The 42,375-nt window shown below is 51.5% G+C and carries 42 protein-coding genes and 1 pseudogene; 26 read left to right on the forward strand and 17 right to left on the reverse strand.

All coding sequences use genetic code 11. The annotated features are described in order from the left end of the window. Together FFS57_RS19845 and FFS57_RS19850 are read left to right on the forward strand one after the other, a co-directional pair. On the forward strand, window positions 1-647 hold a 647-nt coding region (locus FFS57_RS19845; RefSeq protein ID WP_212749167.1), incomplete at its 5' end, for a hypothetical protein. Window positions 648-650: 3 nt separating this feature from the next. Next, complete coding sequence (locus FFS57_RS19850) at window positions 651-983, forward strand: hypothetical protein (protein ID WP_137939566.1); 333 nt, start codon at window positions 651-653, stop codon at window positions 981-983. Window positions 984-1,213: 230 nt separating this feature from the next. Here the strand turns inward: FFS57_RS19850 and FFS57_RS19855 are convergent, their stop codons facing one another. Beyond that, complete coding sequence (locus FFS57_RS19855; protein ID WP_137939567.1) at window positions 1,214-1,465, reverse strand: hypothetical protein; 252 nt, start codon at window positions 1,463-1,465, stop codon at window positions 1,214-1,216. Between FFS57_RS19855 and FFS57_RS19860 the strand changes: the two genes are divergently transcribed. The 6 genes from FFS57_RS19860 to FFS57_RS19885 all read left to right on the forward strand — a co-directional run bounded on the left by FFS57_RS19860 (window position 1,451) and on the right by FFS57_RS19885 (window position 5,718). After that, complete coding sequence (locus FFS57_RS19860) at window positions 1,451-2,353, forward strand: RHS repeat-associated core domain-containing protein (RefSeq protein WP_137939568.1); 903 nt, start codon at window positions 1,451-1,453, stop codon at window positions 2,351-2,353. The two genes, FFS57_RS19855 and FFS57_RS19860, sit on opposite strands and share 15 nt — an antisense overlap. Window positions 2,354-2,360: 7 nt before the next feature. Then, window positions 2,361-2,939: an SMI1/KNR4 family protein gene (locus FFS57_RS19865; protein WP_137939569.1), complete on the forward strand. Its 579-nt coding sequence runs from the start codon at window positions 2,361-2,363 to the stop codon at window positions 2,937-2,939. Between the two features lie 169 nt (window positions 2,940-3,108). Beyond that, complete coding sequence (locus tag FFS57_RS19870; RefSeq protein ID WP_502705931.1) at window positions 3,109-4,323, forward strand: RHS repeat-associated core domain-containing protein; 1,215 nt, start codon at window positions 3,109-3,111, stop codon at window positions 4,321-4,323. A 14-nt stretch (window positions 4,324-4,337) separates the two neighbouring features. After that, on the forward strand, window positions 4,338-4,640 hold the full coding sequence (locus FFS57_RS19875; protein ID WP_137939571.1) for a hypothetical protein: 303 nt from the start codon (window positions 4,338-4,340) through the stop codon (window positions 4,638-4,640). Window positions 4,641-4,830: 190 nt separating this feature from the next. Then, window positions 4,831-5,049: a hypothetical protein gene (locus FFS57_RS19880; RefSeq protein WP_137939572.1), complete on the forward strand. Its 219-nt coding sequence runs from the start codon at window positions 4,831-4,833 to the stop codon at window positions 5,047-5,049. A gap of 213 nt (window positions 5,050-5,262) precedes the next feature. Beyond that, the gene (locus tag FFS57_RS19885; protein WP_171014089.1) at window positions 5,263-5,718 is read left to right on the forward strand and encodes an Imm26 family immunity protein; all 456 of its coding nucleotides are present in this window, start codon (window positions 5,263-5,265) and stop codon (window positions 5,716-5,718) included. A gap of 263 nt (window positions 5,719-5,981) precedes the next feature. Here the strand turns inward: FFS57_RS19885 and FFS57_RS19890 are convergent, their stop codons facing one another. Beyond that, on the reverse strand, window positions 5,982-7,367 hold the full coding sequence (locus FFS57_RS19890; protein ID WP_137939574.1) for a hypothetical protein: 1,386 nt from the start codon (window positions 7,365-7,367) through the stop codon (window positions 5,982-5,984). Between the two features lie 542 nt (window positions 7,368-7,909). On the opposite strand from FFS57_RS19890, the gene FFS57_RS19895 reads away from it, so the two are divergent. The 7 genes and pseudogenes from FFS57_RS19895 to FFS57_RS19925 form a co-directional block, all read left to right on the forward strand. Then, complete coding sequence (locus tag FFS57_RS19895) at window positions 7,910-10,654, forward strand: M16 family metallopeptidase (protein WP_171014090.1); 2,745 nt, start codon at window positions 7,910-7,912, stop codon at window positions 10,652-10,654. A 52-nt stretch (window positions 10,655-10,706) separates the two neighbouring features. Beyond that, window positions 10,707-13,475, forward strand: a complete 2,769-nt coding sequence (locus FFS57_RS19900; RefSeq protein ID WP_137939575.1) for a M16 family metallopeptidase — start codon at window positions 10,707-10,709, stop codon at window positions 13,473-13,475. Continuing rightward, complete coding sequence (gene ybiA, locus FFS57_RS19905; RefSeq protein ID WP_137939576.1) at window positions 13,472-14,020, forward strand: riboflavin biosynthesis intermediates N-glycosidase; 549 nt, start codon at window positions 13,472-13,474, stop codon at window positions 14,018-14,020. The genes FFS57_RS19900 and ybiA overlap by 4 nt, the downstream gene beginning before the upstream one ends. Window positions 14,021-14,071: 51 nt before the next feature. Continuing rightward, a complete protein-coding gene (locus tag FFS57_RS19910) occupies window positions 14,072-14,455 on the forward strand; it encodes a SirB2 family protein (protein ID WP_137939577.1) in 384 nt (127 codons plus the stop codon). A gap of 144 nt (window positions 14,456-14,599) precedes the next feature. Beyond that, window positions 14,600-15,379: a substrate-binding periplasmic protein gene (locus tag FFS57_RS19915; RefSeq protein ID WP_171014091.1), complete on the forward strand. Its 780-nt coding sequence runs from the start codon at window positions 14,600-14,602 to the stop codon at window positions 15,377-15,379. 62 nt (window positions 15,380-15,441) lie between these two features. Further along, complete coding sequence (locus FFS57_RS19920; protein ID WP_137939579.1) at window positions 15,442-16,086, forward strand: MBL fold metallo-hydrolase; 645 nt, start codon at window positions 15,442-15,444, stop codon at window positions 16,084-16,086. A gap of 3 nt (window positions 16,087-16,089) precedes the next feature. Then, a pseudogene (locus FFS57_RS19925) lies at window positions 16,090-16,398 on the forward strand (M4 family metallopeptidase); the annotation flags it as partial. A 17-nt stretch (window positions 16,399-16,415) separates the two neighbouring features. On the opposite strand, the gene FFS57_RS19930 reads toward FFS57_RS19925, so the two are convergent. Next, complete coding sequence (locus FFS57_RS19930; protein WP_137939581.1) at window positions 16,416-16,628, reverse strand: hypothetical protein; 213 nt, start codon at window positions 16,626-16,628, stop codon at window positions 16,416-16,418. Window positions 16,629-16,733: 105 nt separating this feature from the next. Further along, window positions 16,734-17,903, reverse strand: coding sequence for a THUMP domain-containing class I SAM-dependent RNA methyltransferase (locus tag FFS57_RS19935; RefSeq protein ID WP_137939582.1), 1,170 nt, complete (start codon window positions 17,901-17,903; stop codon window positions 16,734-16,736). 133 nt (window positions 17,904-18,036) lie between these two features. Here FFS57_RS19935 and hemB point away from each other — a divergent pair, with 133 nt between their 5' ends. After that, on the forward strand, window positions 18,037-19,041 hold the full coding sequence (gene hemB / locus FFS57_RS19940) for a porphobilinogen synthase (protein ID WP_137939583.1): 1,005 nt from the start codon (window positions 18,037-18,039) through the stop codon (window positions 19,039-19,041). A gap of 1 nt (window position 19,042) precedes the next feature. Here hemB and FFS57_RS19945 read toward each other — a convergent pair whose 3' ends face one another. Beyond that, the gene (locus FFS57_RS19945; protein ID WP_137939584.1) at window positions 19,043-19,501 is read right to left on the reverse strand and encodes a group I truncated hemoglobin; all 459 of its coding nucleotides are present in this window, start codon (window positions 19,499-19,501) and stop codon (window positions 19,043-19,045) included. A 143-nt stretch (window positions 19,502-19,644) separates the two neighbouring features. Between FFS57_RS19945 and FFS57_RS19950 the strand changes: the two genes are divergently transcribed. Then, window positions 19,645-20,499 carry a DUF3034 family protein gene (locus FFS57_RS19950; protein WP_249384082.1) on the forward strand — a complete coding sequence of 285 codons (855 nt, stop codon included), beginning with the start codon at window positions 19,645-19,647 and terminating at the stop codon, window positions 20,497-20,499. Between the two features lie 54 nt (window positions 20,500-20,553). Then, entirely contained in the window at window positions 20,554-21,105 is a 552-nt protein-coding gene (locus FFS57_RS19955; protein WP_137939585.1) for an isochorismatase family protein, read from the forward strand. A gap of 35 nt (window positions 21,106-21,140) precedes the next feature. Here FFS57_RS19955 and FFS57_RS19960 read toward each other — a convergent pair whose 3' ends face one another. Next, a complete protein-coding gene (locus tag FFS57_RS19960) occupies window positions 21,141-21,716 on the reverse strand; it encodes a helix-turn-helix domain-containing protein (RefSeq protein ID WP_171014092.1) in 576 nt (191 codons plus the stop codon). A gap of 49 nt (window positions 21,717-21,765) precedes the next feature. On the opposite strand from FFS57_RS19960, the gene FFS57_RS19965 reads away from it, so the two are divergent. From FFS57_RS19965 to trpS (FFS57_RS19980), 4 genes are all read left to right on the forward strand, one after another. Next, window positions 21,766-22,275, forward strand: a complete 510-nt coding sequence (locus FFS57_RS19965; protein ID WP_137939587.1) for a GNAT family N-acetyltransferase — start codon at window positions 21,766-21,768, stop codon at window positions 22,273-22,275. A 95-nt stretch (window positions 22,276-22,370) separates the two neighbouring features. After that, a complete protein-coding gene (locus tag FFS57_RS19970; protein WP_137939588.1) occupies window positions 22,371-22,829 on the forward strand; it encodes a MarR family winged helix-turn-helix transcriptional regulator in 459 nt (152 codons plus the stop codon). Between the two features lie 136 nt (window positions 22,830-22,965). Further along, window positions 22,966-23,391 carry an organic hydroperoxide resistance protein gene (locus FFS57_RS19975; protein WP_137939589.1) on the forward strand — a complete coding sequence of 142 codons (426 nt, stop codon included), beginning with the start codon at window positions 22,966-22,968 and terminating at the stop codon, window positions 23,389-23,391. Window positions 23,392-23,957: 566 nt separating this feature from the next. Then, window positions 23,958-24,968 carry a tryptophan--tRNA ligase gene (gene trpS, locus FFS57_RS19980; protein ID WP_137939590.1) on the forward strand — a complete coding sequence of 337 codons (1,011 nt, stop codon included), beginning with the start codon at window positions 23,958-23,960 and terminating at the stop codon, window positions 24,966-24,968. A 104-nt stretch (window positions 24,969-25,072) separates the two neighbouring features. Here the strand turns inward: trpS (FFS57_RS19980) and trpS (FFS57_RS19985) are convergent, their stop codons facing one another. From trpS (FFS57_RS19985) to FFS57_RS20030, 10 genes are all read right to left on the reverse strand, one after another. Next, a complete protein-coding gene (gene trpS / locus FFS57_RS19985; protein WP_249384083.1) occupies window positions 25,073-26,131 on the reverse strand; it encodes a tryptophan--tRNA ligase in 1,059 nt (352 codons plus the stop codon). Further along, window positions 26,124-26,996: a type 1 glutamine amidotransferase gene (locus FFS57_RS19990; RefSeq protein WP_137939591.1), complete on the reverse strand. Its 873-nt coding sequence runs from the start codon at window positions 26,994-26,996 to the stop codon at window positions 26,124-26,126. Before FFS57_RS19990 ends, trpS (FFS57_RS19985) begins: the two co-directional genes overlap by 8 nt. A gap of 64 nt (window positions 26,997-27,060) precedes the next feature. Beyond that, a complete protein-coding gene (locus FFS57_RS19995) occupies window positions 27,061-28,044 on the reverse strand; it encodes a diiron oxygenase (RefSeq protein WP_137939592.1) in 984 nt (327 codons plus the stop codon). Next, a complete protein-coding gene (locus FFS57_RS20000) occupies window positions 28,044-29,540 on the reverse strand; it encodes a class I adenylate-forming enzyme family protein (protein ID WP_137939593.1) in 1,497 nt (498 codons plus the stop codon). Before FFS57_RS20000 ends, FFS57_RS19995 begins: the two co-directional genes overlap by 1 nt. 10 nt (window positions 29,541-29,550) lie before the next feature. Then, complete coding sequence (locus FFS57_RS20005) at window positions 29,551-30,969, reverse strand: flavin monoamine oxidase family protein (RefSeq protein ID WP_137939594.1); 1,419 nt, start codon at window positions 30,967-30,969, stop codon at window positions 29,551-29,553. Window positions 30,970-31,032: 63 nt separating this feature from the next. Next, entirely contained in the window at window positions 31,033-32,358 is a 1,326-nt protein-coding gene (gene hemW, locus FFS57_RS20010) for a radical SAM family heme chaperone HemW (RefSeq protein WP_137939595.1), read from the reverse strand. 777 nt (window positions 32,359-33,135) lie between these two features. Continuing rightward, entirely contained in the window at window positions 33,136-34,233 is a 1,098-nt protein-coding gene (locus FFS57_RS20015) for a hypothetical protein (RefSeq protein WP_137939596.1), read from the reverse strand. Between the two features lie 155 nt (window positions 34,234-34,388). Further along, entirely contained in the window at window positions 34,389-35,816 is a 1,428-nt protein-coding gene (locus FFS57_RS20020; protein ID WP_137939597.1) for a PQQ-dependent sugar dehydrogenase, read from the reverse strand. A 205-nt stretch (window positions 35,817-36,021) separates the two neighbouring features. Continuing rightward, window positions 36,022-36,669 (reverse strand): DsbA family protein, encoded by a 648-nt coding sequence (locus FFS57_RS20025; RefSeq protein WP_137939607.1) that lies wholly within the window; start codon window positions 36,667-36,669, stop codon window positions 36,022-36,024. After that, window positions 36,669-37,571, reverse strand: coding sequence for an MBL fold metallo-hydrolase (locus tag FFS57_RS20030; RefSeq protein WP_137939598.1), 903 nt, complete (start codon window positions 37,569-37,571; stop codon window positions 36,669-36,671). The genes FFS57_RS20025 and FFS57_RS20030 overlap by 1 nt, the downstream gene beginning before the upstream one ends. Window positions 37,572-37,681: 110 nt before the next feature. Between FFS57_RS20030 and FFS57_RS20035 the strand changes: the two genes are divergently transcribed. From FFS57_RS20035 to FFS57_RS20050, 4 genes are all read left to right on the forward strand, one after another. After that, window positions 37,682-38,587 carry a LysR family transcriptional regulator gene (locus FFS57_RS20035; RefSeq protein ID WP_137939599.1) on the forward strand — a complete coding sequence of 302 codons (906 nt, stop codon included), beginning with the start codon at window positions 37,682-37,684 and terminating at the stop codon, window positions 38,585-38,587. Between the two features lie 211 nt (window positions 38,588-38,798). Further along, window positions 38,799-39,653: a hypothetical protein gene (locus tag FFS57_RS20040; RefSeq protein WP_137939600.1), complete on the forward strand. Its 855-nt coding sequence runs from the start codon at window positions 38,799-38,801 to the stop codon at window positions 39,651-39,653. A 358-nt stretch (window positions 39,654-40,011) separates the two neighbouring features. Continuing rightward, window positions 40,012-40,443, forward strand: a complete 432-nt coding sequence (locus tag FFS57_RS20045) for a hypothetical protein (protein WP_137939601.1) — start codon at window positions 40,012-40,014, stop codon at window positions 40,441-40,443. A gap of 515 nt (window positions 40,444-40,958) precedes the next feature. Beyond that, window positions 40,959-41,519: a hypothetical protein gene (locus FFS57_RS20050; RefSeq protein ID WP_137939602.1), complete on the forward strand. Its 561-nt coding sequence runs from the start codon at window positions 40,959-40,961 to the stop codon at window positions 41,517-41,519. A gap of 321 nt (window positions 41,520-41,840) precedes the next feature. On the opposite strand, the gene FFS57_RS20055 is transcribed toward FFS57_RS20050, so the two are convergent. After that, a partial coding sequence (locus FFS57_RS20055; RefSeq protein WP_137939603.1) for a GAD-like domain-containing protein occupies window positions 41,841-42,375 on the reverse strand: 535 nt, incomplete at its 5' end.

The following is a 42,375-nucleotide window of genomic DNA, read 5'->3' on the forward strand; positions in this document are numbered from 1 at the left end:
TGTCTTCCTATGTGAACAACTCGGGGCCAGTCATGGGCTCAGGTGGGCAGAGTCTCCGTGCCAATATGGAGACAATGTCTGACTGGAGCCAGCCTGCATGCGGGATTGGTGATCTATGTGCAGGGAATAACTTCCGCAATGAAGCGGGTGTTGCCACCTTCAAGCTAAGGTACGATTCCCGTACCAATACCTTGAAGCAGCAGCCTAATGAGGCTCAGCTGACGACAGGCGGCGGTGAAAGCGCGGTAAGTCGATACTATAAGGATGTGCTGGACAATACTGCGGAGTGGCATGCAAATTCAGGAACAAATAATGCGGCAAAGAGCAGTGGTGATGGAACGACTCGGTTATGGCGAGCAGTTGAGCCGAATGAGTTAAAAGATGTATTGAGGTATGGGGATTACAACATTCATCCTAATTCCACCTTCAAACGATTTGCATTTGATGAGGGTTCGCTGGACGCGTTTATCAAGGCAAATCCTAGCAGGTCTTATACCAAGACGTACATTGATTTGCAGAGCAGCAAGCTTAATGAAATGGTGCACCATGGTGATCCTGGTGGCGTGGGTCGTGCTGTTGGGATTGACGTATTTGAAAAGCCCGAGTTCTATAAGTGGTTTAATAAAGTACATATTAAGGGAAGGTGATGTGTGAGAGCTTATTGTGCGAAAGCGATTGTAATATTTTTCTCCCCTATGAATGGTGGAAGGCCAGCAGTTCCCGTTGATAGTGGTTACGCACCATATCTTAGAGCAGGCGTTTTTCCAGATGATATGCCAGTTAGGATCAATGGGATGCCTAGTCGGGACGGTCAATATGATGTGAAGTATGAAGTTGAGATTGAGCTTATGTATCACCCAAAATTTGATTATTCACCGCTGAAGCCAGGGGAAAAATTTAGTCTAATAGAGGGGGTGAAGATTGTCGGAGCCGGTGAGATTATTTCGTCAATCTACGAAAGGGTAAATGATGAATACTATTAAGACGTCTATTCATGAAGGCATCATCTTTGAATCGTAGGGGTCAAAATCGTAGGGGTCAGAGTGGTTGATTTCGGCGGATAACTGCCGCCATCGGCGAAGTACTGGCCAGCTACCAATACGACCCGAACGGCAACCTGACCCTGAAAACGGTCGGCAATGTCAAACACGCCTTCCAGTACAACAGCCAGCAACAACTGACCCAGATCAATCTGGACAGCGCCGCGGGTACGCTACTGGGCAGCTACCGTTACAACGCCGACGGTAAACGCATCGGTCGCACAGATGGCGCCGGCAGTCAGGATTACCAGTATCTGGGTGATGACATCATCGCCGGTTACCCAACCGGGCAATACCAAACCCCGCTGTGGCGCACCGTGCACGGCGGTGCTACCGATGACCCGCTGCTGCGTATTACCAGTCAGGGCACCCAGACCTACCATGGCGATGGCTTGGGCAGCATTGTTGGCATGAGCAATGCGCAAGGCATGCTACAGGCATGGCAACAGTTCGATGCCTGGGGCAATCGCCTCAACGGGCAGGGCGACATTCCGCAGTATGGTTACACCGGAAGAGAACCGGATGTGGCCGGGCTGATCTACTACCGGGCAAGGTGGTACGACCCGAGTATCGGGCGGTTTACGCAGCGTGATCCGTCAGGTTTGGCCGGGGGCTTGAACCCGTATGCCTATGTGGATGGTGATCCAATCAACTTGATCGACCCAAGTGGGTTGACGTCCGCGAAGCCGCAACCGGTCAGGCAGACCAGCTATGTCAATTCGCCACTGGCCGTACAACCCGGCAAGCAGATGTTGACTTCGATGATGGCCAATTTTGAGGCCAGACAGGTGCAAGACAGCCAAGCTGCGCTTGACCGGGCCCAGAGCGCGGCTGATCATTGGGTGCAAAAGCAACAGGAAACAGGCAATCCCCTCTACGCAATACCGGGGGTTGTTGCCAGTGCGTTGGCTAATCCAGATACGATAAATCGACTGGCGATGGTGTTGTCGATTAGGGGAGCAGGTCCGAAAGGTTTACCGGTACATCGGGTTAGTAAAAGCGCCACTCCGGAGATTGCGGCGAACACGCAACGCGCGCTCGATCAAGGAAAGCCAAGTGTGCTGACTAGAATTGAGGACCGGTCACAAATTCGTCAGAATCGTCGTGATGCACTTAGAGGTCAACCCGCCGCTGGCCCAGGTCGATCATTAGATGAGTATCCTTTTGCTAGTTGTGCTCAGGGTGGTGCGGGTGCTTGTGTCGCTTCGGTGCCAAGTCGTGAACAGAATATTCAAGGTGGCCAGCTCTCGAATTTCTACCAACAAAACAATATTAGAGCTGGCGACAGATTTAAGGTCGAAGTAGTTGATTGAGGTCAAAATGAGTGATATGCGAGAAAAACTTATCGAGATCTACAATACGCTTGCTCTTTGGGGTAGGCCTGTCGTAAATCTCTTACAGCCCGGAATGGAAAAGAATGCGGCTAAATCTTTAGTAGCCGATACAGGATTGGTTCTGACTGATGACATATATGAGCTATATGAATGGAGAAATGGTACGAAAGTTGTACCTGGCACTATTCTAGATGACCTTCACTTCTTCCCAGGTTTCTATTTCTTGTCATTGGAAGATGCACTGACCAGCTATCAGGCATTCAAGGATGATGATCGTTGGGATAAATGTTGGCTACCTCTCTTTGCAAATGGCGGAGGTGATTTCTACGTTGCTGATTTGTCCCTGCCGGCAAACGGGGCGTCACCAGTCAGAGGCTTCATGATTGGCGAAATTAATCACCCTATAGAATATGAAAGTGTTGGATCGATGATCAAAACATTGGCGCTTTGCTATCGAAATGGAGCCTATTACCTAGATGCGGATGGCAGATATTTGGAGGCAAATGACAACGAACATGCTCTGATAGCAAAGGTGAATAACCCAAGTGTTTTACTTTGGCAGTAAAATTATGAGTGTTGTAGCGATATCTAGGTGAGCTATGGAGCTATCTTATTGCTATATCGTTAAAGACTAGATGAATCGTAGGGGTCAGAGTCGTTGATTTCGGCGGATAACTGCCGCCAGCGGCGAGGTACTGGCCAGCTACCAATACGACCCGAACGGCAACCTGACGCTGAAAACGGTCGGCAATGTCAAACACGCCTTCCAGTACAACAGCCAGCAACAACTGACCCAGATCAATCTGGACAGCGCAGCGGGTACGCTACTGGGCCGCTACCGTTACGATGCCGACGGCAAGCGCATCGGCCGCAGCGATGGCGCCGGCAGTCAGGATTACCAGTATCTGGGCGACGACATCATTGCCGGCTACCCAACCGGGCAATACCAGAATCCGCTGTGGCGCACCGTGCACGGCGGCGCCACCGATGACCCATTACTGAGGATCACATCCCAAGGCACCCAGACCTACCATGGCGATGGTTTGGGTAGCATCGTCGGGCTGAGCAACCATCAGGGCCTGCTACAGGCGTGGCAACAGTTCGATGCCTGGGGCAATCGCCTCAACGGGCAGGGCGACATTCCGCAGTATGGTTACACCGGAAGAGAACCGGATGTGGCCGGGCTGATCTACTACCGGGCAAGGTGGTATGACCCGAGTATCGGGCGGTTTACGCAGCGTGATCCGATTGGGTTGCAGGGGGGCATCAACCCGTATGGGTATGTGGATGGCGACCCGATCAACAACATTGACCCGGATGGGTTGAAGTCGGCACCGGTCCAAGCGGTCCGGACCAGCACCCCATACAGCAGCGGTGTGCCGGCCATGGGGGCGGGTGGGCAGAATCTGCGGGCGAACCAACCCTCTACAGGCGCAGCTTTGGGTTCTGTCGGGTTGGATCTGTTGCCGGTCGTTGGCTCCGGCAAATCGATCCTTCAAACCATTACAGGCCAAGATTTGGTAACCGGCGAAAGTGTGAATCGCTGGACAGAAGGGGCTGGTATCCTTTTAGGGGTGGTACCCGGCGGTAAGCTGCTCACCAAAGGTAAGTCGCTGGCGAAGGCTGTGAGTGGTGGGGAGAAGGCGGCAAAGGGTAGTAAGAATTTCGTTGATGGTTTTCGCGCGGTTTCGAAGGCGGAGGCTGACGACATCGCGAAGCATGGCTTCCGGCCGGATCCATCTGGACGCTCAATGGGAGACAAGTGGTTCTCGGAAACGAGACAGGGTGCTGAGCAGTTTCGTAAGACCTATCCTGACTTGCAGGAGATTGTGAAGACCAGAGTTCCGCGGGATGTCTACGACCGAAGCTACAAACATTCCAACATTGACAACACTGGTCCTGGGTTCTGTGTTCAATGTGCGGACCTCGGACTTCTACCGAAGCCTTGAACGGAGCGCCCGTAATGAAAACTGATTTATTGATTGACTTTGTGTGGATTCCATCGGATCTGGGTGGGCATAGCGTAGACCCGTATTCAGGAATGCGTCTGTCGATCCGCTGGCAGCGGTATCTCGAAGCTCACTTGCAGTGTATGCGAGATGTTGAATGCCAAGTGATGACTTTTGACTCAATCACGTCAAGAGGTAGAGCTCTGTGTGTCTTGTCTGCGGAAGCTGAGCTACCAGCAGAGTGGCTGCAGGAAGGGCAATTGGTCGAATTGCTCAATGGGTTCCGTGTTCTCGCAGTGGGGAAGGTCACGTCGTGATAGACCGGTGACTTGTGGCAGATGAGTGAGTTTCCATCCTCTAGACATTTTGTGCTTGTTAGTTTGAGATGGCTAATTGACAAACCGACCACGGCACCCACGGCAGGGCTAACGTGCTACAGAGCGAGTTTTTAAGGGTGATGTTGATTTAACCGGTAGAAACCCGACTTTTCATGGAAATAGGTGATTTATGTCTAGAACTATAGAAGTTGATTTGAGTGAAGTTAGAAGAGTGTTTGATCTATTTGAAAAAATCAATGGCTTGTTCCACCAGCCAATGAGATATAGGGATGTCGATCTTGTTGCCAAATTTGCAGATGAAAACTATTCTGAAATTAAAGACCTTTATTACAAGGTTGTATGGGGGTGGTTACCCGAAGATGTTAAAAATGAAATAGATAACGAGTAACTGTCAGGTCCCGAGAGATTGCGTTGTTTTTTTAAAAAATAATTCCGGGTGAGTGTGGGCCCTGTCCAAGGTCGGAGCAATTGCAAATTGAGAAGAATGGCGGGGCACAATCTGAAGGTGGTGCATCTGGGAATGCCATAAATGGAATTTCTTCAAGAAACGAAGCCATTGTTTGAATCAAGCAATAAATGAATTTTGGGGTTAAGAATTATTGTGAGAAAAGAAAAGGAAGGTTCATTATTTAGGATTAGTTTGGGTGAGGTGGATGCTTTTGTGCGAGTACTGCCAAACATGCAGATTGCTGTCTATGCAATTTCAACTCCCTCTAATGAAGAGATAAATCTTGATGAGATATATTCAGCATCAATATTGTTCGTTATTACGGTAATGAAAGCTGCATTTGCTTCAGAGGGCTGGAAAAAAATTGATCATCGGAAACTTGACGCTGATCTTTCTTTGCCGCGAAACTATTTCATTAGAGATAGGATAACGGGTGAATATTCTATTTATTGCAGTTCAACTGGGGAAATTAGTAGCTCAGATTATGAAACATGTCGTTCGCTAGAAGCTGCTGCCGTATGGGAGGCAAAGCACGTAGAGGATAGAATCCGCGACACACTGTCAGGACGTCCCAATATGTGGGCAGAGAGCTTGAAGGCTATTCCGTAATTTGATGGAATCGTAGGGGTCAGAATCGTAGGGGTCAGAGTGGTTGATTTCGGCGGATAACTGCGGCCAGTGGCGAAGTCCTGGCCAGCTATCAATACGACCCGAACGGCAACCTGACCCTGAAAACGGTCGGCACGGTCAAACACGCCTTCAAGTACAACAGCCAGCAACAACTGACCCAGATCAATCTGGACAGCGCCGCGGGTACGCTACTGAGCCGCTACCGTTACGATGCCGACAGTAGCGGCCCATCCTGCTAGTGTTTACCAGCGTCCGCGATAGGTTTCTTTGCAGACGTGAACCAGCTCCATCTGAACCAGTTCGTTACCAGGCTTACCATCGCGCCGTGGTGTACCAGGCAGTTCAACTTGGTAATAGATCATGGGTTTGCCGCTACTGTCTTTGATCTGGCGACCGCTGTTGTATTCGATGGTCCAGTGGTCGGCTGGGCGGCTGAGTGTGGCTTTGTCTTCCTTGGCTGCGCCGTAGCATTCCGGCAAGGTTACCTTGGCATAGTAACCACCAGTGGGTGTGGTGGTGACAATTTGATCCAGCAGCTTCTGATAGGCTGTGCTGCCCAATACGTCCACATAGCTGACCAGAATCCGGACTGGAACCCCAGCCCCCACATTACGGTTGGATGCATCTTTCACCGACCCACCGATCTGCAATTCTCTCGCTACTTTCAATACGCCCGATTCAACCAGGTTGGTCAGGTTTTCCGCGCTCCATGCATTCCAGTCAAAACTGGCTGCTGGTGTTGTGCTGTGTAACTTGTAGGTGGTTGCGGTGACACCATCCTTGTTACGAACACGGACCATTACAAAACGTTGTTCCGGTTTGCCATCGGCAGCAGGTATGGTGTCGCTAGGTGGTAGTTGATAACGTTTGCCATCGTTGGGCAAGGTTGCCCAGTTGCCGTTGGCCTGTTTCACCTCGGCGGTTTGCGGGCCTTCAAATTGCACCAGGGTATGGTTGATCCTTTTCGGGATGTCGATTCGATAGAAATCGATATCGGAGGCGTTATCCAGGGTGCCTTGGATGGTTCGGTTGGTGCTGATCAGACTTGGGATATCGATCCGGTCATTCGGTTCATAGGCATCGAACTGGGTGTAACCAAGTATCCCAAAGGTGTAGGGTTTGCCACCGGTACCACTTTGCCCCTGAACGGCCAGGAAATAGCGTCCCGGCTCCACCACCTTGTGCAGGCTGCGGCTGGCGCTAGTGCCAACCTGGCTATCGAGCAGCACATGATTGCCATCGTCTTTGGCCTGCAGCAGGTAGGCAGCAAAACCTGCATCCGTCGGCATGTTGATCAGGATGGCATCCAGCTTGGTTTTTTGCGATATCACCAGTTGAAAGCACTGTAATTCGTTGGTAGCCGGGGTATTGAGGTCATAGGCCTGATTGAGTTGGATTTCCTGACATCCCTGATTGGCGGGAGCCGGGTCTGCCGCCAGTGCGTGGGCAGCAGGCTTGGTCAGTGGCTTTGGGGCACCCAGCATGCGCAACCGATCCAGGCTGGTTTTGGCCAGCTCGGGGTTGGGGATGACGGATTTACCTGTGCTGGGTACTGTCAGTGCATGGGCTGACAGCATGGTGGACGCAATCAGGCCCGTACCAATCAGAACAAGACGGAAACGATTCATAAGGCGCTTTCAGGTTGAGGCACGCCTCACCGTTGATAGCCCAGGTGCTGACGAGGTGATTCAATACATGATGAAACCATCTCGACAGCACCTGACATAACCCGGCGAGCACATGCTGATCGAACAGACTCTGCCCGATGAGGCAGACCCGTGTTTGCAAACTTGCAGGCTGATTGTGTGGTTGAGTATTGAAAATACAGCTTCAACCAGAACAGGCTGCAGGTAGAACATGCTTTTGTGTGCATTCGTTATTTGCAAACACGGTGTATTTTTCGCCGTTTCCATTCACAAATCATGCAATCTCCAAACAATTGCTTGCAAAAATATGCATGTCTATGATGGGTATGATTTTGTGTGGGAAAAAAGCACACGTGGTTGAACTTGTTGCCTTCTGCCTTGTCTGTAGATGCTTGGAAGCAAGTGTCACCCGTTGTTCAAATACGTTGCTGCGCAATGTTGGCAAGTAACGTTAAACTGCAAATTCGAATAACGGATAACAAGGCCTATTCGGGCCACATTTGGGAAAGAGAATCAAGGTGCAAATGAAACATCTCGCGCTGGCCGTGCTGCTGGCATTGAACACCGCAACATTGCCTGTCATGGCTGCTGCTTCGTCGACTGCATCTAAACAGGCTGTACCAGCTGGCGTGCAGCAGTTGACTTCGGCTGAGGGCATCACTGAATACCGTTTGCCGAATGGTTTGCGTGTGCTGTTGGCACCCGATGCCTCGAAGCCGACTACTACTGTCAACGTTACCTATCTGGTGGGTTCACGGCATGAGAATTACGGTGAAACCGGCATGGCCCATTTGCTGGAACATCTCTTGTTCAAAGGTACGCCCAAGCATCCGAACATTGATGTGGAATTCACTCGTCGCGGCATGATGTCGAACGGTAGTACCTGGTATGACCGCACCAATTACTTTGAAACTTTCGCTGCCAACGATACCGATCTGGAATGGGCACTGAAGATGGAAGCCGACCGTATGGTCAACTCTTTCGTCGCCCGCAAGGATCTTGATAGCGAAATGACCGTGGTCCGCAACGAGATGGAGGCGGGGGAAAACGATCCGTTCTCGATCCTGTGGCAAAAAATGGCGGCCACTGCCTATCAGTGGCACAACTATGGCAAGGACACCATCGGAGCCCGGGCTGATGTGGAGAATGTCAGCATTCCGCGTCTGCAAGCTTTCTATCGCAAGTACTACCAGCCGGATAATGCTGTACTGGTGGTCTCCGGCAAGTTCGATACTGCCAAGGCACTGGCTTGGGTGCAGCGCTACTTTGGTGCCGTGAAGAAGCCGGTTCGTGTTCTTGAACCGACTTACACCCGTGAGCCAGTGCAGGATGGCGAACGTGAAGTGGTGCTGCGACGTGCTGGCGATGTGCAGATTGTCGCTGCGTTGTATCACGCCCCGGATGGTGGTCATGTCGATTCAGCTGCTTTCCAGATGCTGATGCAAGTGTTGGGTGACACGCCCAATGGGCGCTTGCATAAAGCCTTGGTCGAGAAAAAACTGGCCAGTGAGGTCTATGGGTTGAGTATGTCGTTGAACGAGCCCGGTTATGGCATGGCTGGCGCCAAACTGCGGGTGGACGGGGATCGTGAGCAGGTTCGTCGCACCATGCTGGAGGTGCTGGAGAATATTGCCAAACAACCCATTACCGATGCAGAGCTGGATCAGGCTCGTGCCAAATGGCTGAATGGTTTCGACAAATTGATGAGCGACCCTGAACAACTGGGGACTGCGCTGTCAGAGACCATCGCACAAGGTGACTGGCGTTTGTTGTTGCTGACACGTGACCGGATTGAAAAGCTGAAAGTGGCCGATCTGCAGCGTGTGGCCGAGTACTACCTGAAGCCATCCAATCGGACATTGGGCCAATTTGTGCCCGAAACCAAGCCAGTACGTGCAGATGTGCCGCCCAAAGCTGATCTGAAAGCGGCGTTTAAGGATTTCACGCCGAAACCACCGGTGGCACAAGGCGAAGCCTTCGATCCAAGCCCTGCGGTGATTGAAGCACGTACTCAGCGCACAACGTTGCCAAATGGTATGAAACTGGCGCTCTTGCCAAAGAAAACACGTGCCGAGTCGGTGTCGGTTTCATTCGGGTTGATGTTTGGCGATGAACAATCGTTACAGGGGCAGCGAGAAGTGGGTGGCATGTTGGCAACGTTGCTGACCCGTGGAACCCGCACCCTGAATCGTGAGCAGTTGCATGCGGCTTTCGACAAGCTGAAAACCAGTTGGCACTATCAAGGTGGGGCAGAAGGCGGTGTGCTGATGCTACAGACTACGCGCAGCAATCTGGCGGAATCGCTGAAACTGGTGCGTGATATGTTGCGTGACCCAGCCCTGAGTGCCGAAGAGTTTGAACGTGCCAAGCACGAAGCAATCGGTGCGCTGGAAGAGCAGCGAAGTGACCCGTATGCGGTTGCCTCCAACGCTCTGCATCGCCAGTTCAATCGCTTTGCCGCAACGGATGTGCGTTATCAGCCAAGCTTTGACGAATCGCTGACCGAATTGAACAAGCTGCAGTTGCCACAATTGCAACAGTTCTACCAGCGTTTCTATGGCGCGAATCATGCGCAGATGGCCGTGGTAGGCGACTTCGACGCAGATGCTGTCCGTCACCAACTGGCGCAGTTGTTTGGTGACTGGAAGAGTGCCGAAACCTATCGCCACATACCACGGGCGTTTGATCCGGTGAAAGCGGAAGAGCTGATTATGCCGTTGAAGGACAAGGCGAATGCAGTGTTCATGGCATCGTTGCCGCTGAAAATGACCGATACCTCGCCGGATTATGCCGCACTGGCTGTCGGCAATTACATCCTGGGGCAGGGGTCTGGCCTGAGTTCGCGCCTGATCAATCGCTTGCGTCAGCAGGATGGCATCAGCTATGGTGCAGGTTCGTCGCTGCATGTGGATGCGACCGATGATGCAGCTGCACTGCAGATCTCGGCAATCTACGCACCTGAAAACCTGCCCAAGCTGAAGGCAGGGGTGACGGAAGAGTTGGCTCGGCTGATCAAGGATGGTGTCACGGAGCAGGAACTTCAGGACGCCAAGGCAGGTCTTTTGCAGAACTTCAAGCTTGATCGTGCACAGGATCAAAGTCTGGCCTATGCGCTGATCGATCAGCTGCACGAAGGCCGCACCATGAAACAAGTGGCTGAGCTGGAAGCCAAGATCAGTAAGCTGACACTGGCCGACGTCAATGCTGCGATCCGCAAGTACATTGATCCGGCAAAATTTGTGAAGGTGTATGCCGGCGAATTCAAATAACCGGTGTGTGGCCGGCCTGCCGATCAGGCCGGCTCATGACCGAATGGATGCTATGAGAATCAAATCTATTACCTTTGCCGTCAGCTTGTCGCTGGCGGCTTTTTTCTTGCCGCCTGTCCATGCCGCCCAGATTCTTATTCCACCGGGCGTGACGTTTCAAACCGAAGTGGAAGGCATCAGCGAATATCGTTTGGCTAATGGCCTGCGGGTGTTGTTGGCACCAGACAACAGCAAAGCCACCACCATGGTCAATGTGACCTACTTGGTCGGATCACGTCATGAAAGTTATGGCGAGACCGGAATGGCCCATTTGTTGGAGCATCTGGTCTTCAAAGGCACGCCTGATTTGCCGGATGGCCAATTGGTACAAGAGTTGACGCGCCGGGGAATGCGTTTCAACGGGACTACTTGGCTGGATCGTACCAACTATTTTGAGACCTTCCCCGCCAGCGACGACAATCTGGATTGGGTGCTGAAGATGGAAGCCGACCGGATGGTCAATTCCTTTATCGCCCGTAAGGATCTCGATACGGAAATGACCGTGGTGCGTAACGAGATGGAATCCGGCGAGAACAGCCCGGGGCGTATTCTCTCGCAGCGTCTGCGGGCAACCGCCTACCAGTGGCATAACTATGGCAAGGATACGATTGGTGCCCGATCCGATGTCGAAAACGTGCGTATCGAGAATCTGCAGTCGTTCTACAAAAAATACTACCAGCCTGACAACGCGGTATTGGTGATCACAGGCAAATTCGAGCCTGCCAAGGCGTTGCAGGGCGTGCAGCAGTATTTTGGCCGTATTCCGAAGCCCAGCCGGAAATTGACGACAACCTATACCGTAGAACCGCCACAGGATGGCCCGCGCGAGGTGTTCTTGAAACGGGTGGGTGATACCCCGTTGCTGGGGATGGCTTACCATGTACCGGCAGCGACTCATCCGGATTTTGCGCCAATCAGCTTGTTGATGGATATTCTGATCGATACCCCAACTGGCCGTCTGCATAAGGCCCTGGTTGAAGGCAAGCTGGCGACCTCGGTCGGAGGTAACGTGTCGCCCACAATGGAGCCAGGGTTGGCCCAGTTTTTTGTGAGACTGGGTAAGGATCAGTCGCCCGAGGTGGCTCGCAAAGCATTGCTGAGTGTTGTCGAAGGCCTGGCCAGTAAACCGGTGACCGAGGATGAACTGAAACGAGTCAAGACGATCAACCTGAACCAATATGAGCAGATCCTCAACGATCCGGCTTCGTTTGGCCGTGTTCTGTCTGAAGCGATTGCGGCTGGTGATTGGCGTTTGTTCTTCTTGGGGCGGGATCGGGTTGAGACCACCACCTTGGATGAAGTGCAACGGGTTGCCACCACCTATCTACTGGAAAACAATCGTACCTTTGGTCAGTTTATCCCCACTCAAAAGCCTGAACGTGTCGCCGTACCGGTTGCACCTAGCATTGCCAGTCTGGTAGACGGTTATCGGGGGCGAGCGGCCGTGGCAGCTGGTGAGGATTTTGATGCCAGTCCGGCCAATATCGAGAAGCACACGAAGCGCTTTACCTTGAAAAATGGTCTGCAGGTATCGATGTTGCGCAAGACCACACGTGGCAATACTGTCAATGGTACGTTGGTCATCCATTTGGGTGATGAACAAAGCCTGCGTGGCAAAAAAACCACGGGTGAGATGGTGGCCGGATTGCTTCAACGTGGTGCTGCGGGTATGAATCGCCAGCAGATAGCCGACAAGTTGGATGAACTGAAGGCTTCGTTATCGATTGGCGGGGATGCGACCTCAGTAGGTATCGGCTTCCAGGCCCGGCGTGATACGTTGCCGCAATTCCTGACTTTGTTGCGCGACATCCTGCGTAAACCGGATTTCCCGGAAGCCGAGTTTGAACAGTTCCGCAGCGCATGGCGGACCAGCCTGGATGCCGGCCGTACCCAGCCCAACACATTGGCACGGCTGGCCCTGTTACGTCATGCCAATCCGTATCCGCCAGACGATGTGCGCTATGTGAAGGATTTTGATGAGCAATTGAAAGCGATCAACGCGGTTGAGTTGTCTGATCTGGCTGCTTTCCATCAGCAGTTCTATGGCACCAGCCATGCGGAAATCGGCCTGGTGGGTGAGTTTGATGAAGCCAAAGTACGTGACCTGCTGCCCAAACTGTTTGGTGACTGGAAAGCGAAGTCACCCTATCAGCGTATTACCATGCCTTATCAGCCACAACCCGCGACGGTGATCCAGTTGGAGACCCCGGATAAGGCCAATGCCAATTATCTGGCTGCATTACGTATTCCGTTACAGGATGATTCGCCGGACTTTGTGCCATTGGCTGTCGCCAACCGGGTATTGGGCGGCGGGGGCATGAAGTCACGCCTGGCAGATCGGCTGCGGCAGAAAGAAGGCCTGAGCTATGGTGCGGGCTCCAGTTTGTCCGCATCTTCGTTTGAACCCAATGGCAGCATCAGCCTGTACGCCATCTATGCGCCACAAAATCGTGCACGTTTACAGGCAGCGCTGCAAGAAGAGCTGGAGAGGCTGTTGCGGGATGGCATTACTCAACAAGAGCTGGACGAGGCACGCAACAGCTTGTTGGAGGAGGCCAAAATCAGTCGGACCCAGGACGGTGCATTGGCGGGTGCGTTGGCAACCCATTTGTTGCTGAAACGAACGATGCAGTTTGCGATTGACCGAGAGGCGGATCTGGGACGCTTGACGGTGGATCAAGTGAACGCTGCGTTACGCAAATATCTGGACCCAGCCAAATTCGTGCAAGTCTACGCAGGTGATTTCGCCGGTAGTGCCAGCAAGCAGTTGGGGACGCCATGATGATCAATGATCGCGATAGCTTGTTGGCCTATCTGGCGCAGGGCCATACCGTGCAATTCCTGCACTTTTGGGGGCATCAACCCAATCGTGATGGCAGCGTCGGTAAAGGCTGCTTCAGTCAATGGTTTCCGGCACCTTTCGAGTTGAATGGCACGCGCTATGCTACGACTGAACACTACATGATGGCGGCGAAAGCACACTTGTTTGATGATGAACCGATTCGTCAGCGCATTCTGTCGGCGCCGACCCCCGCCGAGGCCAAGAAACTAGGCCGGAAAATTAGGGGCTTTGACGATACTGCCTGGCAGGCACACCGTTCTGATATTGTCGTGCGTGGTAATCTGGCCAAGTTTCGTAGTCACCCGCCCATGCAGCAGTTCTTGTTGCAAACTGGCGACAAAGTACTGGTGGAGGCCAGCCCTGTGGACGCCATCTGGGGGATTGGCTTGGCTGAAGATCATGTCAATGCCAATCGGCCGAGCCAATGGCCTGGATTGAACCTGTTAGGTTTTGCGCTGATGACAGTACGCCAGCACCTCCGTTGAAATCAGAATGGCCGGTTGGTCCGGCCAGTTTACCTGTCTGTGATAGATACCATGCCCTATATTGCACTGAAACACCTGCATATGACCTGTGCCACCATCAGCATCAGCCTGTTTCTGTTGCGTGGTTGCTGGATGTTGTTGGATTCACCCCGATTGCAGCAACGCTGGGTCAAAATCGTGCCACATGTGAATGATACGGTGTTGTTGGCTGCTGCTGTCGCCATGGCAGTATGGTCACATCAATACCCGTTTGCGATGGGATGGTTGACAGCGAAAGTGCTGGCATTGATTGTTTATATCGTGCTGGGCACCATTGCATTGAAACGTGGGCGTACCAAGACAATCCGGACTTGGGCCATGGCCGGTGCAGTGGCAGCGTTTGCCTATATCGTGATGGTGGCAATGACCCGATCACCCATGCCGTTCTGGATCTAGGTCTGGCCGGCCAAGCAGCAACTAGGCTTGGCCCATCCTTGAAACACCGCCCACAGCACCTACACTGAAGAATGTTTTCAGTTGGTATATGTGGATATGGACACGCAGTGTATCCGCCCATCCCCCCACAGTTGGTGGTGCTTGTTGGTTGCAAGCAGCGTGGCGTATGGCGGTGAACTGTCCGCCGGTACAACGCTCAAGATATGTGACGACTCACAGGAGTGGCCGCCATTTACCTATGCGGTGCGCGATGCCAATGGTGAACGTACCCAGCAGCTTGCCGGTTATTCGATTGATGTCCTGCATGCCATATTGGATAAGGCCAAAATTCGTTTTGAAGTGAAGTTGCTGCCTTGGTCACGTTGCCTTGCCGAGGCCAAGCTGGGGCGCAACTATCAATTATTGCAAAACGTCAGCAACAGTACCGAACGTGCACGCGACTATTGGGTCACACGCCCTTATTATTGGCTGACCAGCCATTACTTCTACTCACTGCGCCGGTTTCCGGAAGGATTGAAAGTCGATACTCTGGAACAGATCCGCCAATTCAAGGTATGTGGCATCCGTGGGTACAATTATGAGCATTATGGCTACCCGGCCGGTACGATGGATCAGGATGCGGGCAACTTCCAGACGGTAATCAAACGTTTGCATCTCAGAAGTTGTGACGTGTTTTTTGAGAAAATCGAAGTCATGGAAGGGTTCAAAGCCGTCGGAATCGATTATTTCAGCGACCCGGAACTAGCAAGTGCGCCAGTGCCAGGTATGGAACCCACACCGTTCCACTTTCTGATTTCTCGCGGGTATCCGCAAGGTAAGGCGTTGATGAATCTGCTGGACGACGGTATCCAGAATCTGGAGAAAAGCGGTCGCCTGCAGCGGCTGTGGCGAGCCACCTTCCCCAACTCAAGCCAGCCACGATGACTCGCTTGATGTTGCTTGCCCCATGCTAAACTTTGGCATCCAGATCCATTCGAGTGTGTTTCATGCCGTTTCGTATCATTCCTGTCACGCCTTTTCAGCAAAACTGCAGCTTGTTGTGGTGTAGTGAAACCCGTGAAGCCGCATTGATTGACCCGGGGGGTGATATTGATCGTTTGCTGGGCGCTGTTGAAAAAGAAGGTGTCAAACTCACCAAAATCATTCTTACCCATGGTCACCTTGATCATGTGGGTGGCACGGCGGCGTTGGCCAAGCGCTTGAACCTGCCGATAGAAGGCCCGCATGTGGCAGATCAGTACTGGATCGATGGGTTGCCACAACAGGCGGCCATGTTTGGTTTTGGCGATACCGCAGTTTTCACGCCTGATCGCTGGTTGCATCAAGGTGATGTAGTGGAGCTGGGTAAGTTGCGGTTGGAGGTGCGGCACTGTCCTGGCCACACACCTGGCCACGTGATCTTGTTTGAACCAACTGAGCGTATTGCATTTGTGGGTGATGTGCTGTTTGCCGGTTCGATCGGGCGTACGGATTTTCCGGGTGGCAATCACCAACAGTTGCTCAATAGTATTCGTACGCAGTTGTGGAGTTTGGGTGACGACGTTCGCTTTGTGCCAGGACATGGCCCCATGTCGACGATTGGTGAAGAGCGTGCAACCAACCCTTTCGTAGCCGATCGCAGATACGGCTGACGGTTCGACAAAGCATTTTACCTGCTGGCTTCCAGCCCGAACTGGGGTATTCGCAAGGCCTTTGAGGTGTTCTACGATGCCAACAGCAATTACTGGAATGCCAATACGGACTTCAATCAGGGCGCGTGTGGTGTGGTCAAGGCTGCTGAAACCCGAAGTTATAACAAAGGTGATGTGGAAGCCGCATTCAACAAAGTGGGGGTAAGCTGCTCGGGCACAACGCCAACGCCAACGCCAACGCCAACGCCAACGCCAACGCCAACGCCAACGCCTGGGCCAGGCAAGTGTCCCAATTCAGGTGTGGTCGGATGACTGGTCTTGCCCGGTGCCTATCCCTGATCCGGATCCGATACCAACACCGACCCCTGGACCGGGCAAATGCCCAGTACCAGGTTGGCCCGACGATCCACGCTGGCCTTGCCCTGTGCCGATGCTTGATCCAGACCCGACACCGATTCCGGGGCCGGATCAATGCTCGATCCCCAAGTGGCCCGATGACGTACCCTGCCCATGGGATGTGCCCAACGGTGCTGCTGAGTCATCACGGCGCAAACAGTAAGGTACAGTGGGTGGTGGAGCTTCTTTGAGCATGAAAAAGCACAAGGCCGGCAATATTGCCGGCCTTGTGTCGTCAGTTGCAGGTGGGCTTAGGTTTCCGGCGTGTCTTTACGATTACTACCAGCCCGCATCTTGTATTCAAACAAACGGCATTCCAGCGCCCCATTGAACAGCACTGTTCGTTTGGTGGTCGACAAGCGGATCAGCTTGGCCAAACGTGGGTCGCCAGTCAGGAAATAGCAATTCCAGCCCGCAAACTTGCGTTTCAGTACGTCACCCAGCAATGGGTAGAGTGCTGCCAGCCGCTCTTCCTCATCCAGTCGCACCCCATAGGGCGGGTTACATACCATCACACCGGATTCGGCTGGGGCGGAGGCATCTACCACGTCCATCTGCTTGAGCTGAATACAGTCGGTCAGGCCGTTTTGCTCCAGATTGGTTCTGGCCGCCTTCAATGCATCACCAAATTTATCACTGCCCCAGATCGGCAAGGGAGTGGCAGGTTTGCGGGCAGCTTGGGCTTCATCCAGCAGGGCTTGCCACTTCACGCGGTTGAAGGTGTTGAGTTTCTCCAAGGCGAAGTGACGGTTTAAACCTGGGGCAATATTCAGTGACATCATGGCCGCTTCAATCAGGAATGTACCGCTGCCACACATGGGGTCATAGAGGGCGGTGCCAGGTGTCCAACCTGCCAGGCGCAAGATGCCTGCGGCGAGATTCTCGCGCAGCGGCGCCTCATTGGTGGCGGCACGCCAGCCTCGTTTGAATAAAGGTTCGCCAGAAAAATCGACATAGATGCTGCAGCGATTCATGTCCAGAAAACAGTGAATGCCGACATCCGGGGAGACCTTGTCGATATTGGGACGTTCGCCGCATTCATCGCGGAAGCGGTCGCAGATGGCATCCTTGATTTTCAGTGTGACGAACTCCAGGCTGCGCAATGGGCTTTTGTGTGCAGAGACATTGATGCGAATGGTGTGTGTGACCTTGAACAGCCAATGCCATTCGGTATCGCGCGCCAATGAATAAATATCCTGTTCAGTACGGTATTGGCCATCGGCTACACGCCACAGTACGCGGCTGGCCAGGCGACTCCACAGATTCACTTTTGCGCCGGTCAGCCAGTCACCGTTAAAATGCACTCCGCCGTCGACCGCTTTGATCCCGCCGGCACCCAGCTCGGTCAGTTCCTGGGCTAGTGGGGCTTCCAGTCCGCGAGGGCAGGGGGCAAAGAATTGGTGGGTGGGTTTTTGCGACATAATGCTCTCCAACGTGAGCGCGGCAGCATAGCACACTCTGCACCTTATAAAGCGTTATAACGCATGCTTGGCTCTCCTTGCTGGCTTGTGTATAGCGTTCCTGGCAATCCTGATAATCAATCGAGGTAGCGTCATGAATTTTCACGGTAAATTCCCACTGGCCCGGTCCCGCCGCATGCGTCGGGATGATTTCTCTCGCCGTCTGATGCGAGAGCACACGCTGACCGTGGATGACTTGATCTATCCGATGTTCGTGTTGGATGGCAGCAATCGGGTCGAGCCGGTATCCTCCATGCCTGGTGTCGCACGCCAATCCATCGACAAGTTGTTGCAGACAGCTGAGCAGGCAGTGGCGCTGGGTGTGCCTGCATTGGCCTTGTTCCCGGTGATCGATCCCCAGCTGAAGTCACTGGATGCCAAAGAGGCGTATAACCCTGATGGCCTGATCCCGCGCACGGTGGAGGCATTGAAGGAACGTTTCCCGGAGCTGGGGGTGATTACCGATATTGCGTTGGACCCATATACCAGCCATGGACAGGACGGGGTGATTGATGGCAACGGCTATGTGCTGAATGATGAAACGGTCGCCATTTTGACCAAGCAGGCCCTGTCACATGCTGCAGCGGGTGCTGATGTGGTAGCACCTTCCGACATGATGGACGGTCGCATCGCCAGTCTGCGCGAGGCGCTGGAGGCAGATGGGCACATTCATACGCGTATCATGGCTTATTCCGCCAAATATGCTTCTGCCTTCTATGGCCCGTTCCGTGAAGCACTGGGTTCTGCCGGCAATCTGGGCAAGGGCAACAAGTTCACCTATCAGATGGACCCGGCCAATACCAACGAAGCCTTGCATGAGGTGGCCAGAGATCTTGGGGAAGGGGCGGACATGGTGATGGTCAAACCGGGCTTGCCTTACCTGGATATAGTTCGCCGTGTGAAAGATGAGTTTGGTGCACCGACCTTTGTGTATCAGGTGTCAGGTGAATACGCAATGTTGAAGGCGGCTTTCCAGAATGGCTGGCTGAAGGAACGCGACTGTGTGCTGGAATCGTTATTGGCTTTCAAGCGTGCCGGTGCAGATGGCATCCTGACTTATTTTGCCTTGGATGTCGCCCGCTGGCTGAAGGAAGGTTAAGTCAATCGGCTTTTGGATTGGTGGCGGGTGCTGGTGCAGCGCCCGTTTGAACAATCTGCCGCTTCATTGGCGCCAGAATCCTGAGTAGCTGATTTTTGGCGCTATCCCCAACACCGCGTTCATCCAGCACATTTCGTAAATGCTGGACTGTTGCATAGAACGCGGGCTCGCGAATATTCAACCCGGCGTGGGCTACCCGCATGTTTTCGCCTTCATATACACAGCCCCCGTGCGTCAGCGAACAAAGCTGCTGTGCGATCAGCTTTTCGGTGCGTGACTGATTGAATTTGTCGAAATGCTTGGCTGTCTTTGGGTCCCGTTTGCCTTGTTCAACCACACCGTGGGCAATGGCAGCAACACCTTCTTCGCCACCCAGACGCTCGTATAGGGTGGGTTCGCTCATTACGACCTGTGAACATGGCCAGATGGCGAAGCAGAGCAACAAGGCAGGTTTGAGCATGGCAGCAGCTTTCCTATTACAAATGGCTTTCCTAAGCTTAGTACACACCTCAATTGCTAACTGAAAGGTCGCACCCAATGTCTGTAATAAGCCGTCATCGACGCAGCAGCATGGTGATAGCGAAAGTAATCACGTGTGTGCCAATGGCGTTGAATGTTGTACAGGCCAGTGCCAATGACTTGTCGGTATCACTGAGAATGGACCCAGGCAGTCGTCTGATTGCGACAGGTGGGGCGACTCAACTGGAAGGTGCGGGTGGCGGTGGGATCGTACCCTGGGCGGTGATAACAGGTTATGCGGCGCACGGTGAATGGGGAGGAACAGCTTTTCGTACCGATATTGCGATTGATGACTTCAATCTGCAAAGCATTGGGTTGGCGTTGGCGGCCAGCGACCGGCTGGAACTGAGCATAGCACGACAGCGCTTTGGTGCTGGTGACACAGTGCCAGGTGAGGTGATCCGGCAGGATATTGTTGGTTTCAAGCTGCGGTTGCTGGGTGATGCCATCTACGATCAGGATCGTTGGTGGCCGCAACTGGCATTGGGTGTGCAGCATAAGCGCAATCGTGATTTCCAGCTGATTCCTAAAGCACTGGGTGCCAAACATGATCATGGACTGGATGTCTATTTGGCGGCGACCAAGGTGCATCTGGCAGGGCTGTTTGGGCGCAATTGGCTGTGGAATGTCACGCTTCGCGGCACGCGTGCCAATCAGATGGGTATTCTGGGATTCGGTGGCGACCGGCGTGATCGCATGCAGTGGTTGCCTGAAGTCAGCATGGCGGTCTTGTTGACTGATCAGTTGGCTGTAGGGGGTGAATACCGGCGCAAACCTAATAATCTGTCAGTCTATGAAGAAGATGCTTATAGCGATGGGTTCATTTCCTGGTGGCCCAGTAAGCAGATTTCGTTTACGGTCGCCCGCGCTAGATTGGGCAATGTTGCAGACAAGCCTAATCAGCGAGGGTGGTATCTTTCCACGCAATTGGCGTTTTAATGCATCATATGGCGTCCATCCTTATTTCTCCTCTTCTTTTCAAATAACACGACCATGCATGATGCCGCTTTGATTGTCATTGATATGCAGCAAGGTGCCTTTGATGGCGAGTTGATCGAGCCGATCCATCAGGCTGATCAGTTGATCAACCACACGGTGGCATTGATTGAGGCGGCTAGAGCTGCTGCCAGACCGGTCATCTTCGTTCAACATTGTGAAGGCCCTGGAGAGTTGTTTTCGGAAGGTGTGCCACAATGGCGGCTTCATCCTGCCTTGCAGCGGTCTTCTCAGGATCAGGTGATCAAAAAGCAGGCATCCAGCGCGTTTGAGAACACCAACCTGTCAGCGGTGCTGACAGACCTGTCGGTTCGTACGGTGATTCTTTGCGGGCTGCAAAGCGATTTCTGTGTATCCAACACAGCCAATGCGGCCCTGGCTGGAGGATTTGACGTACATGTCGCGCAGGATGCGCATAGCACTTGGCCGAACGAAAATCGTCCAGCTGCCGAGTTGATCGACGTGACCAATCGGCGTTTGGTAGAGGCAGGTTGCAAGCTGGCATCAACAAAAGCACTGAGCGCACACCTGACTGAAGCGAAGGAATAGGGCGCATCTTACGGCCTGCCACCGAGGTTGGCTTTTCAAGCCCGTCGGCTGTGCGAGAGTACCACCGCATAGCGGCAGGCTTCGTTGCTTTGATTGATGTAGCAGCAGTCGCTGGGTGGTCCCAGCCGCAGGCAGTCACCCGCTTGTAATTGGTGCGTGACCGATCCCTCCTGAAAACTCAATTCGCCATCCAGCATCCAGATCAATCTGGCGCTGAAAGCATAAGCTGATGCCGGATAGGCCACCGTGGTACCCGCCGGCAGTGCCACTTCTACCAGTTCCAATGGCCCTTCGTCCGCAGGCCAGACTTGCTGCCGGATGTATCCCGTTTCGGGATCTTGCCAGATATCTTGTTCTGCTTTACGCCTGACCCGATTCAAGCCAGCTTCCGCACGCGCAAGTAATGTGGACAGTGACAAGCCCAAGCCCCCGGACAGGCGACCCAGTACGGTGGCCGTTGGGCTGGCTTCGCCGCGTTCGATTTTGCTGATGGTGGCTTTGGCAACACCGGACCGTTCTGCCAGGTCCCCCAAAGACCAACCTCTGGCCTCGCGTTCGCTACGAATGCGTTGCGCAATGTATGGCGTAATGTCGTCCATTATTATTGACAAACGTCCACTAAAATTTATGATGTTGGGAGTATAAACGAAGGAGTGCCCCATGCAAATCCGCCCGGCCCGTTTGGACGATGTATCAGCCATCTGTGATATCTATAACGAAGTGGTGCTGAACACCACCGCAATCTACGAAGACGAGCCCACCACGCTGGAAGCGCGTCAGACGTGGTTCAATACTCGGATAGGACAGAGTTATCCAATCCTGGTTGCCGAACAGGACGGCGACGTCTTGGGCTTTTCTACCTTTGGCGAGTGGCGCACCCGTTGGGGCTATCGGTTTACTGTCGAGCATTCGGTGCATGTCCGAGCTGATCAGCGTGGGAAAGGTATTGGATTGCAATTGGTCCAGGCTTTGTTGCCATTGGCTCGTGCAATGGGGAAGCACGTGATGATCGGCGCGGTGGATGCAGATAATCTGGGTTCGATCCGTTTTCACGAACGCCTGGGTTTTGTGGCCACGGGTCGTTGCCCGCAAGTGGGCTACAAATTTGATCGCTGGCTGGATCTTGTGTTCATGCAGCTGATATTGGCTGATGAGCCCAATCAGCCTTGAGTTGATGTGGCAAGCGTGAGATTTTTTGAAAATTAACTTGCTATTAAGTAGTGTGCTATGTAATATTCAACCTATGGCAACGAAACGACCTTCCGATGGCTAACCAACCCGTTACTTCGTTATTGCTGGACCAGCAGCTGTGCTTTGCGCTGTATTCCACATCGCTGGCCATGAACAAGGTCTATCGCAAGCTGTTGCGTCAGCTTGATCTGACTTACCCGCAGTATTTGGTAATGATGGTACTGTGGGAGCAAGATGCATTGACGGTACGGGACATTGGCGAACACTTGTTTCTGGATTCGGCAACACTGACACCACTGCTGAAACGTATGGAAGCATCGGGGTTGGTGAATCGGGTACGTGATGCCAACGACGAGAGACAGGTAATTGTGACCCTGACCACGGCAGGTCAAGCTTTGAAGCAACGGGCCAAAGCCGTACCGAATGAGGTAATGTGTGCCGCTGAGTGTGAACCAGAGACACTGTTGCAGATCAAACACGAATTAGAGCAGTTGCGAGACAAGTTGATGCGTCACGCAGAAGATGAGAAGTGAAGTGCCATTGCTTGAGGTGCGTGGTGTGACGGCATACGCACTTTTTGCAAATTATTATATAGTGCGCTATTTAATAGCTAGCTATTTTGTTAAGGTGGATATCCGCCTATATTGATCAACTATTTGGAGATAAATCATGTCGATCGAAAAAGTACTGTACCGTGCAACGGCTAAAGCAACTGGTGGCCGCGATGGCCGCGCGGTATCCTCGGATAACGCTCTGGATGTCAAACTCACCACACCACGTGAATTGGGTGGTGCTGGTGGCGAGGGTACTAACCCTGAACAACTGTTTGCTGCTGGCTATTCGGCGTGCTTTATTGGTGCAATGAAACTGGTCGCGGCGCGTAACAAGATCACTTTGCCGGCAGATGTATCCATCGAAGGTGTGGTCGGAATTGGTCCGATTTCTAATGGCTTTGGTATTGAAGTGGAATTGAAGATTTCACTTCCAGGAATGGCCCGGGCTGATGCGGAATCGCTGGTCGAGAAAGCGCATATTGTTTGTCCCTATTCGAATGCAACCCGCGGCAACATTGATGTGAAGTTGATATTGCTGTAATGCCAGTGGCGATAAGAGTAAATTCTGATCATTGGTACTGAAGAATAGTCAATTTCATATAAAAGGCGAAATGTATGGCTGAGGATGCCGATACTATTGGTACCTGAAAAAGGACATATGGTCTGCTAGCTCGCAAAATGCTTTGCAGCCCGACAGGGCAAAATGCTTGATGGTGCTAAATAGTATCGGTTGATATTATTATCGTTATTTTCGATGTGTGGCAGGATATTTATATCACAACATTTATAGATATTTTGACATTCGAAAATAGTTAATAGATCACGTCTGTCTGGAGGCTGAATGAGCTTTGCTTGATTGAAGATACTGGCTGGGCGCGGCTTGCCATGCTCTCGCGCTACCTGTTCTCTATAGGGGTGGCTAGGTGACGGCAGAAGTGCATCGATGAAATTTAACGTGAGGGTTTTGTAACCGTGCGCTAGTTGTTATGATTGGTTTGCATTTCATGATATCGAATGTTAATTGATTGAATGCGTAAATTGTAATCTATAGCAAATGATCACATTGCTCAACACTACATAGATCTTCAACAAGGCAGATAAGAAAGAATGTCCAGAATTACCTCCACAATTTTGACCGGAGACCGTCCGACAGGGCCGCTGCACCTTGGCCATTTTGTAGGCAGTTTACGTAATAGGGTTAAGTATCAAGGTGAATATCGTCAATTCATCATGCTGGCTGATAGTCAGGCGTTGACTGACAATATGCATGACGTAGGAAAAATTCATCGCAACTTGTATGAGGTTGCACTCGACTATCTGGCTGTTGGGATTGATCCCAGCTTATCTACCATATTCGTTCAGTCACAGCTTCCAGAGCTCGCGGAACTAAGTTTTTATTTCCTGAATCTGGTAACGGTCGCACGATTGGAGCGTAATCCTACTGTCAAAGAGGAAATACGCCAACGTGGCTTTGAGCGTGACATTCCGGCCGGGTTTCTGACCTATCCTGCTAGCCAGGCTGCGGATATTACTGCATTCAAGGCTGCACTTGTTCCCGTCGGTGAAGATCAGATACCAATGATTGAACAGACGAATGAAATTGTCAGGAGTTTGAACCGAATAGCTGGTCGAGAGTTGTTGGTTGAAGCAAAGGCATTGGTACCAGAAATTGGTCGATTGCCGGGCATCGATGGCAAGGCAAAGATGAGCAAGTCTCTCGGCAATACCATTAATCTCGGTGCATTACCTGAAGAAATTCGGGCAGCAGTTAAAAAGGTCTATACAGATCCCTTGCATCTGAGAATTGATGATCCAGGGCACCTTGAAGGCAACGTGGCGTTTACCTACCTAGATGCATTCGATCCAGATCAGGCAAGTCTTGCTCAAATGAAGGACCACTATGTGCGTGGCGGCTTGGCCGATAGTGTTGTCAAAGCGCGTTTGGAGTCCTGCTTACAGGAACTGCTTGCACCGATTCGTGAACGTCGTCAGCAATTGGAAAAAGACCGTGGCTATATTCTTCAAGTATTGAAAGATGGGACCGATCGTGCCCGTGAAGTGGCGGCCAATACGGTGACTGAGGTTAAGTCGGTGTTGGGTTTGAGTTACTTTTCATGATTGCCTAATCAACTTCGCCTTCTTAATGCCAATATGGCATGACAAGTGGAGCCCCCATCAACATGCTGTATCAGGGGGCCTTTGTTTTGAATGGTGTTAACAGGCTACAAGGCTTCGGGCAGTTCTAGAGGCATTCGGTAGCTTAATCCCATTATTTCCCTGACTTCGACGAGGGTAGTTTCAGCGATCGCGCGAGCTTTGTCACATCCAGCATCCACGATGTCCTTCAGCAAGCTGGGCTTCGCTAAAAACGGTTCGGCACGTTCTCGCATTGGATTTTGCTCCTCCGTGATGGATTGTACTAATGGCTGTTTGCAATCACCGCAGTTTAACCTTCCAGAGCGGCAGGCATGCTCAACTGAATCACAGGTCGTGCGTGGAGAGTAGACACGATGAAACTTGAATACCGGGCATGCATTCGGATTGCCAGGAACATGTACGTTGTCACGGGCGACAGCCATACCCTGAACCTTTTCGGCTATCAGTGAAGCTGAACTACGTAGAAATATTGCATTCCCATAGGACTTGGACATTTTTTCGCCGTCCAATCCAGGTAATTGTGATTGTTCAGTCAGTAACGGCTGAGGCTGGGGCAGAATATCATGCGGTCCTTGCGGATGGCGTTGTCCATAAAGTGCATTGAAGCGATGCGCGATTTCGCCTGCTACCCGTAAATGTTCTACCTGATCGGCTCCAACCGGGATTTGTGTGGCTTTGTAAGCAAGAATGTCAGCAGCTTGCATGACTGGATCTGCAAGAAAGCCAAGCGTCTGCAAATTTTTGCCTTGTAACTTTGCAAGCTTTTCTTTGTATGCAGGGATTTCCTGAAGCCATGGAATGGGTGTGCTCATACCCAGCAGCCATGCCAGCTCCACTTGGGCTGGAACACGTGATTGAATAAAAATGGTTGCCTTTTCGGGATCAACACCTGCTGCCAGCCAGTCCACCAGCATTTCCCAGATGCTGTTTTGAATTACATCAATGGAGTCATAGAGCGTTGTGAGTGCGGCCATGTCTGCAATCATGAAGAAACACGTGTGTTGATGCTGTAAGTGGCACCAGTTCTTCAATGCACCATGGTAATGGCCAATATGTAGCCGTCCAGTGGGTCCCATTCCTGAAAATACACGGTTCTCAATGCTCATATTGGTCTGATTATCCATGTTGGTGTGGCCATTCCCGTGCGCAAAAATGAGTGAGGAAGTTTTTCAGGATTAGGTAATTGGATTGTGGGTCTGGGCAGATGTTGGCAAAGGTTTCTCGTAACACGTCACGTGGAAGTGGGGAGAATCCGCCTGTGCTCACAATAGTCTCTGCCGTGTCATTCAAGAAACCTCGACCGACTTCAGGGTGCAAGCCGAGCAATCGCACTCGATCGCCATAGCCAATAGCCTGATTGGGGATATCCTGGCTGTTGGCAAGAACCACGAACCCTTTATCTGGCGGTGCGCTCTTCAGGTAATCAGCATGGATGGCAGTCATGCCAAAATGTGGTGGGCAACCTTCAAAAAGTGGGTCGTTGCAGCCTGCCTGAGTCAGTTCTACTTTGGTCGTTCTGATCACCAGTGAGCGCTCACGTTCTGGATTGAAACCAACCCCGATTGGGTTGGGGCCAACCTCGCCTCCGAGTGCGTGTAATCCGAGTTGTCCCCCACCGCAAATTCCCAGAAAGGGAAGGCCAAAATCTTTGACAGCACGCTGGATAAATGCAATTACGCGTTCTTGCCAGGGTGCAAGCGAACTTGCTGCAAGATTGGCGCTATGTGCAGAACAGCCGACAATAACACCGCGGAAACCCGTTAAGTCCTCGGGAAGCGCCTGATGGGTGCCGTCTATGACGGATGCTGCGAAGTACCGCCGACTGGACGATCCAAGAATACGGATGATGCGATTCAGATCCAAATCCGGGACTGGGTCGGTGACCTCGACAGCTGGTCGCATCGGGTGGTCTGGCGCAACGTTAACGGATATATAAAGGACACTACGTTCTGGTAGTCCTGAAATGAAAAAGTCTTCGTCGTAAGTCATTTAAGCGTCTCGATGGGTATGGGCGCTGAATGGCCTGAGGTGGCTGAGGGCTGTCGAAAGTGCGTCAATCTAGTAAACCTTCATTACCGAAAGCCTCTCGACCGGAAAGTGTATCGGTGATACCTAATTCTCTGGCCAAGTCGATGACACCGCTGTAATCCACATCCACGCGCGTTGCGTGGTACGTTTGACAGTCATGAATCATATCCGTGATGTCAGGAATACCAAGCTCAGACAAGATGGAGTGCCAGCATGCAAAATCCTGTGCAGCAAACCAGCGAACTGGTTTGGGGAGAATGGTGGCAAAAAACTGTTGTTGGCTTGGAGAAAGTTCCCGATATACCTTTTGGGCAAATTCACGGAAGATCATGCGATGTGTGGCTTCATCTCGTCGATGCGCATCCACTACCTGCTGATGCAATGGTTGTACTACATCTGAACTCGAGATTAAGAGTAGGTGGTCGCTAATGAATATTTCCGACACAACACAGGTTGCAAAATGGACGAGTCGTTTTTGCCAAGGCTCGGAATATTGAGCCGCAAAGGCTTGCATACGTTGTACCAATGTGGAACAGGGGATGGTGATTTTCGTGTCCCTCATCCTGCGGGTAACGGTACAAGCGTTAATGGTTAACAGGACATGGTAGGATTCATCCACCATCGTTTCACAGATGAGTTGCTGGCTAAGTTGATCCCTGATTCCGGGATAGTGGCCTGTCATGGCATCTACGCAAAGTGGTGAGACGACATAGTTCTCGATATCCAGTGTTTTTGCGTTGTAGATAAGCCAAGCGCTGGTGAGGATCTGTCCCAGTTCTGATTCGTTTAATTGCTTGAAGCGAGGGTGGTACTGGAATGGTAACAATTCCACCAGGAAGTCGGGTCGAGTCAGATCGAAAGTGTGACTTTCGTGTGCTTCACCACGACGGACTTGTGCTCGTCGACCCCAGCTACTACTGATTCGTTCCAACATCCGATGGGTTGCTAAACCATCGGATGTCATAGTGGGGCTCGGTGACACAATTTGGTCGTTGAGCATCTGATTCATTACGAATGCCCTTCGATGCGTAGCTTCGCTCGAGAAATCTTGCCGGTTGCACTTTTGGGCAAACTGTCGCGGAACCGGATGTGTGCAGGTACTTTATATTTCGATAGAGTTTGTTCAACGTAGTGACGGATATCGTCTTCTGTGACGGTGCCATTGGGCACAATGAACGCAGCAGCCTGAACACCGGTTTCGCTCTCGACGGGAACCACGGCGACTTCTTTGACGTGTGGATGACGGCCAATGGCTTCTTCCACCTCCAATGGCAGGAACTTGCCATCAGCAGTGGTAATCACCTGGGTAACGCGTCCAAGAACATAGAATCCACTGTCCATTTCCTGGCGAACCAGATCACCGGTATGAATCCAGCCGTCTCGCCACAAAGGGGGCACATCCGCTGAGTAATAACGTACTGAAAAGCCATTGGAGCGAACCAAGAGTTCACCAACATCTGGCATGCCAATACCACAGTCGCGGATACAAACGTCCACATTAGGGATTGCTCGGCCCACAGTCAGCATGTCATCCATACTGCCATTGTCCAGATTAGACGCGATGAGTGATGTTTCGGTAAGGCCATATGAATTACTGACCCGTTTGCCATAAAGCTCAAAGAACCGCTCGGCAACTTCAATGGGTAATGGCGTGGCTGCACACATGGCTACACGTAGTGAAGAGAGATCTGCACGGGATTCATGTGGTAAGTTCGCAAGTTCTTGATAAAACCAGGGTAGTGCGCCGAATAAGGTGATGTGATTGTCAGCAATTGCCTTGGCTACATTAGCGGGTGTGACTTCACTTGCTGTCATCAGGTAGAGTGTTTGCCCCGTTGACAGAGCTGGGAAGGCGAACATTTCGGAGCCAAATGCATGCATGATGGGATGCATGCATAAGGTTCGATCTTCGTGAGTGATATTGGCTGCTTTGGCCCAATTCAGCATGCGATGCGCATGACTTTCGTGAGTTTGTACAGCACCTTTGAATCGTTCACCTGCTTCAGGAGAATTAGGTGTGTTGTAATGGATGACCAAATCTTGGTCTTTCCAGATCATGTCTGGTAAGGAAACAGTCGAGCGAACTTGACGCTGGAAAATGCTTGCCAGATTATGGGGTTCGGTCCGTTCAGAGATCAGCATGCCTGCGCCCAGGCTGGAGGCGATCGTTGAGAACTTGTCGTGATATGGCGGATGAACGATAAAGTAACTTGGTTCGCATTCTCTGCAAAACATCTCAATTTCGTGCGGTGCCATGGTGGTCGTCAGCGGCATGATTCGGATGCCGAGTCGGACCATGGCATAGTAGAGAATCAGGTAATTAATGCTGTTATCAAAACAGACACAGCACAAGTCCCCCGATTTGATGCCTATTGAATTGAGGTTTTTCGCTACGGTCTCAATGGATAATGACATGTCACCATAGGTTATATGACTCCCATCGCATACGACAGCGATCTTGTCTGGATGAATTGTGGCTTGTTTGGCAAATAGGGAATAAAACATATCAATCTCTCTAGGCGGTAGGGCCGACTAATTCGCGTGGAAGCGAGACAGTTAGTGACGATTGGAGGGAGTGAACCGAGTTCGTCAGATTGGCGAGGATTTCTGTTGAACCAATGCGCATGTTGGTTTCATACTGCAACAGTCGAACCACTTTTTGCGCGGCTGCTTCTGCGCTGACGATTCCACCTTCAATCCAGCCAACGTGGTCAGTAAACAGATCAGAACAAACATGAATGTTGGGTGCGTATGACCAAGTATCACCAGGTAACAAGTTAAGCCCACCTTCCCAGAAACAGATACCACGCTCCCAAAACCGCCATTCTTGTTTGATTGGTTGTGGTAGTCGTCCACCGAACACGTCAAACGGGACCGCGTGACGAATGGTGTCTTCGAACTTCGCCAGCGTATTACTGTGATTTGTGATCAGCGCTTTAAGGTTAAGTGCATTCTCGCCATCTGCGTAGATCAACAAATAGGGGGCATCCCTGGGGAAATAGATTTTGCGGAACGGCGATGGGTTTGTGAAACATTGCCCAGCAATGTTCGTCGATTTCCACCACGGGGATTCGTATTCCACATAACCTTTTACCAATGGGACGGTAACTATGTTTTCGGTGATGGCTTTGCTCAAATTGCAGCCATCTATTTGAAGAAAGTCATGGACAGTGCTGGCATGAATGACATGCCGGGTATCCACGGTTTTGTTACCTGCCAGTGTGTCAAAATGCAGGCGGAGCTTTCGAGTCGGCGTATCTGGTAATGGCTGGATGGCGCGTAAGGTATGGTGGTAATCGATTGAACAACTCCGCGAGAGTTTGCTGGCAAGTCGATTTGGTACACTCTGGAAGCCTTCCAGTGGCGTCATCCATTCTCCGCTGTTGGCACGAGCGAGAGAGCCCGTTTCAGGGTGGTTAAATAAGATATCGATGCCATGCTTGAAGGGCAATTTGGGATTGCGCAACGAGTCATAACCCGAAGCTGTAATGATGAAATTACTCTGGATACTGCCAAGGTGACGATTTGCACCTTCCCAGAAGCTCCAACGTTCTTGTTCTTCTGGTGCACAGGATTCAAAAAAAAGACGTAGGCCGTTACAAATTTCCCGCAATTGTGCTTTGGTGTGGTCAAACAAACCATTCTGAAAAGGGGCAATGTCATAATCGAATGGCACACACCGAATGCCCAAGTCTTCTATCAACTTATGAAGGCGAGTGTGTTGGCGAACGTTGTAGCGCCCCGCACCCAAGTCTACTTGCTCTGGATGGGTGCTCAATGGCGCAGAAAAAATGCGCCCTCCGGCGATGCTGTTTCGTTCAAATACTCGGATTGAGTGTTCAGGTAGAAGCTCGTGAATACGGTAGGCGGCACAGAGCCCGGTAATGCCGCCTCCAACAATGGCAATGTCGCACTGCAAGTCCGACTTGTTCATTCATCTTGTCCCTAAGGGATATCAGGAAATGGGGATTGCTCCCCACGTCATTCCGCCAGCTTGTCAAACATTCGCCTCTACATCACCTGCGGCTTTGATGCGGGTGATGGTGGAATAATGTGTTTTGCCGTCTTGCCCAATGCTGGTGGTGTCGGCATACCCAACTGTGACGCCTTTTTTCCCTTCGAAGTAAGTGCGAACATTATTTGCCCAAATGTCACCTTGATGAGTGAACTCAAGGTGATCGCCATTGATCTTGATGTAGCCATTCCCGACCATGTCTTCGATCTTGTCGGCATAAACTTCAGTGAACGCAACGCCAAAGCGCTCTTTGAAAGGGCGCATATCCAAGTGCTTCAGGCGTAATCCCATCACCATGTACCGTTGCATCCGCTCAGCCTCTGTGCTGAAGCACTGAGCTTCATAGGGTAATCGCTTCTCCTCAAGAACTGCGCTGATGTAGTTTTTGATAGATCGGATACTGCGATACGTAATCCCAGCAATGTACCCATGTGCACCAGCACCCAGTGCGATAATGTTGTTTGATTCTGCATTCATTCGAATGTAACGGCAGTCATGCCCTGGTATAGCCCAATCTCGCACTGAATACTGGTTGGTATAGCGACTCGACTTAATGCGATCCAAGGTATATTCGAACAGCGTGATTTCACGTTCTTGGCAGGGGGCTTGGTGCTTTTGGGTCTTTACATAATCCGAATAGAAAGCGGTATTTTCCAATAGAACTAGTGGATAGAAAGTCAAGTGGGTTGAGCCAGAGGAGAGTGCCAGATCAACGTCTTCTGCCCAGATCTCATCCGTTTGCTTGGGCAGGTTGTAGATGAAGTCGAGGTTGAAATTGGTGAAGTTCTCGCGTAGGTTGGCGATACCTTCGAGCAGTTCTTCCTTGCCCTGCCGCATGTGCAAATGCTCTATGCGGATTGCCCGATTGAACGTCTGGATACCTGCGCTGACTCGGTTCACACCATGTTGTTTCAGTGCTGCGATACGCTCGGCTGTGAAATTTTGGATTACTCCTTCACAGGTGATTTCCACGTCCTTGTCTAATGGAAACCATTGATGTAAATGAGATAGGATACGATCCAACTGCTCTGGACTAAGGCAATTGGGGGTGCCTCCTCCCAAATAAACTGCTCCTACCTGCAGGGACTGTACGTGTTCGAGCGTGCTGTAAAGACGCATCTCTTCAATCAGCGCATCTACATATTGTGCTTTGAGCACCTCGGGGCTGACTGATTTGTTAAATCCGCAGAACGAGCACACCTGATCACAAAATGGGATGTGAATGTAGAGTGTGGAGCGTTTGTTGCCTGTACAGGACGTATTCAACGCAGCGAGTGTACGCTCCACGTCTATTGGGTCATTCGGCATGGGATAGGTGCTGGAGCCAATCGGCTCACGATGCGAAAACGTAACTTGTTTCAATCCAGTGCTCCTAATTGATCACCAATTGCCAAGAGACAAAGCGTAAAGCCCCTTGGTGATAGGTTGTATTTTTTAACCGACTGTTTTTTTGATACTGGTTTTAGCCAATTCATACAATGACTGTATAGGGATGTTCTTAAATTTTATAGTAACTAACTCTTTAAATATGGCATTGGTAAATTAATGACATATCTGGAGTGGAAAAAATATATTCCTGTTTTGGAAATATTCAATCGCTTTACTAAAAAATCAGAAGTGCCGTTGCATTGGCTGTAGTCATTGTGCTGGCGAGGTCGAATCCTGCTAATGGATAGAATCTATGTCAACAATATAATTATGTTCATTTATAAGGAAAACAGGCACTATGTTAAATATGAAATGTCGTAAGTTATTTAGTATGCATGGGTAATTTTGATGTGATGTGAGGTTGGCATGTGATTTGTTGAAATTTATTTTTTTATCATGCAGGATGTTTGTGCCAATATCTCAAGAATGGCAGGGTAACCGGGGTGGCAGGCGTGGCGAGCTTAATCTCGACCTTCATCAATTTGGTATTGGTATGTCTACAACACCATGATTGGTAGTGGTTTTTGTCGCTGGTGGTGTAGTCAGCAATTGAACTGAGGCTTGCTGGTCATAGCGGAGAGAGGGTGGCTCGGACTAAGTTTTGGAGATGGCTGGTAGTAATCGATAGATGACTGTTCGTGAGATGAGAGGCCCTGTTTAAGTCGCTTTGCCTCGCAATGGGTCAAGTACCTTTCTCATGTTGATCATGGTGGTTTCGGCGTGGTTGATCCAGGCTTTCAAATTGGTACTGCTAATGGTGGTTTGTAGGAAAGTGGCTTGTTGCATGGTCTGCAGGATGGGTTGAAGCAGGCTTTCTGCCAATACCATGCGATTTCCCGGTGTGGTACTGATCATGCTCAGTACCCCTGCAAGCATGATGTAGACCTGCTTGAGCCACTCATCAGCCTGCCCCTGCATGGCAGCTGCCAGATAAGCCACACAAATGGCGATAGTGATGCGATGAAGCCTGTCGTTGATGCTTGTGCCTAGCACAGTATCGTAGCTGCCTGCGTGCAACATCGATTTGGCAAGTAACCGGCCGGCGTATAAAGCCGCTTCGGCTTGAATGGCTTCACCAAGCGGATCATGGGGAATTGTAGTTGTAGCCAGTACCGAGACCGCGGTTAACTGTGTGCGCATCAGTGAGACATGGCCCCGCAATAGATGGGCCAGTTGCTGATACAGTAAGGCGTAGGCTGAAACATGTGCCAAGCCGGAGGCCAGCTTGAGGCGTGGATCTGACAGCACCAGGAAGGTTTGTGCATCCATGGGGACTTTGTAACGGGTACCGCCATCACGGATCTCGGGCAAAAAATCCAGCATCGCCGACAGCCGTGCATGCAAGGTATAAGGGGCTAGTGTTGCACCGGCACTGACGGCAAGACAGTAAGTTTTTGTATCACCATCCCCTAGACTGGTTGCCCCACCGGCAACATGTGCGGCACTGCCAATCACCCCTATTACTTGCCTTGGTTGCAGGCGACGGATAATGGGATCGTCAGCCAGTAGGTTATTGAAGCCTTCGCAAATATCAATCAGGAACGACCAGGCACTATCTTGATAATTTCGTACCCAGGCACCGCCCAGTTGTGAGTAATGCTGGCTAAAACGATCACTATCAAGGCCGATATCGCCCACATGTGGTTGAAGCAACGGGGACATGGCCTCGATATGGACGGACGTTGGCATGCCGATGGTCAGTGTGCCCAACTTGGTCTTCGGGCCTGTCAATTTTTGTTGCCATAAGCGTTTCATTTGATGAACTCATCCTGCATACAGCACCATAATGCCAAAGGCATGATTGGTTGTTCAGCTTAATGCCGGTTTTTGCGTATGTCTTGTTCTTTACGATGGGCGTATCGCCTTTGCAGATGAGCTAACCGATATCTGATTACGGGATTGATGCTGTTTCAGTTGGCGGCGATCTGGTAGATCGTGCCCCCTTTGCTACTCAATAGGTACACTTCCTGCTGTCCATCTTGACCAAATGAAACGATATTGCCGACATTGGCCACCGGCCAAGTGGTTTGTTCCACAACCGCTCCGTTTCGATAGGCAAAGCTCTTCAACCAGCCGCTGCAGTAATCCGAATAAAAATAATGTCCTTGCAAGGCCGAGATTGCGTTGCCACGGTAAACCACACCACCCGTGATCGAGCAACCATCATTATGGTTGTACTCCAGCACTGGTAATGTTTGGCCGGTAGTATCACAGGTGCCGCTTGGGTAGCAGCGGGTACCTTCCGTAATATTCCATCCATAGTTGAGGCCTGCTTGGCCAATCGAAGCCGCATTGACTTCTTCGCGTTCGTTTTGCCCTACATCTGCGATGAACAAGGTATTGCTGGTGAAATCTATCGTGAAGCGCCAGGGGTTACGCAGGCCATAAGCCCAGATTTCAGGTAGTTTGCCAGCTTGCGATACAAATGGATTATCGGGTGGAATGCGATACGGATTGGTAGTAGTGGCATTTCGCACGTCGATACGCAGTAATTTGCCTAACAAGGTGCTCAACTTTTGCCCATTGCCCGCAGGGTCGCCACCACCACCGCCATCGCCAGTGCCCAAATACAACATATTGTCTGGCCCAAAATGCAACAGGCCGCCATTGTGATTGCTCAGGGCTGGATTGCGTGCAATCGACAGGATGCGCAAGCCGCTGTTGGGGTCAGCTAAATCAGCATTGTTGCTGGCGACCTGATAGCGCTGAATGGCAATATTGCCCTGTAAATCGGTGAAATAGACATAGAACAGCCCATTGTTTGTATAGTCCGGGTCAAATGCCATCGACAGCAGGCCACGTTCGCCGCCACTGGCGACAATGCTGCGGATATCGAGGAAGGGGGTGGTCAACAGCACACCGCTTTTTACGATGCGAATGCGGCCAGCTTGTTCCACAACGAACAACCGACTATCGCCAGAAGGTGCGGTCAAATACACCGGGCTACTTAAGCCGCTGATGACTGCACGCAAGGTCAACGACTGGGTATTGGCCGTGCGGAATTGAACGGTTGCATTGGCTTGTGTACCGGCTGTTACATTGATGGATTGGGTTGCAGGCTGAGGCAGGTAGCGAATATTGTTGGCCAATACGTCATTGACAGCCAGCTGATAGCTACCGGGAATCAGATTGGTGACGGTTTGTGTGGCATGGATGGTATGTACGGTCCCATTGGGGGCCATCAGGCTGGCATTGGCCTGTGAGCCATCAGGCAGACCTGCGAGCGTGATGAGAATACTGCCCGTTGTGGATTCGCCACCACCTCCCCCGTTGCTACCGCCACAGGCTGTCATGCAAACGAGCATCCACAATCCAAGCATGTCTCGAAAGATTCGCATGACATCCCCCTTTTACGGTTGGCCTGCCTTTATCTTAGGTATTGTTGGTGATGTTTTATAAGTTGTGTAAGGGCAAGCTGCGCCGAGACCGTAGGTGGTAGCGCATGGTGATGTGCGGAGGGAGCGTTCTGAAGTGGGGTATCAGGGAAGGACCCGGTTAGGCAAAGACTATGGCACGGCCTATTGGCACGTGCCATATTGCTGATCAGTGGATCAATTTTGTTAAGTGCGCTTGCCAGGCTTGCTGTTGCCCTAGGTAATGGCTGGGTTCCAGTACGCTGAATTGGCCATTTCGCTCCAGCACAAAGGTTGGAAACCCTTGTCGACCCGTGCGGGTTAGCCACTGTCGACTGGCCGAAGTGTGGGCTGCGGTCTGCGCGCCCTGGTATGCAGCGAACTGTTCAGCAAATGCCTCGGTATCCAGCCCCAGCGATTCAGCTAATTCAATCAGTATTGGGCCATCGGCAATCCGGCGACCCTCTACATAGTGAGCTTTCTGAATCCTGGCCAGCATGACATGAGCTGGTAGACCCATTGCCGCCGCTGCCAATATTGCTGCAATCGGTGGCGCAGAATCCAGTACCGCAGTCCGATCTTTTAACAAACCGTCGAAGTAGGCCGTACCAAAAGGCTGCCCGGTGATGCTGGCAATACGTTGATCATGTTGCATCACGTACTGGCGTAGTGAATCGGTCACTGCTTGGCGATTGGCGCCTGTCATCATACCGCCACCGTGCAGGGTGAGCGTGAGGCCGGGGATGTCGGCCGCTGCGCTCACCAGTGGCGAGGCACCATAGCACCAGCCACACAGTGGATCATAGATATAGTGCAAGGTAGCATAGGGCGCTTGCATCATTCTGCTGGCCATTTCATTTCACCCATAGCCACCTTGGCGCTCAGCTCCAGGCTGGACACGTCTTCCAGTGTTGGGTAGTGCTGTTTCATCGCGGCAATCAGGTCTGCCGAGTTCTTAGCCTTGGCAGCTTCTACCTCGAATGTCTTGATATAGTCGCGGGTAAAGCGGACCGATTCCAATGTGTGAGGCGCACCCTTGGTGAAGTGACCAGGTACCACGACTTCTGGCTTCAGATCTTCGATTTTCTGCAGTGTGGCCAACCAATCCGCACGTGCCTCCTTGGTTTGCGCATCGGCCATCCATACATGGCTATTGCCCACGACTTGCACGCCACCTACTACAGCCTTGATGGATGGAATCCAGACAAAGGTCATTTCGGACTTGGTGCCGTTGATACCCATCACTTCCAGCTTCTTGCCATCAACCGTCAGCACGTTGCCTTGAATCGGGCTAGGCACGTAGGCCTGCTTGGGGGCGCCTGCACCCAGTTTCGGGCCCCAGAACGCTAACTTGCCAGTCATGGTGTGCTTGATGTGTTCAATCGTTGGCTGGGTTGCGACGATGCGCGCCTTGGGGAATGCGGCTCGTAACGGCTCCAGGCCAAAGTAGAAATCCGGGTCGCCGTGGCTGATCAGGATGGTGGTCAGCTTCTTGCCACTTTGCTTGATTTTGTCGACCAGTTTGGCGCCATCGATCGTGGAAAACTGGGCATCAATCAAAACAGCTTCGGTCTTGCCCGTAATCAGTTCAGACGATACCGAGAAAATGGCTGCTTCGCCTGGGTTGTAAACATCCAGCTTCAGATCGGATGAAGCCGCTAGCGCAGTGTGCGAGGCAGACAAGGCAAGCAGGGAAACAGCAGCGGTAACAGCAGCTTTCAGTACAGTGCGACGAAACATGGTGTGCTCCATTGGGTTGGTTGACAATCAGTGATCCGAATAGTAGTTGCACAATACCGATCAAAAAACCGCATAATGATTGTTAGTTTGTTGCATAAATCGAGCAGATAATGGACCGGCTGACAGCCATGCGTGTGTTTGTCGAAGTGGTGGACCGTGGCTCTTTATCCAGCGCGGCGGATAGGCTGGATATGTCACGGGCAATGGTGTCGCGCTATCTGGCAGCACTTGAAGATTGGACTGGGGTACGTTTGCTGCACCGAACTACTCGTAAACTGAGCCTGACTGATGCGGGTAGCGAAACGCTGGCGCGGTGTCGACAAATGCTTGAAATTGCTGATGACCTGCGAACCCAGCTCAATGTACCGGAAGATGCACCACGTGGCATGCTGCGCCTGACTTGCAGCATGTCTTTGGGGCAGGCCTTTCTGGCCCGAGTCGTGACAGCGTATCTAAAACGTTATCCTGCCACGGCGGTTGATCTGTGGTTGGTGGATCGCACTGTCAATCTGGTGGAAGACCGGGTTGACCTGGCCATTCGGATTACCAATCAGCTTGATCCCAATCTGATCGCTCGCAAGTTGGGTGCTTGTCGCTCAATTGTCTGTGCCTCGCCAGATTACTTGCGTGAGCATGGTATGCCGCAGAAGGTTGAGCAACTGGCTTTGCACAACTGCCTGACCTATACCTATTTCGGTAAAAGTTTGTGGGCCTTTTCGAAAGATGGCGAGCCCATGTCGGTGCCAGTCAGTGGCAATCTCAGTGCCAATGAATCAACTGTGCTGCTGGCGGCGGCACTCAGTGGCGCAGGCGTTACCATGCAACCTGCCTATTCCGTCATGCCATGGGTTCGCTCTGGCCAGTTGGTCGCGATTCTGCCAGGGTATCAACCCAATGAAATGGGTATCTATGGTGTGTATGCATCCCGAAAGCAAATGCCCGCCACATTGCGTACCATGCTTGATTTTTTGGTGGATGGTTTTGCGAACGACCCGCATTGGCTCAGTATTGCCTGATGGTTGGATGGGCTAGGTATTGGGAATACCATTTACCTTGAGCAACAAGAGTGGCTAACAAAATTCAGCGAAGTGACTGAGGCAAGGCTACACTTGCTCCCGGACTCATGTCGCCCTAAGCTATGATCCCTTCGTCAACTGCCATGCTGCGCCAGTCGCCAGATTTCATCATATCAGGGCCGGCATGTCCGACATCCAGATGGATTGCACTATGCCCACACCTTTTCGTCACCTTGCCAGCCTGGCGCTGATTGCCAGCACACTATTTACCGCCGCTCACGCGGAAGCCGATCGCCCCACACTGGCCCGCAACCTGCTGATGCAATTGGTACGTCATGGCAGCAGTGTCGATGCACAAATCATCACCCCTACATTGGTTTTGCCACATCGCATGAGTACACGTGATTTTTTGAGCAGGCTACGACATACATTGCAGGATGGCCAAGGCCGCTTGACTGTTGAGGTACCGGCACCAATCAAAAATTGGGGGAGCGGTGGTGGCAGCCCATGGCAGTTTCAAGACCCGCAAATGCAGCTTTATTTCAAAAATCTGTTCGTCAGTATTGTGGCCGGCTTGCGCAACCAGGGTTACAGCATTCAGCTGGGTAAGAACGATTTGTTTCACGGGCACCTTTTTTCTTTCGAGCATGACAGTATGACCGACTATGGCATTCTGTTTCACGCCAAGGAATATCCCAGTGATCGTGACATTGTTGAACAAAATGGTGGTAAAGGTGCGGATAGCACTTTTAGTACACTTGATCCGGCCTACCCGCAACGCAATTTGCTATGGATAGCCTCCAGCTCCAGAATCTGGGCTTTGCAGGCGACTCACCCCAGCCTGACTCCGTTGATCACGGCAGATTGGCTGGACCCCCACAGCGACGATCCTTTCATGCAACAGCTTCACCGTTTGCAGTTGAAAGCGCTCACAGTTCAGGACGCCTATTTCAGTGATCTAGGTACAGCCCTGGGCAGTGTGAACTTCTTCACGCGTGAGACAGTAAAACAATTGATCGGCAATCAGTCCGGGCACGGGGCAATACAGGAGTGGTTGTACTTTTGAGATTGGCTATGGGTACCGAAGTAGGGTGAAGCGACGGTCGCCATCCCGAAAGATGATCAATCAGCGATTGAATGATTTATCAATTACGGAAATTGATTTGTCGATGTTTTTTACATGAGTATATAATTTAATTTATTCGAAATGATGATCGTTCGAATAATGCAGAATAATTGTATTCATGTTAAGTAATTGGGTTTGACTCGATGCTTTATTGCTATTTCATACTTACAATTTCTCAAAAATTAGAAGATGAAATTATATATCAATCAGCATAATTAGTTGCATTGGGCGCGATACTTGCGTGTATTTCCATGTGGGGTGGTTGCTTTAGCTGCCCCGAATTGGAAAGGAACGCATCATGAGTACTTTCACACTACGCACAGCCAGTGGATTATTAGCTATTACTACATTATTCGCAGGCGCCCCTGCCATAGCAGATCAGCAACCTGCCACTACCACTGCGATGCTGGGTGCCGCTCCTTTGTTGGCTCCCATTGCCGTTACCAAAACCTATAGTGCTGCAGTCGATGCCGCTGGTACCTTGATATTTGGTCCGGCAGGCGCTAGCAGCAACCTTCTGCTGGCTGGTAGTTATCAGGTGATTTTTCCCAGTGATGTATCCAAGTGTGTATACACTGCAATCCTGGGTAGCACAGCCCCTGCTTCGCCTGCACCAGGCATCATTGTGGTATCGCCTCGTGCTGGTAATGTGAATGGGGTATTCATCAAAACGACAAATCTGGCCGGGGTATTGTTGAACCAGGCATTTCACCTGCATGTGCAGTGCTGATGCAATGATGGGCTGACAATGTCCCCCTGAATTGCTTGATCTATTCATCAATGGGTGGAATGACACCCATCATTTCGCCCATTGATTGCACCATCGCCCTGTGCCTGCGAGCTTTCCAAAAAACTTCCAGCTTTGCCCCCTGTCAACATCAGCATGCTGCCTCTAGCGCTTTCACCGCTGCAAAGCAACTAACCTGGATATTTCATAAATTGACGCGAGTGCTAGCTTGTCTTTTGACCCATATGAAGATTTTCGTTCTGTCGCGCGTAAGAACCACTACGCGACTCCTTCACGAAATCTCCCTATGAATCAAAATCCTGCGCCATCACCTCGCGAATTTGCGAAGCATCCAGGCTAAACCACATTGTAAGAATACCCTGCTTGTGACGACCAAGGTCAGAACCAATCTTCTGACGAACCCATCGTGTGCTTCATTGAATCTGCAATTGTATTGATCTGCACAAGCCATGCCGTGGTTTCGCAATCATCATTTGACGACAAAAGGATCCAATCCAATGGCAATAGGAAAAATTAGCCCGACACTGACTGAACTGAACTACGACATGGTGTGGAACAAAATGTCGAATGATGTGAAAGGCGCCTTTATCGGGACGCCGCAAAAGGTGAAGTTGCCCGCCGGGTTTCGACTGTATAAATTCACCGAGTTCTATATTGCCAACCGGCAGGGCAAGGTGACTGAATGGTGGAGTCCAGTCAATCCGTACGATATGGACCCAGGCCTGGCAGCACGAATCAGCTTGGCCAAGCATCTGGGGGCCAACCCATCAGATCTGACCCGGGTCATGGCTGCAGTGAAGGAAAACTGGAATGCGCTGACATTTGTACTGCAGGCGGAGCTGCAAAAACCGGTTTACGCATTTTGGGGGCAATGTGCTATGCAACGTCGCCGGGATGCCAATTCACAAACCCGCGCGGGTATTCCGCCAGCCCAAGCCCGTACGGACATGCCAATGGTCAAAACCATCAACCTTCCCGGTTATGCCTGGCAATTCTATTGCCCAGCACTCACCCCAGCCCATATTCGCGAAATCAGCCGCAATCCTGTTGGCACCTGACCAATCCGCTACCAGCCATGTGTGAAAGGCGATCAATCAAAGCTTGATGTAACCGGAGAATCGGTATAGCACAAATCAATCAAGTCCATTTTCTTGAAACGGGAGTGGACTTGAAAATGGTGGGTTTGACAGCACTGATTGCTCATCTTTACCCAGTCCCTCCAAGGTCGCCTGATCACGCTGCCAAGACGGTAGTGCTATCGTGCATCATCGCTACTCGCCGGTCATTGAGTTCGATGTTTTCCCGTTACTTATCCAATTCACACAGCGTACTGGGGATGCTGGAACCCACTGCCTAACCTGTCGGGTTTCCGGCCCGATTCAGATGTCGCTTGGATCGGTGTCCGGAAACTCGATAACCTGCAACGGCTCCAGCTGGGCCAGGAACACCAGATGCTCGATGATGCTGACCTTTTGTAGTTTCTCGACCGTGTTCGGGCAGCCCAGTGCCAAGGCGGGGACATAGCCGTACATTTCGGTGGAGTCCAGGCGGCTGAGTCGGGCTAGGGCACGGTCAAAAAGAGGTTGGCTGTTGCTATCCATCCAATCCATTGAATTGGGATTACTAGCACTTAACCAATATTTGACCGCTATTTCATCTCTTCCCGCTTTTATATGGCTTAAATATATGTGATTTGGATAAGCACATGCGGTAATGGCACTAATTTCTAGCGATGGACCTGTTTTTTCTCCCCATAAGTACAGGTGGCCAAACGCATCCCTTGCAATCACATGGTAGGCATCCAGTTCCATGAATGATGTATCACCAATCCAGGCTTCCAATGCAGGTTCATATTCCTGGGGATTCACCAGCCAGAAACGGCCATTGGCATAGCCCGCCCAGCCGTAGCCCTCC

This window comes from Chitinivorax sp. B (assembly GCF_005503445.1).
Lineage (GTDB): Bacteria > Pseudomonadota > Gammaproteobacteria > Burkholderiales > SCOH01 > Chitinivorax.

Coding starts and splice junctions, on each gene's coding strand:
- hemW (WP_137939595.1), bottom strand. CDS start 32,358: ATGCCGAATGACCCAATAGACGTGGAGCGTACACTCGCTGCGTTGAAT.
- FFS57_RS19995 (WP_137939592.1), bottom strand. CDS start 28,044: ATGAATCAGATGCTCAACGACCAAATTGTGTCACCGAGCCCCACTATG.
- FFS57_RS19970 (WP_137939588.1), top strand. CDS start 22,371: ATGGCTAACCAACCCGTTACTTCGTTATTGCTGGACCAGCAGCTGTGC.
- FFS57_RS20015 (WP_137939596.1), bottom strand. CDS start 34,233: ATGAAACGCTTATGGCAACAAAAATTGACAGGCCCGAAGACCAAGTTG.
- FFS57_RS20035 (WP_137939599.1), top strand. CDS start 37,682: ATGGACCGGCTGACAGCCATGCGTGTGTTTGTCGAAGTGGTGGACCGT.
- FFS57_RS19920 (WP_137939579.1), top strand. CDS start 15,442: ATGCCGTTTCGTATCATTCCTGTCACGCCTTTTCAGCAAAACTGCAGC.
- FFS57_RS19930 (WP_137939581.1), bottom strand. CDS start 16,628: ATGACTCAGCAGCACCGTTGGGCACATCCCATGGGCAGGGTACGTCAT.
- FFS57_RS19895 (WP_171014090.1), top strand. CDS start 7,910: ATGAAACATCTCGCGCTGGCCGTGCTGCTGGCATTGAACACCGCAACA.
- FFS57_RS19945 (WP_137939584.1), bottom strand. CDS start 19,501: ATGCTCAAACCTGCCTTGTTGCTCTGCTTCGCCATCTGGCCATGTTCA.
- FFS57_RS19990 (WP_137939591.1), bottom strand. CDS start 26,996: ATGACTTACGACGAAGACTTTTTCATTTCAGGACTACCAGAACGTAGT.
- trpS (WP_249384083.1), bottom strand. CDS start 26,131: ATGGATAATCAGACCAATATGAGCATTGAGAACCGTGTATTTTCAGGA.
- FFS57_RS19890 (WP_137939574.1), bottom strand. CDS start 7,367: ATGAATCGTTTCCGTCTTGTTCTGATTGGTACGGGCCTGATTGCGTCC.
- hemB (WP_137939583.1), top strand. CDS start 18,037: ATGAATTTTCACGGTAAATTCCCACTGGCCCGGTCCCGCCGCATGCGT.
- FFS57_RS20005 (WP_137939594.1), bottom strand. CDS start 30,969: ATGAACAAGTCGGACTTGCAGTGCGACATTGCCATTGTTGGAGGCGGC.
- FFS57_RS19900 (WP_137939575.1), top strand. CDS start 10,707: ATGAGAATCAAATCTATTACCTTTGCCGTCAGCTTGTCGCTGGCGGCT.
- FFS57_RS19950 (WP_249384082.1), top strand. CDS start 19,645: ATGGCGTTGAATGTTGTACAGGCCAGTGCCAATGACTTGTCGGTATCA.
- FFS57_RS20020 (WP_137939597.1), bottom strand. CDS start 35,816: ATGCGAATCTTTCGAGACATGCTTGGATTGTGGATGCTCGTTTGCATG.
- FFS57_RS19910 (WP_137939577.1), top strand. CDS start 14,072: ATGCCCTATATTGCACTGAAACACCTGCATATGACCTGTGCCACCATC.
- FFS57_RS20030 (WP_137939598.1), bottom strand. CDS start 37,571: ATGTTTCGTCGCACTGTACTGAAAGCTGCTGTTACCGCTGCTGTTTCC.
- FFS57_RS19875 (WP_137939571.1), top strand. CDS start 4,338: ATGAAAACTGATTTATTGATTGACTTTGTGTGGATTCCATCGGATCTG.
- ybiA (WP_137939576.1), top strand. CDS start 13,472: ATGATGATCAATGATCGCGATAGCTTGTTGGCCTATCTGGCGCAGGGC.
- FFS57_RS20025 (WP_137939607.1), bottom strand. CDS start 36,669: ATGCAAGCGCCCTATGCTACCTTGCACTATATCTATGATCCACTGTGT.
- FFS57_RS19965 (WP_137939587.1), top strand. CDS start 21,766: ATGCAAATCCGCCCGGCCCGTTTGGACGATGTATCAGCCATCTGTGAT.
- FFS57_RS19975 (WP_137939589.1), top strand. CDS start 22,966: ATGTCGATCGAAAAAGTACTGTACCGTGCAACGGCTAAAGCAACTGGT.
- FFS57_RS20050 (WP_137939602.1), top strand. CDS start 40,959: ATGGCAATAGGAAAAATTAGCCCGACACTGACTGAACTGAACTACGAC.
- FFS57_RS19935 (WP_137939582.1), bottom strand. CDS start 17,903: ATGTCGCAAAAACCCACCCACCAATTCTTTGCCCCCTGCCCTCGCGGA.
- FFS57_RS19880 (WP_137939572.1), top strand. CDS start 4,831: ATGTCTAGAACTATAGAAGTTGATTTGAGTGAAGTTAGAAGAGTGTTT.
- FFS57_RS20045 (WP_137939601.1), top strand. CDS start 40,012: ATGAGTACTTTCACACTACGCACAGCCAGTGGATTATTAGCTATTACT.
- FFS57_RS20040 (WP_137939600.1), top strand. CDS start 38,799: ATGCCCACACCTTTTCGTCACCTTGCCAGCCTGGCGCTGATTGCCAGC.
- FFS57_RS20000 (WP_137939593.1), bottom strand. CDS start 29,540: ATGTTTTATTCCCTATTTGCCAAACAAGCCACAATTCATCCAGACAAG.
- FFS57_RS19955 (WP_137939585.1), top strand. CDS start 20,554: ATGCATGATGCCGCTTTGATTGTCATTGATATGCAGCAAGGTGCCTTT.
- trpS (WP_137939590.1), top strand. CDS start 23,958: ATGTCCAGAATTACCTCCACAATTTTGACCGGAGACCGTCCGACAGGG.
- FFS57_RS19865 (WP_137939569.1), top strand. CDS start 2,361: ATGAGTGATATGCGAGAAAAACTTATCGAGATCTACAATACGCTTGCT.
- FFS57_RS19860 (WP_137939568.1), top strand. CDS start 1,451: ATGAGCAATGCGCAAGGCATGCTACAGGCATGGCAACAGTTCGATGCC.